General features: G+C 61.8%; 57 protein-coding genes and 2 pseudogenes (1 of these 59 only partly in view). 36 read left to right on the forward strand and 23 right to left on the reverse strand.

The annotated features are described in order from the left end of the window. From HKD27_RS13010 to HKD27_RS13045, 8 genes and pseudogenes are all read right to left on the reverse strand, one after another. Nucleotides 1–100, reverse strand: a pseudogene (locus HKD27_RS13010) (IS5/IS1182 family transposase); the annotation flags it as partial. A gap of 16 nt (nt 101–116) precedes the next feature. Then, nucleotides 117–331: pseudogene (locus HKD27_RS16500) on the reverse strand (integrase core domain-containing protein); the annotation flags it as partial. A 54-nt stretch (nt 332–385) separates the two neighbouring features. Then, on the reverse strand, nt 386–1708 hold the full coding sequence (locus tag HKD27_RS13020) for a glycosyltransferase family 1 protein (protein WP_194689725.1): 1323 nt from the start codon (nt 1706–1708) through the stop codon (nt 386–388). Between the two features lie 176 nt (nt 1709–1884). Further along, nucleotides 1885–3114, reverse strand: a complete 1230-nt coding sequence (locus tag HKD27_RS13025) for a polysaccharide biosynthesis/export family protein (RefSeq protein WP_194689724.1) — start codon at nt 3112–3114, stop codon at nt 1885–1887. A gap of 162 nt (nt 3115–3276) precedes the next feature. Continuing rightward, complete coding sequence (locus tag HKD27_RS13030; RefSeq protein WP_194689723.1) at nt 3277–4434, reverse strand: glycosyltransferase family 1 protein; 1158 nt, start codon at nt 4432–4434, stop codon at nt 3277–3279. Then, nucleotides 4431–4976 (reverse strand): sterol desaturase family protein, encoded by a 546-nt coding sequence (locus tag HKD27_RS13035; protein WP_194689722.1) that lies wholly within the window; start codon nt 4974–4976, stop codon nt 4431–4433. Before HKD27_RS13035 ends, HKD27_RS13030 begins: the two co-directional genes overlap by 4 nt. A 279-nt stretch (nt 4977–5255) precedes the next feature. Beyond that, nucleotides 5256–5633 (reverse strand): hypothetical protein, encoded by a 378-nt coding sequence (locus tag HKD27_RS13040; protein WP_194689721.1) that lies wholly within the window; start codon nt 5631–5633, stop codon nt 5256–5258. Between the two features lie 59 nt (nt 5634–5692). Beyond that, entirely contained in the window at nt 5693–6490 is a 798-nt protein-coding gene (locus HKD27_RS13045; RefSeq protein WP_194689720.1) for a PadR family transcriptional regulator, read from the reverse strand. 130 nt (nt 6491–6620) lie between these two features. Here HKD27_RS13045 and HKD27_RS13050 point away from each other — a divergent pair, with 130 nt between their 5' ends. From HKD27_RS13050 to HKD27_RS13120, 15 genes are all read left to right on the forward strand, one after another. After that, on the forward strand, nt 6621–7385 hold the full coding sequence (locus HKD27_RS13050) for a TVP38/TMEM64 family protein (protein ID WP_228518503.1): 765 nt from the start codon (nt 6621–6623) through the stop codon (nt 7383–7385). A 51-nt stretch (nt 7386–7436) separates the two neighbouring features. Further along, nucleotides 7437–8705, forward strand: a complete 1269-nt coding sequence (locus tag HKD27_RS13055; RefSeq protein ID WP_194689719.1) for a multidrug effflux MFS transporter — start codon at nt 7437–7439, stop codon at nt 8703–8705. Between the two features lie 13 nt (nt 8706–8718). Next, nucleotides 8719–9063 (forward strand): response regulator, encoded by a 345-nt coding sequence (locus HKD27_RS13060; RefSeq protein WP_194689718.1) that lies wholly within the window; start codon nt 8719–8721, stop codon nt 9061–9063. 118 nt (nt 9064–9181) lie between these two features. After that, nucleotides 9182–9721, forward strand: coding sequence for an adenine phosphoribosyltransferase (locus tag HKD27_RS13065; protein WP_194689717.1), 540 nt, complete (start codon nt 9182–9184; stop codon nt 9719–9721). A gap of 23 nt (nt 9722–9744) precedes the next feature. Next, nucleotides 9745–10575: an NADPH-dependent oxidoreductase gene (locus HKD27_RS13070; protein ID WP_194689716.1), complete on the forward strand. Its 831-nt coding sequence runs from the start codon at nt 9745–9747 to the stop codon at nt 10573–10575. 327 nt (nt 10576–10902) lie between these two features. Continuing rightward, a complete protein-coding gene (locus tag HKD27_RS13075; protein ID WP_194689715.1) occupies nt 10903–11109 on the forward strand; it encodes a cold-shock protein in 207 nt (68 codons plus the stop codon). Nucleotides 11110–11201: 92 nt separating this feature from the next. Continuing rightward, on the forward strand, nt 11202–13721 hold the full coding sequence (gene hrpB, locus HKD27_RS13080) for an ATP-dependent helicase HrpB (RefSeq protein ID WP_194689736.1): 2520 nt from the start codon (nt 11202–11204) through the stop codon (nt 13719–13721). 87 nt (nt 13722–13808) lie between these two features. Further along, nucleotides 13809–15065, forward strand: coding sequence for a S1C family serine protease (locus HKD27_RS13085; protein ID WP_194689714.1), 1257 nt, complete (start codon nt 13809–13811; stop codon nt 15063–15065). Continuing rightward, on the forward strand, nt 15058–15276 hold the full coding sequence (locus tag HKD27_RS13090) for a hypothetical protein (protein WP_194689713.1): 219 nt from the start codon (nt 15058–15060) through the stop codon (nt 15274–15276). The genes HKD27_RS13085 and HKD27_RS13090 overlap by 8 nt, the downstream gene beginning before the upstream one ends. 100 nt (nt 15277–15376) lie before the next feature. Continuing rightward, complete coding sequence (locus HKD27_RS13095) at nt 15377–16057, forward strand: response regulator transcription factor (protein ID WP_194689712.1); 681 nt, start codon at nt 15377–15379, stop codon at nt 16055–16057. Nucleotides 16058–16063: 6 nt separating this feature from the next. Next, nucleotides 16064–17497 (forward strand): ATP-binding protein, encoded by a 1434-nt coding sequence (locus tag HKD27_RS13100; RefSeq protein ID WP_194689711.1) that lies wholly within the window; start codon nt 16064–16066, stop codon nt 17495–17497. Nucleotides 17498–17555: 58 nt separating this feature from the next. After that, nucleotides 17556–17900 (forward strand): hypothetical protein, encoded by a 345-nt coding sequence (locus HKD27_RS13105; protein ID WP_194689735.1) that lies wholly within the window; start codon nt 17556–17558, stop codon nt 17898–17900. A 44-nt stretch (nt 17901–17944) separates the two neighbouring features. Next, nucleotides 17945–18673, forward strand: coding sequence for an SIMPL domain-containing protein (locus HKD27_RS13110; protein WP_194689710.1), 729 nt, complete (start codon nt 17945–17947; stop codon nt 18671–18673). A gap of 7 nt (nt 18674–18680) precedes the next feature. Beyond that, nucleotides 18681–19049, forward strand: coding sequence for a DUF393 domain-containing protein (locus HKD27_RS13115; RefSeq protein ID WP_370544276.1), 369 nt, complete (start codon nt 18681–18683; stop codon nt 19047–19049). Between the two features lie 81 nt (nt 19050–19130). Then, the gene (locus tag HKD27_RS13120) at nt 19131–20645 is read left to right on the forward strand and encodes a tetratricopeptide repeat protein (RefSeq protein ID WP_194689709.1); all 1515 of its coding nucleotides are present in this window, start codon (nt 19131–19133) and stop codon (nt 20643–20645) included. Between the two features lie 74 nt (nt 20646–20719). Here HKD27_RS13120 and infC read toward each other — a convergent pair whose 3' ends face one another. From infC to HKD27_RS13145, 5 genes are all read right to left on the reverse strand, one after another. Next, nucleotides 20720–21241, reverse strand: a complete 522-nt coding sequence (infC, locus tag HKD27_RS13125) for a translation initiation factor IF-3 (protein WP_011252394.1) — start codon at nt 21239–21241, stop codon at nt 20720–20722. Nucleotides 21242–21394: 153 nt separating this feature from the next. Next, nucleotides 21395–23332 carry a threonine--tRNA ligase gene (gene thrS, locus HKD27_RS13130; protein WP_194689708.1) on the reverse strand — a complete coding sequence of 646 codons (1938 nt, stop codon included), beginning with the start codon at nt 23330–23332 and terminating at the stop codon, nt 21395–21397. A gap of 113 nt (nt 23333–23445) precedes the next feature. Beyond that, nucleotides 23446–24501, reverse strand: a complete 1056-nt coding sequence (locus tag HKD27_RS13135) for a glycosyltransferase family 2 protein (RefSeq protein ID WP_194689707.1) — start codon at nt 24499–24501, stop codon at nt 23446–23448. After that, complete coding sequence (locus HKD27_RS13140; protein WP_194689706.1) at nt 24498–25418, reverse strand: glycosyltransferase family 9 protein; 921 nt, start codon at nt 25416–25418, stop codon at nt 24498–24500. Before HKD27_RS13140 ends, HKD27_RS13135 begins: the two co-directional genes overlap by 4 nt. A 112-nt stretch (nt 25419–25530) precedes the next feature. Beyond that, entirely contained in the window at nt 25531–26208 is a 678-nt protein-coding gene (locus HKD27_RS13145) for a nucleotide exchange factor GrpE (RefSeq protein ID WP_194689705.1), read from the reverse strand. Between the two features lie 162 nt (nt 26209–26370). On the opposite strand from HKD27_RS13145, the gene HKD27_RS13150 reads away from it, so the two are divergent. Then, nucleotides 26371–27141, forward strand: coding sequence for a response regulator transcription factor (locus HKD27_RS13150; protein WP_011252389.1), 771 nt, complete (start codon nt 26371–26373; stop codon nt 27139–27141). 141 nt (nt 27142–27282) lie between these two features. Next, complete coding sequence (locus tag HKD27_RS13155; protein WP_049750767.1) at nt 27283–28986, forward strand: stimulus-sensing domain-containing protein; 1704 nt, start codon at nt 27283–27285, stop codon at nt 28984–28986. Between the two features lie 134 nt (nt 28987–29120). Here HKD27_RS13155 and HKD27_RS13160 read toward each other — a convergent pair whose 3' ends face one another. Continuing rightward, nucleotides 29121–29513 (reverse strand): UrcA family protein, encoded by a 393-nt coding sequence (locus HKD27_RS13160; protein ID WP_194689704.1) that lies wholly within the window; start codon nt 29511–29513, stop codon nt 29121–29123. A 169-nt stretch (nt 29514–29682) separates the two neighbouring features. Continuing rightward, entirely contained in the window at nt 29683–30054 is a 372-nt protein-coding gene (locus HKD27_RS13165; RefSeq protein WP_228518502.1) for an endoribonuclease L-PSP, read from the reverse strand. Nucleotides 30055–30123: 69 nt separating this feature from the next. Here HKD27_RS13165 and HKD27_RS13170 point away from each other — a divergent pair, with 69 nt between their 5' ends. The 12 genes from HKD27_RS13170 to HKD27_RS13225 all read left to right on the forward strand — a co-directional run bounded on the left by HKD27_RS13170 (nt 30124) and on the right by HKD27_RS13225 (nt 39692). After that, nucleotides 30124–30585 carry an HPr kinase/phosphorylase gene (locus tag HKD27_RS13170; protein ID WP_194689703.1) on the forward strand — a complete coding sequence of 154 codons (462 nt, stop codon included), beginning with the start codon at nt 30124–30126 and terminating at the stop codon, nt 30583–30585. A gap of 49 nt (nt 30586–30634) precedes the next feature. After that, entirely contained in the window at nt 30635–31600 is a 966-nt protein-coding gene (rapZ, locus tag HKD27_RS13175) for an RNase adapter RapZ (protein ID WP_194689702.1), read from the forward strand. Continuing rightward, entirely contained in the window at nt 31597–32037 is a 441-nt protein-coding gene (locus tag HKD27_RS13180) for a PTS sugar transporter subunit IIA (protein ID WP_062496940.1), read from the forward strand. The genes rapZ and HKD27_RS13180 overlap by 4 nt, the downstream gene beginning before the upstream one ends. 14 nt (nt 32038–32051) lie before the next feature. Then, nucleotides 32052–32351, forward strand: coding sequence for an HPr family phosphocarrier protein (locus HKD27_RS13185; RefSeq protein ID WP_011252383.1), 300 nt, complete (start codon nt 32052–32054; stop codon nt 32349–32351). Next, entirely contained in the window at nt 32344–34215 is a 1872-nt protein-coding gene (ptsP, locus tag HKD27_RS13190) for a phosphoenolpyruvate--protein phosphotransferase (protein WP_194689701.1), read from the forward strand. Before HKD27_RS13185 ends, ptsP begins: the two co-directional genes overlap by 8 nt. A gap of 59 nt (nt 34216–34274) precedes the next feature. After that, nucleotides 34275–34829, forward strand: coding sequence for a Fur family transcriptional regulator (locus HKD27_RS13195; RefSeq protein ID WP_024716671.1), 555 nt, complete (start codon nt 34275–34277; stop codon nt 34827–34829). Nucleotides 34830–34835: 6 nt separating this feature from the next. After that, nucleotides 34836–35288, forward strand: a complete 453-nt coding sequence (locus HKD27_RS13200; protein WP_194689700.1) for a hypothetical protein — start codon at nt 34836–34838, stop codon at nt 35286–35288. Between the two features lie 34 nt (nt 35289–35322). Further along, the gene (locus HKD27_RS13205) at nt 35323–36342 is read left to right on the forward strand and encodes an asparaginase (RefSeq protein ID WP_194689699.1); all 1020 of its coding nucleotides are present in this window, start codon (nt 35323–35325) and stop codon (nt 36340–36342) included. 87 nt (nt 36343–36429) lie between these two features. Beyond that, nucleotides 36430–37857 (forward strand): sugar porter family MFS transporter, encoded by a 1428-nt coding sequence (locus HKD27_RS13210; protein ID WP_228518500.1) that lies wholly within the window; start codon nt 36430–36432, stop codon nt 37855–37857. Nucleotides 37858–37944: 87 nt separating this feature from the next. Then, the gene (locus HKD27_RS13215) at nt 37945–38367 is read left to right on the forward strand and encodes a hypothetical protein (protein WP_194689698.1); all 423 of its coding nucleotides are present in this window, start codon (nt 37945–37947) and stop codon (nt 38365–38367) included. A 141-nt stretch (nt 38368–38508) separates the two neighbouring features. Then, nucleotides 38509–38934: a hypothetical protein gene (locus HKD27_RS13220; RefSeq protein WP_194689697.1), complete on the forward strand. Its 426-nt coding sequence runs from the start codon at nt 38509–38511 to the stop codon at nt 38932–38934. Between the two features lie 20 nt (nt 38935–38954). Beyond that, nucleotides 38955–39692: a DUF4097 family beta strand repeat-containing protein gene (locus tag HKD27_RS13225; RefSeq protein ID WP_194689696.1), complete on the forward strand. Its 738-nt coding sequence runs from the start codon at nt 38955–38957 to the stop codon at nt 39690–39692. On the opposite strand, the gene HKD27_RS13230 is transcribed toward HKD27_RS13225, so the two are convergent. The 5 genes from HKD27_RS13230 to HKD27_RS13250 form a co-directional block, all read right to left on the reverse strand. Beyond that, complete coding sequence (locus tag HKD27_RS13230) at nt 39683–40480, reverse strand: RluA family pseudouridine synthase (protein ID WP_194689695.1); 798 nt, start codon at nt 40478–40480, stop codon at nt 39683–39685. The genes HKD27_RS13225 and HKD27_RS13230 overlap by 10 nt on opposite strands. Next, the gene (locus tag HKD27_RS13235; protein ID WP_080691991.1) at nt 40470–43187 is read right to left on the reverse strand and encodes a DNA translocase FtsK; all 2718 of its coding nucleotides are present in this window, start codon (nt 43185–43187) and stop codon (nt 40470–40472) included. The genes HKD27_RS13230 and HKD27_RS13235 overlap by 11 nt, the downstream gene beginning before the upstream one ends. Nucleotides 43188–43306: 119 nt before the next feature. After that, the gene (gene rsmD, locus HKD27_RS13240) at nt 43307–43906 is read right to left on the reverse strand and encodes a 16S rRNA (guanine(966)-N(2))-methyltransferase RsmD (RefSeq protein ID WP_194689694.1); all 600 of its coding nucleotides are present in this window, start codon (nt 43904–43906) and stop codon (nt 43307–43309) included. 3 nt (nt 43907–43909) lie between these two features. Further along, the gene (locus HKD27_RS13245) at nt 43910–44704 is read right to left on the reverse strand and encodes a pseudouridine synthase (RefSeq protein WP_194689693.1); all 795 of its coding nucleotides are present in this window, start codon (nt 44702–44704) and stop codon (nt 43910–43912) included. Continuing rightward, nucleotides 44701–45447: a gamma-glutamyl-gamma-aminobutyrate hydrolase family protein gene (locus HKD27_RS13250; RefSeq protein ID WP_194689692.1), complete on the reverse strand. Its 747-nt coding sequence runs from the start codon at nt 45445–45447 to the stop codon at nt 44701–44703. The genes HKD27_RS13245 and HKD27_RS13250 overlap by 4 nt, the downstream gene beginning before the upstream one ends. Before the next feature lie 51 nt (nt 45448–45498). Here HKD27_RS13250 and HKD27_RS13255 point away from each other — a divergent pair, with 51 nt between their 5' ends. The 3 genes from HKD27_RS13255 (at nt 45499) to HKD27_RS13265 (ending at nt 47976) form a co-directional block, all read left to right on the forward strand. Continuing rightward, entirely contained in the window at nt 45499–45960 is a 462-nt protein-coding gene (locus HKD27_RS13255) for a nucleoside deaminase (protein ID WP_231748138.1), read from the forward strand. 118 nt (nt 45961–46078) lie between these two features. Beyond that, complete coding sequence (locus tag HKD27_RS13260; RefSeq protein WP_062496964.1) at nt 46079–47638, forward strand: Do family serine endopeptidase; 1560 nt, start codon at nt 46079–46081, stop codon at nt 47636–47638. An 89-nt stretch (nt 47639–47727) separates the two neighbouring features. Next, complete coding sequence (locus tag HKD27_RS13265; RefSeq protein WP_194689690.1) at nt 47728–47976, forward strand: hypothetical protein; 249 nt, start codon at nt 47728–47730, stop codon at nt 47974–47976. Between the two features lie 14 nt (nt 47977–47990). On the opposite strand, the gene HKD27_RS13270 is transcribed toward HKD27_RS13265, so the two are convergent. Beyond that, the gene (locus HKD27_RS13270; RefSeq protein ID WP_370544277.1) at nt 47991–49253 is read right to left on the reverse strand and encodes a lipopolysaccharide biosynthesis protein; all 1263 of its coding nucleotides are present in this window, start codon (nt 49251–49253) and stop codon (nt 47991–47993) included. A 295-nt stretch (nt 49254–49548) separates the two neighbouring features. Between HKD27_RS13270 and HKD27_RS13275 the strand changes: the two genes are divergently transcribed. Next, nucleotides 49549–50664, forward strand: coding sequence for a CDP-glycerol glycerophosphotransferase family protein (locus HKD27_RS13275; RefSeq protein ID WP_194689689.1), 1116 nt, complete (start codon nt 49549–49551; stop codon nt 50662–50664). A 6-nt stretch (nt 50665–50670) separates the two neighbouring features. On the opposite strand, the gene HKD27_RS13280 is transcribed toward HKD27_RS13275, so the two are convergent. Then, a complete protein-coding gene (locus HKD27_RS13280; protein WP_194689688.1) occupies nt 50671–52029 on the reverse strand; it encodes an L-serine ammonia-lyase in 1359 nt (452 codons plus the stop codon). Further along, on the reverse strand, nt 52030–53166 hold the full coding sequence (locus HKD27_RS13285) for a low specificity L-threonine aldolase (protein ID WP_194263962.1): 1137 nt from the start codon (nt 53164–53166) through the stop codon (nt 52030–52032). It abuts the gene before it with no gap. Nucleotides 53167–53177: 11 nt separating this feature from the next. On the opposite strand from HKD27_RS13285, the gene folD reads away from it, so the two are divergent. The 3 genes in view from folD to HKD27_RS13300 are tightly spaced (at most 31 nt apart) and all read left to right on the forward strand, a layout consistent with a single transcriptional unit that may run on beyond the window. Further along, the gene (gene folD / locus HKD27_RS13290) at nt 53178–54092 is read left to right on the forward strand and encodes a bifunctional methylenetetrahydrofolate dehydrogenase/methenyltetrahydrofolate cyclohydrolase FolD (RefSeq protein ID WP_194689687.1); all 915 of its coding nucleotides are present in this window, start codon (nt 53178–53180) and stop codon (nt 54090–54092) included. Continuing rightward, entirely contained in the window at nt 54089–54841 is a 753-nt protein-coding gene (locus tag HKD27_RS13295; RefSeq protein WP_194689686.1) for a methylenetetrahydrofolate reductase, read from the forward strand. Before folD ends, HKD27_RS13295 begins: the two co-directional genes overlap by 4 nt. Before the next feature lie 31 nt (nt 54842–54872). Beyond that, on the forward strand, nt 54873–56457 hold the 5' portion of the coding sequence (locus HKD27_RS13300; RefSeq protein ID WP_194689685.1) for a M1 family metallopeptidase. 416 nt of this gene lie beyond the right edge of the window; 1585 of the gene's 2001 nt are visible here — the first part of the coding sequence; the start codon lies at nt 54873–54875; its stop codon lies beyond the right edge, outside the window.

A 56457-nucleotide genomic window follows, 5' to 3' on the forward strand; every position in this document is an offset into this window, starting at 1 on the left:
CTTCAAAATCCACAGCCCGGGAAAAGGCTTCAAGTTGATCACCAAGACCGCTCAGACGCGCCAGCCGCTCCTCAACATCAAAGAAACCGGGCTGCTTCATCTTCCATCAGCCCCAATCAACTCAGGGGAAATGGAATCACAGAGGAACCCTCAAAACCAGAGGGTTCTTCGAACCCTCCAGATGTCCTCGGCACGTCATGATACGCCCCATCGGGCGTGTGTCCAGCCAGTGCCGAGTGCGGACGCTGTCCATTGTAATGGACGATCCATCCGGCAAGCCCGATCCGGTCTCGAACGCGTGCAAATAGACGCATTCGTATTTCAACGACCTCCGATTGTTTGGGTTTTGATTTCCTACTTCGAATTGGTTCTTCTGCTGCAGAGATTATTTTTTTGGGGCGTAATCAGGAAAAATTTTTTCATACATTAATTCTAGACGTTTTGCATAATGCGGCATGTCAAAATTGGCCGCCTGAAGAGGACCTTCGTGCGCGAGCTTGGCACATAGTTCGTCGTCACTGTCGAGTTTTTCAATTCCAGATGTAATATCTGAAATATCATAAGGATCTACTAAAACCGCATTATTGCCTGCGACTTCTCTCAATGCGCCTTCTTTTGATGTGAGGGTTGCGGTTCCAAGGGCCATGGCTTCTAGAACCGGCAGTCCAAAGCCTTCGCTCAAGGATGGGAAAAGTACAGCTCTGGCTCCGCGGATCAGCGCGCCTAACAACGTTTCAGGAAGATAGTCTATTTTCATGATACGATTTAATTGGAGGCCTCTTTCAAGAAAACGGACTTCTTGTTCTGATTTCCATGCCATAGCGCCAACAAGGATAAGTTTTCGTTGTGTCTCAGCTTCCAAAAAGCCTTCAATAATCCTTCCGATATTTTTCTTGGGTTCAAAAGATCCAAAAAATAGAAAATAAGAATCAGTTTTTAACCCAAAAGCACCTTCGATTTCCTTTTCCACAAGGGCAGGCGACAGATTGATGACATTTTGGTTGGGGTGCACTGATTGGTAAGTGTTGTATATTTTAGTGGCAGCTTCTGGATGAAAATTGATGATATCATTGCGGGATGCTTCCGAAACTGTACAGATCCCATCTGCTTTTTTGCAGAGATCGGCAATCAATCTTGAGTAATAACTTTTATCATCCAATGTCGTATAAGGTAGTCGTAAGGGTACAAGATCATGCATCGTATAGATATTGATCGCGCCTTTTAGATAAATCGGAAGCGGATAAGTCCAATGCATAATCTGGGGAGGATTAGGAATACTTACGCTCGTAAAGCGCTTGAATATTTTATAGCGCTTAGCTGCCCTTTCGAATAGAAATGGGGCATTAAAAAGACGATCATATGCAGGTAGTCGGGAAATGAAACTCCGCGCCTCTACACGACCGGAAATTGGAATGGTTACGGCCTCTTCTCCCAGAAGATCGGCGCGGCGGTTCTGCCACCAGCGTGCTGAAAAGAACTTTGTTCTTCGTTGAGGGGTGTCCTGACCCAGTCTATCAAAGAACATGACTTCGCGAAGGGCTGGTGACATATAACGTGTGATGTCCATTCCATAAAGCACATCCACTGGATGTCCCATCTGCTCCAGGCAATGACTAAGTGTGCGCGCATAGGTGGCAACACCTGTTCCTCGAGCCATGGCGAGGTTGAAGCCGTCGATACCGATGCGCAGAGAAGAGGAATCTGTCATGAAGCTATTAGATCCGGACTGTAGTTAAAGCAGAGATGGTTGGCGTGCGCCCATTTTAAAAAAATCTCAAGAGGCTTTATTGTTTCATGAATAAATTATAAAATTTACATAAATATTGTATATAAATATCGTAATTTATGATTAATTTCTATAAATACTATGATTTTAGGATGTATTTATTTCGCAATCCATGCGGCCGTAATTGCTGGGCTAATAAGAGTGCTAATCAACTGATTGAATTTATAAAATCTACCAGTTTTTGCATTTGCAATGAGTATCACGTCTTTATTTTTCATGGGAATTCTCTGGGAGAGTAAATAATTCGTTGGATCCATCATGTCGATTTTATAAACAACTGGTGTTCCCAATGCCGTAGCAATGGTTGTCAGGTGCAGTTGTTTGGAGGCAACAGAATCTTCAAACCGGAATAGAAAAATAGCGTTTGGATCGGCACGGTTATCATTTGGACCACCGACACGGGCTACGGCTTCAGCAAGAGACAGGTTAGGGGATTTGAATGGGATTTCTGCTACAGTAGTCCCTGTAGCACCAAAAACCGTATAGGTTCGGGGCTGATAAATGACATGGATTCTGTCGCCTGGATGCGCCCGAATATCTTCATATGGATGCGATTCCAGTGTGCCCAGATCAGTGCTGCCTGTCCGTTCGCCTCTTACGAGGGAGACATGAGTATCTTCTGGAGGATAAAGGGCACCACCCGCAATGGCAACCAAGTCAGACAACCGCTCTTCTGCGGTGCTTAGAACAATGCGGCCCGGGCGATGTACTTCTCCAGAGACAATCACTGTATTCGCAATATCATTGGAGATTCGTACCATGACCTGTGGGTTCTGTGACTTTCCTTTGAGTTTTTCTCGAATTTGTTCCGCTACTACTTGAGGCGTAACACCAGAAACAGTAAGGCGTCCGACAAAAGGAATAGCGATGGTACCATCAGCCTCCACTTGGGTGGGGGGGAGACTTTGATGGGTAACGCCTGCGGTAATTCCACCTGAAACGGCCCTGCTGCTTGCGCCGTCAACTTCTGCAGTCGCGCCACCGTCAGGAGAAAAAAGCCCACTTCCCAATTCAAATATGGTGATGGTGAGGACGTCTCCTGGGCCGATCCGATCATTATGGAAATATGTTGCTCCACTTCCATCAAGGGTGGAAATCAGAGGAGGCACCTCAGATGCGAGGATATCTGTTGCTTGTGGTGTGATCGGAACGATCTGATACCCAAGCGGGTTCTTATTCGGATTTTTTGCGGATGCAAGAACGCCGCTTTCTGTCGGTGCGCTTTCAGGAAGAGCGCTGCATCCTGCCACTCCTATCAATGTCATCAGGGAGAGTAGTGTAGGCAGGCGCTTGGCGGAACTGAACGATGAGGAAAGAGCAATCGGCATAGAGAAGTCGGCTTTCCCGAACAGGTTAGGTGGCGCAATCGAACTGCCTGATGTGAATACCCTACAGGATATCACAGGAGAGGCTTTCAAACAGGATGGGGCTTTTTACTGGAAAAATCTTTCTGTGTGGAAGTGTTCCCAGAAAATTTTTAAAGAAAAAAATCAATTTTGTATAAAATTTCTGTAAAAATTTCCGATTTTCCGAGCGTAAGATGGAAATTGAAAAGCCTCTGCCCGCATAAATCCAGCCTTGATTAAAGAATCATATAGAAGATCATTTGTGCCAATTGTGTGCATGGCTTCACTTATTTCCTTCACATCCACGGGAGAGACCAAAAGTGCGGCCTGTTGAGCAATTTCTTCTGTGGCATGTCCGAGGCTGGTTATGACTGGAGTACCCAACATCATGGCTTCGATGATCGGCAACCCGAAACCTTCTGCCAGGGAGGGGTAAACAACAGCACGGGCTTCCTGAATCGCTTTGATAAGGGCTCTTCGGGAGCACCATGGGATCAGATGGACCAACTCGGGTCTCGGGTGGATGTGAAGAGCGGCAAGTTCGGCCTTGGCATCGAAGCCATGGTTGCCAATGAGAGTCAAAGGGCGGCTGGTTTGTGACAATCCATGGGCAGTAATAATACGACCAATATTTTTGCGTTTCTCGATGGAGCCAAAATATAAGAAGCCACCGGGGGGGCACGGGGGTTGAGTATATCTGGCTTCCTGGAGTTCTTGGTCCGAGAATCCAACTGCCTGAGGCAGAAGGGTGATTTTTTCTTTTGCAATCCCCAGTTCAGAAATCAGGTCTGTCTGGACGGCTTGGGATACGGTTACGATACCGTCTGCCTGCTCACAGCACTGGAGCACAAGGCGCTTCATTTCCGATGTGGAAAAATTGCCGTATTCAGGGCGTAGAATAGGAATGATATCGTGGACGGTAACAACATTCCTGGTGTTTTTCCACATTAATGGAAGTGGATAGGTCCAGTGCATGACAGAGGGAGGATCCCGACTCTCCAGATAGGTCATTTTGTGCCAGGTTCTGCTGCGAACCGTGGCGGTACGGTACAGATCGTGGACCTGATAGTTCATTCTGTCCCTTTGAACGGCCCGTTCTGAGAAACCGGCCCTTAGTAGCCGCAGCATCTGACGCGGGAAAGAATGGGGGTTTAGGGCCGGACTGTCTTGCTGCAGATCCAGAAGCAGGGAATGCTCAAGCCCTTCGGCCTCACAGGCCTTTTCCAACATTCGTGCGTAGGTTGCTACGCCCGTTCCTCCCGGACGCCCCGTGCTGCGGGTGTCGAAGCAGATCCGCATCATTGGGACTGGCGGCGTTTTTCGCTTTTGGTGCCGCAAATGCGGTCCCAAAAAATTGCTGTCACTGCGAAATTACGATCCGGGTTCGCATAGTGATGCAGCATGTGATGCCGGTGCAGAAGGCGGAAGAACGGCCATTTTTTCATGGGAAACTGATGGCAGGCATAGTGGATGAAGTCATATCCGACATAGCCCAGCAGAAATCCCAGAAAGATCGCCTTTCCATTCTGATGGAAAAGCGAAACGGCTCCGAACCACAGAACTGCCGCAATTGGAACCGTCACGTTCAGGGGGAGCATATTGCGGAGGGGATCTGAGGGCAGGTCATGATGATTGCCATGGATGACAAAGATCAGATGCTGGCCAAAAGCAGATTTCAGCTCCAGATGAAAAAGAAAACGATGCCCCAGATATTCTATAACGCTCCAGACCAGAAAACCCAGGAAAACCATTTCCAAAAACTGGCAAGCAGGCATGGGTAAAGTATTATAGATAACCAAGGTCAGTATAAGCGCCCAGAACGGCAGGAATATCTTCATTGGCATGAACGTCAACAGTTCCAACCAACGGTTTTGAAAAAGCCTTACGGACATCTCGATACCTGATCCCTTCTGCAATATGCCCGCAAACGCCTACTGCGCCTTAGATGAAAATCAATCTTCTCAACTCTAACGGCAGATCGTGCGTAAGTAAAATTGGAATAGAGCCTTGGAGCCTTGATACAAAGCGCTTTTCCTCTCACTTCGTTGCAGGAAAAATCGGGTCAGAAATCAGTCGCAAGATTGTGAAATCTAGCCCCGGATTCAAAAAAATCTCGAAGATCGTTAGGATTTTTCCAGAAGTGCCTTGCAGCGCATCCAGGACATACGGTCTCGGAAGATGAACAGAACATAGTAGTCCAGTTCGCGGCTGCGGGTTTTCGTGGTGCGGGTATAGAAGGGATAGACGTCGAATGGCCCCTGAAGTCCGGTCGGCGCGGGTTCGGACGGCAGGATGCAATTTACCCGGAACAGCGGCATATAGACCGCATCGTCCCCGGGATTGCGCCGCACATGCCACAGGTTGCGCCGGAACTTCTTCAGCCGTTCAGGCAGAAGAAAGACCATCGATTTCTCGATGAATCCTTCTCCGAAATGCTCCGGCCGGTAATACCGCATGTCCTCGGGCATGTTGCAGAAATGGGGATGGTCCTGAACGATCATGGCCCATCCTTTACGGCATTGTGACGTCCGTTGGGAGAGGTGCTCCAGTGTTCCCCGCCTTATTCGGCCGGAGCATTTTCCGAAGACGCCTCGTCAGCAGCCGGGGCGCCGATTTCCGCAGCGGCACGGCGCAGGATGGCCACGATCCGCCGCAGTTCGTTCGCATCCGCGCCACGGCGGGACTTCAGGGCGGCCTTCAGAGCGAACCTTGCATCATGAAATTCCTGCCCCAGCGTCGGGTCGAGGTCGTTGATGCCGGTAAAGGCTTCGCGGACATCGGCCATGCGGGCACCGATCCGGCTCATGATGTCGAGGATGCGGGCTGCTTCAGCCTTGTTGGCTTCATGATGCGCTTTTCCCTCTTCCGTCAGGCTGTAGAGCTTGCGGTTGCCTTCCTGGATGACGGCGGCAAGACCGGTCTCTTCCAGATAGGTGAGGGACGGGTAGATCACGCCAGGGCTGGGCTTGTAGAAGCCACCGGACCGCTCTTCGAGGCGCCGGATCAGCTCATAGCCATGGGCAGGCGCTTCGGCGAGCAGTGCGAGGATGACGAGTTGAAGCTCATCGGCCGTCAGCTTGCGTCCGCGTGTGAAGCCTTCGCCTCCCAGATCACCGCCAAAGCCTTTGCCGAAACGGCCACCCCGCATTCCGCCGCCCATTCCGCCGCCACGTCCGCCATGCCGACGGCCGAAACCGCCTTCACCGCGCCCGCGGTCTTTGTTGGGGCCCTGGCCCTGTTCTGCGCCTTCTGCGACGGGGCCTCCCATGCGGAAGAAACCGCGGCGATGGCCGCGATGGGGGCGCTGTCCGGCATCCGGACGGTCTGTGTTGAAGCGGTCAGTCTTGTGTTTGAACATTATGTTCTCCTATTCGATATATCGAACGATATAGCATCTTAAGATATATCTTCAAGAGAAAAAGATAGTGGGCCAATTTTTTTCCCGGCCCTTGTTCCGGCCCCCCCGGTGCAGGCATGAAATGCTGTTTATGGTCCGGGCCGTAGCCGAAGGGCGCTCCGGCTGGTATCGGGCAGGGATGGGTAGCCCGATTCCTCTTCCCCCTGATCCGGAACTGCGTCGCACGCTGCGACAGTTCGTCCCTTGGCGCGCGGCCCTGACGATCGGCGCGATGCTGGTACTGGTGGCAGCCCTTCAGCGCCTGCCCTTCATTCATCACCTGCTGGAAAACGCGCCGCACTGGCACGAGACGCCGGGCGCGCCGCTCTGGTTCCTGCTGCTGGCCGTGCCCTACAGCGCGTGTGGACTGCCGCGACAGGCGCTCTGCGTGGCGGCCGGACTGGCATTCGGACTGTGGGGCGGCCTTGTCCTGTGTTCGCTGGCCTATATGCTGGGGGCGGTTCTGGCCTATGGATGGGCGCGCGCACTCGCTCCCGCGGCGTTCCGGGCGCGGCTGCATGACAGACTGCAGGCGGACTACGCCGCCCTGGCACGGACGCTCCACGCCAAGCCTTTCCGGGCGGTTCTGACGCTGCGCCTGATGCCGGTGGGATCCGCCCTGCTGGTCTCGACGGCGGCGGGACTGTTCGAGCTGCCGCTGCTGCCATTTTCGGTCGCGACATTCCTGGGAGGGCTCCCGCAGACCCTGATCTTCGTGCTGGTCGGCTCCGGGACGCGGATCGGGCATGTCCTTCAGTTGGGGCTTGCGGGAATCCTGTTCGTCGTGTCGGGTGTGCTGGGTGCCATTCTGCTCCGGCAGCATGGCCAGACGCATGATCGGGCCGATGCCTCCTGAACACGGCATCAGACCACCACTCCGAAACCTGAAGTGAACAGGCAGACGCGCATGACAGATCAGAACATGACATTCAGGCGGGGAGATCCCCTGCCCGCATGGCTGCCGGTTCTGCTGGGAATCTTTACGGCTGTCGGGCCGGTCTCGACGGATGTCTATCTGCCGGCCCTGCCTGAAATGGAGCGTCAGCTTCATACGGCCGCAGGTTCGGGAAGTGCCACGATGGCGGCCTGGGTGATCGGGTTGGCCATCGGACAGATCACCATCGGCCCGATCTCGGACCGCTTCGGTCGCCGCTGGCCGCTGCTGCTCGGCATGCTCGGCTATACGCTGGGCGAGATCGGTTGTGCGCTGGCACCGAGCATGACGTTCCTGTGTATCTGCCGTGTCTTCTCCGCCATCATGGCTTCGGCCGGACTCGTGGTGCCGAATGCCTGTATCCGAGACCTGACGGAAGGCGATGCCTCGTCGAAAATGATGTCCCGTCTGATCGTCATTCAGGGCACGGTGCCGATTCTTGCTCCCATGCTGGGGGGATTTGCGCTCAAATTCGTGGACTGGCGCGTCATTTTCTGGGCTACGGCTGTCTATGGCGGGATCTGTACCCTCCTGCTGATGACGATCTTCCCCGAGACGCTTGCTCCGGAAGACCGGCGGGACCTGCGCCCCATCTCCATCATCGAACGTTACATCTATATCCTGCGGACGCGCAGTTTCATCACGAACGGTCTGGTCTGGAGCTTCCTGGGCTTCGTGACCTTCACCTATCTGACGGCGGCTCCCATGCTGTTCGAGGACGTCTTTGGCATGTCGCCGTTCCATTACGGCATGCTCTTCGGCCTGTTCGCGATCTGTATGATCGGTGCGTCGGCCATCAACGGACAGCTTGTCGGGCGCGTCAGTACAGGCCGGATGCTGTTCTCCGCGCTGGGCGTCAGTCTGGCAGGCTGTGCCATCCTGCTGCTGCTGGCACTGGTCTCGAACTATGACCTCGATCCGCAGGGGCACATCAAGGCGATGTTCCTGTGGCCACTCATCGTCGCGCTCATCATCACGATGGGACCGACGGGCATCATCGGCCCGAACTCCATGGTGGGCGTCCTGTCCGAACAGTCCGACCGTGCCGGTTCGGCCTCGGCGCTCGCAGGGACAATGCAGTATCTTTTCGGCGCCGTGGCGAGCGCGTTGTTCGGGCTGATGCCGTCCGGAACGGCCGTCCCCATGGCGATCTTCATGTGCCTTGCCTTTGCCGCGGCCATGGGGTTCGCCCTGCTGCGTCCCAACCTGCCTGCCGTGGCAGAACCGTCGAACCACTCCTGAGGAAATATCCATCATGAAAGCCCTTCTGGTTGAAGACGATGCCGCCATCGCACTGGTGGTCGAGACGGTTCTGGTGCGCGAAGGCTGGACCGTGCGCCATGTCCTGGACGGTGTATCAGCGCTGGAAGGGGATGAGGCGCCGGATCTTCTGGTGACGGATCTCAACCTGCCCGGTGCGCAGAACGGGCTGGAAATCGCGCATCTGCTGCGCGAGCGCCGCCCGCAGATGGCCGTTGTGCTCATGTCGGGGGACTACGAAGAAAGCGATATGGCCCCGCGGGGTATGGCCGTCCTGCCCAAACCGTTCCGCAGGGCAGGGCTTCTCGCAGCCATCGCACAGGCCCGGAGTCAGGTATAGAGTCAGGCCTTGGTCGTAATCGAGGCGCAATCCGGGCTTGAGGACAGGGGTTGAGTTGGGGGGGAGACTCCCCTACATGCCGCGCTGTTTGCCATGACCAGATGAAAGCAGTGCCGCCATGTCGTTTCAGGATCCCCAGCCCCTCGATCTCAAGAACTACATTCGCGAGATTCCGGATTTTCCGAAGCCGGGCATCCTGTTCTACGATATCTCGACCCTGATCCGCTCGCCTGACGCCTGGCAGGTCGCCACTGCCCGTCTGGCCCGCGTGATCGCCGCCTGGCAGCCGGACATCCTGGCCGGCATCGAAAGTCGCGGCTTCCTGACGGCCGCACCGCTGGCCCTGCGTCTGGGCTGCGGTTTCACGATGCTCCGCAAGCCGGGCAAGCTTCCGGGCAAGACCATTTCCCTGAAATACGGCCTCGAATACGGCGAAGACGAACTGCATATCCAGGCCGATGCCATCAAGCCGGGCCAGCGCGTCGTGGTTCTGGACGATCTTCTGGCAACGGGCGGCACGCTGGCAGCGTCCATTGATCTTCTGCGCAAGGTCGGTGCCGAAGTTGTGGGCGCGTCCGTGCTCATCGAACTGGCGGGCCTGAAGGGCCGCGAGAAACTGGACGTTCCCCTGAACGCTCTGATGACATACGACGACTAAGGCGACGAACAAGGAAAAATCAGATGTCGGGCACCTCTTCCGAACGGATTTCCACGCTGTGGCAGACACGGTACCGCACACCGGCGCCGAAAACCCTGCCGGACAACGCGGTGCTCGACCTGCTGCTGTCGCATCATTCGGTCCGGGCCTATCTGCCTGACGCCCTGCCGGAAGGCACGCTGGAAGCCGGTATTGCCGCGGCATCCTCCGCCGCTACGTCCAGCAATCTTCAGGTCTGGTCCGTCGTGGCCGTCGAAAACCCGGAAACGCGGGCCCGACTGGCGGAGCTGTGCGGCAACCAGAAGCATATCGAGGTTGCACCCCTGTTCCTGGCCTGGATCGTCGATCTGGCCCGGCTGGAGCGGATCGCCGATCGGGCAGGGATGGGGCATGAGGCGCTCGACTATGAAGAAGTCTTCCTCATGGCGACGCTCGATACCGGGATTGCCGCCCAGAACGCCGTGACCGCGTTCGAATCCCTCGGTCTGGGCACAGTCTATATCGGCGGCCTGCGCAACCATCCCGAAGAGGTTGCCAGTCTCCTGTCCCTTCCGCCGCGCTCGGTCGCGGTCGTCGGGGTCTGTGTCGGCAAACCCGATCCGGCCGTCCAGAACGGCTACAAACCCCGTCTGGGACAGGACGTCGTGCTGCACCGCGAGCGGTACAGCACGGAAAACGAGGCCGAAGGAATCGCGGCCTATGACCGCATCGCGGACGACTACCAGAAGGAACAGGGCCTGACCTCGCGGGCCTGGTCGGAAACGGTGGCAAAACGGGTGGACAGCTTCAGAGGCCTGAGTGGACGTCACGTTATCCGCACGGTGTTGCACAGGCTCGGCTTTCCGCTCCGTTAAATGTGAAGCCTGTGTCGGGAAAGAAATTCCTTCTGCGCTAAAAGTGTCGGAGGAAAATGAAATCCGTCTTTTTTCAGGGCTTTGGTGTGGATACTGGAACTGAAAAATAAACCATTCCCCCAGAGCTTCCTTTCGGGAAATATGCGGAGGGGGTTTTATTTTGAACTTGCGTCCCGCCGGAAATTGACGGCATATTCGGGGTGCAGCTGTTTTTCCGGCTGGAGAATATCGCCCTGCGCTTATCCGTACGGGCGCACCTTCCCCCTCTGAAAAAACTGATTACGTGAATGTTTGCGCGTAAAGCTGCGTTATCAAAGGAGACCTGCAATGGCGACAGGTACAGTAAAGTGGTTCAACGCCACGAAGGGCTTCGGTTTTATCCAGCCCAGCGACGGCACCACAGATGTTTTCGTTCACATTTCTGCTCTCGAAAAAGCCGGGTTGCAGAACCTGAATGAAGGCCAGCAGGTCTCTTACGAGATTGAAGACGGCCGCAACGGACGCAAGTCCGCAGGAAGCCTCAAGGTGCTCTGACGAAATGGTGGCTCCGGCCACCATTTTTCGTTTCAGGCACTTTTCCACGCCATCGCTTTCGCGCAGACGCACGGTATAATAGCGGCTCTGACCTGCTGTGCCGGAGCCGCGCCCTGACTTTTACCCTTCCTCCCGAACTCCCCGTCACGGCCATCCTGCCAGAGCTTCTGGCAGTATTGGAGACGCAGCCCAACGCTGTCCTCGTCGCCCCGCCGGGGGCGGGCAAGACGACGCTGACGCCGCTCGCGCTTCTGGACGCGCCCTGGCTCGGAACGCAGCGCCTCATTCTCGTGGAGCCCCGTCGCGTGGCGGTCCGTGGTGCGGCCTCGCGCATGGCGTCCTCGCTGGGCGAAAAGCCGGGCGGCATCGTGGGCTTCCGCACTCGTACCGACTCCGCCATGTCCGCCAGAACGCGCATCGAAGTCGTGACCGAAGGGCTGCTCCTGCGTCGCCTGCTGACCGATCCGCTGCTCGATGGCGTGGGCGCGGTGCTGTTCGATGAAGTGCATGAGCGCTCGCTGGATCTGGATGCGGCTTTGGCATTCTGTCTGGACATGCAGCGCGAAATGCGGCCGGACCTGCGGATTCTGGCCATGTCCGCCACGCCGGATGGCCGCGCTTTTACGACGCTGATGAACGCCTCGCTGATCGAGAGCGAAGGTCGCCAGTACCCCATCGACATCCGTCACACCCGCGACATTCCCCATCTGCGGGACCTGCCCGAAGCCTGCGCCCGCGCGATCCGTCAGGCACTGGCAGAAGAAGACGGCGATATCCTCGCCTTCCTGCCCGGTGTGGGCGAAATCCGCCGCACACAGGCCCTTCTGGAGGGCACGGTTCCAGTCTTTCCGCTGCATGGCGAACAGACCACCGAGGATCAGGACCGGGCCATCGCCCCGTCCGATACGCGCCGCGTCGTTCTGGCGACGTCCATTGCCGAGACGTCCGTCACCGTCTCCGGCGTGCGGATTGTCGTGGATGGTGGTCTGCGCCGGGCACCACGTCTTGACCCGAACACCGGCCTGTCGCGGCTGGAAACGCTGAAAATATCCCGCGCCACCGCGACCCAGCGCGCAGGCCGTGCGGGGCGGCAGTCTCCGGGCATCGCCATCCGCCTGTGGTCGGAAATGACGCAGCGTAGCCTGCGCCCGCAGGACGCTCCGGAAATCCTCGTGGCCGATCTTACGGATTTCGCGCTTGTCACGGCCGCCTGGCAGGAGGTCATGGGGACAGCTCCGGACAGTCTGCCGCTGCTGGACACACCGCCGACGGGCGTTCTGGCGGGCGGGCGCGAATTGCTCCGCGAACTCGGCGCGCTCGATGACGCCAACCATATCACGGCACTCGGCAGGCGCATGGCGTCTCTCGGCACGCATCCGCGTCTGGCCGCGATGCTCTGCGCGGCCCGTACGCTCCCGGAACGCGTAACGGCGGCCTGTCTGGCGGCGCTGCTGGAAGAGCGTGATCCGCTCCGTCCGCGCCCGAACCGTCCTTCCGGTCCTGCCCCAGGAAATACGTCAGGCGCCGATATCCGCACACGTCTCGCTTTATTCGAGCGCGACGACCCGCGCGCGGATCGTGCCAGCCTGTTCCACATGCGTCAGTCCGCCAAACGGTTCCTACGCCGCATGGGCGACCGGGACGCGCCGCTCGCACCGCTGCCGGACCACGCAGGCGCGCTGCTGGTCGCCGGTTTCCCGGACCGTGTTGCACAGGCTGCTGGCGAACTTGGGCGTTTCCGGCTGGCAGGCGGGGGAAGTGCCCGCGTCTCGGCCAATGACCCGCTGGCCCGCGAAAAGCTGCTGGCCGGTGCGGCGTTCCATACGCGGACCTCAACGGAAGTCATGCTCGCAGCCCCATTGGATGCCGAAAACCTGCCCCAGACTCTTCTGGACCGGACCCGCGAGCAGGTTGAAACGACGCTGGATGGCACCTCGGGCCGCATCATCGCCCGCCGCAGGCTCCGTCTCGGCGCGCTGGTCCTGCGGGACCGCAACGGCGAAATCAGCCCCGAGGAAGCGCAGACGCTCCTGATGCAGCAGGTCGCCGCGAATCTGGCGCAGGCCCTGACCTGGACGGAGGCCGGGCGCCAGTTTCAGGCCCGCGTGGCCCATGCCCGCGCGACCTATGCGCCGCATCTGCCGGACCTGTCCGATGACGGATTGACAACGTCGCTCGACTGGCTGGAGCCCTATCTGGCCGGGTGTGACCGGCTGTCGCAGGTCAAGGCGCTGGACCTGCTGTCCATCCTTCGTGCCCGTCTGGACTATGCCGATCTCGCCGCGCTGGACCGCAAGCTCCCGCCGCGCCTGACGCTGAAAGCCAGCACGCACGACGTCGATTATACCGGCGCGGTCCCCACGGTTTCCGCCCGGGCGCAGGCTTTTTATGGCACGGCCCAGACGCCGCAGCTCGCGGACGGGCAGCTTGCCCTGCAATGCGCGCTGCTGTCGCCGGCCGGACGTCCGCAGGCGATCACGGCCGATCTGGCGGGATTCTGGAAAGGAAACTGGGCCGACATGCGCCGGGACATGCGCGGACGCTATCCCCGTCACGACTGGCCCGAGGACCCGGCGACCGCCGAGCCCCCGAAACCCCGTCCGAGGCGTTGATTCGACGCGATCTTTGCCATGATCTTAGGATGTGGAACAATTCTGTGTTAGCAGCATGGCTATGACGATGTTCCTGTCCTGTTTCCCATGAACCGTACCCTGCAGGCTGCTGCGATCGGTGCCGGAACAGCCACTATCGTGACGGTGGGGCTGATGCTGGCTCTGCGCGGCCATGGGAACACTGCGCAGCCGGTCCCGCATCCTGCGGAACAGCCGCAGAAGCCGCTGGTCATGCAGGCCCCAGCGCCGAAAATGCTCCCGACCATCATCCCCGATCGCACGGTCGCAGGCGAAAACACGGACGCGCAGGGCATCCCCACACAGCCCGCCGTGGTTCCTGCTCCTGCGCCCGCTCTGCCGCCGCTTCTGGTCAAATATGGCCCGCTGAGCTTCGCCCCGCTGGTGCGGCAGGTGATCCCGGCCGTCGTCAACATCGCCATCACCCAGAACAGTCCGGACGGGCACGACCACATCCTGCCCCAGATTCGCGGAACCCCGCTGGAAAAGCGCTACCGGGACCGCATGAAGCGCCAGCAGGAAGAAATGGTCGGCGCCGGATCGGGCTTCATCGTCGATCCTTCCGGCATCATCGTCACAAACCGCCATGTCGTGGGCGGCGCGGACAAGGTCGTGGTCTCGCTCTCCAACGGGCATGAAATGCCGGCGCGTCTGCTGGGCGCCGATCCGCTGACGGATATCGCCGTCATCAAGGTCGACAGTCCCGAACCGCTCCCGCACGTCACCTGGGGCGACAGCCAGCAGACCGATATCGGGGACTGGATTCTCGTGGCGGGCAATCCGTTCGGGTTCGGCTCCTCCGTCACGGCGGGCATCGTCTCGGCAGTCGGGCGCGATCTGGGGATCGGCTCGCTCGATGATTTCATCCAGCTCGACGCCCCCATCAACCCAGGTAATTCGGGCGGTCCGGCCTTCAACATGCGCGGACAGGTCGTGGCCGTGAACGCCGCCATCGTGACCCCGGCTGGCGGCTCGGTAGGGATCGGCTTCGGCATCCCGTCCGAAATCGTGGCTCCCATCGTCGCGGAAATCGAGGCGACGGGCCATGCCGAACATGGCTGGCTCGGCATCACGCTCGATGATGGCGACACCGATATCGGCATTGCGGGCGTCGATAATGGCGGCCCCGCCCAGAAAGGCGGCCTGCGGCGCGGTGATATCGTGAAGCAGGTGGACAGCGTGCCTGTTACCAGCGCAAGGATGCTCCTGCGCAGTATCGCGGCGGCCCGTCCGGGCATGACCCTGACCTTCCGCATCCAGCGCGGCAAGCAGTCCCTGACGCTGCCCATCCATATCGGCCCGCGTCCGCAGGATGCGGATGACTGAGCCGCGCCCCGGCAGAACGATCCGCCTCGGCCTGTGCGCTGTTCTCGTGCTGGGCGCTCTGGCCGGATGCAGTCCTGTCCCGCCTTCGCAGGGGCGGAGCGACTATCGGGACGGGCTTTCGGAAGCGTCTCCGTTCTCATGGGGGCCGATCAGCGCGTCCTCCCTGCGCGACGCCCGGCAGGACGATTTTGACAACGCAATCCCCCGCTAGACGCGCCTTTCTGTAACAACCTCCTTTGACGGCTCCTCTCAAGCCGGTATTCTTCCTCGCAGGAACGGCAAGACTGCGTTCGGAAGGAAGAAAGACAACGATGCGTATCCTGCTGGTCGAGGACGATCCGACAGTCCGTGCTTTCGTGCTCAAGGGCCTGCGGGAGGCCGGGCATGTCGTGGATGAGGCGGATAATGGCAAGGACGGCCTGTTTCTGGCCGTCAGCGAAAATTATGATGTCGTGATCCTGGACCGGATGCTGCCTGGCGGCATCGACGGTCTGCGGATTCTGGAGACCCTGCGCGGGCAGAAGAACGCAACGCCGGTCCTGCTGCTCTCTGCGCTGGCGGATGTGGACGAGCGTGTCGCTGGCCTCAAGGCCGGTGGCGACGACTACATGACCAAGCCCTTCGCCTTTTCCGAACTTCTGGCGCGTGTCGAGGCGCTGGGCCGTCGTGGGCGTCCCGAAAGCGCACCGCAGACACGGCTTGTGGTTGGCGATCTCGAAATGGATCTGCTGTCCCGCACCGTCAAACGCGCCGGCGAGAAGATCGATCTTCAGCCTCGCGAGTTCCGCCTGCTGGAGTTCCTGATCCGCCATGCCGGGCAGGTCGTGACCCGCACCATGCTGCTCGAGCGCGTGTGGGACTATCATTTCGACCCGCAGACCAACGTGATCGACGTACATGTCTCGCGCCTGCGCCAGAAAGTGGACAAGCCGTTCGACAGGCCCATGATCCACACGATCCGCAACGCCGGCTACATCCTGCGGGCGGACTGAGGCCTGATGTTCCGGCGCAAGGTCCGCCGTCTCGGACTGTTCCTGAAACGGCGCCTGCGCTGGCCCATCCGCTCGGCCGGGCTGAACTTTGCCTTGGCTTACGGTCTCGTCTTCGTGATCTCGGCCGGGGCGTTCCTGTCCTTCATCTGGTGGAACACGACCGGCCAGCTCGACAGTCAGGTCGAGATCGCAGTGCAAGTCGATGCCGTGGACCTGTCCCATCGCTGGGCTCAGGGTGGTCCGTCCGCGCTCAGCCTCGCCATCCAGGACCGGCTGGACCAGAACGTCGATGACGACGAGCTGTATCTTCTGGTTGGCCCGGACGGCCGCAAATTCGCCGGGAACCTGCCGGGCTGGCCTGTCGTCATCACCCGCCTGGACACGTTTTACGAACTGGCCATCAAGCGCGACGGTTTTCGCACCAACGCCAAGATGCACGCCTACCCCCTGACGCAGGGCTTCCGGATGATTGTCGGGCGTGATGTCCGCGGGCGACAGCTCGTCCGGCACGTCCTGACCGATACGCTGATCTGGGCCTGGATCATGGTGACATTGCTGGCAGCCGGTGGGGCGCTGGCGATCCGGCGGATCTTCCGGCAGGTCGTCCGCTCCATCGCCCGCACCACAGCGGCCGTGGCGCAGGGCGATCTGAGCCAGCGCATCCCGCTGACCGGCAACGAGACGGATCTGGTGGGCCAGACCGTCAACACCATGCTCGAGCGGATCAATCGCCTGATGGATGGCGTCAAGCAGGTCTCCAACGCCATCGCCCACGACCTGCGCACGCCAATCGCCCGTGCCCGCGCCCGTCTTGAAGACGCCAACCGCACCGCCACGTCCGCCGAGGAGCTTCATGCCGCCATCGACCGAGCAGTCACGGATCTCGACCGGGTGACGTCGATTTTCGAAGCCCTGCTGAGAATCGCCCAGCTTGAAGCCGGGGCCAGACGGGCCGCCTTCACGGTGCTGGACATCCGCCCACTGCTGGAAGGGCTGAGCGAACTCTACGAGGCTTCCGTCGAAGATGCGGGACTGCGTCTGGATTTCAGGGCAGGGGTGGTCCAGCCGGTCAACGGCGATCCGCATCTGCTGCAACAGGCCGTCGCCAATCTGCTGGACAACGCCATCAAGTTCGCGCCTCCTGGAACTACCATCACCCTGTCGGTGGACATGCAGGGCGAGCGTCTGGCCATCACCGTCGCCGATCAGGGGCCGGGCATGAGCGAAGACGATCTGAGCCGTGCCTCGGAGCGCTTTTTCCGTGCCGAAACGGCCCGCAATACACCCGGAGCCGGGCTCGGCCTTTCGCTGGTGCAGGCCGTGATGAGCCTGCATGGCGGTGCGCTGGAACTCAAGGCCGGTGAACTGCAAACCGGGCAGCCCGGCCTGTCCGCGACGCTCCTGCTTCCGGTTGTCCCGGCTGTTTTGAAAAAGGGATGACGGAAGTTTCATCCGCGCCCCACCCTGCGCTTAGCTGGAATGAGCTAGACAATCCGTGATGCGCTTCTCCCTGCCTTCACCGACCGTTCTTCCGGCCTTCTGTCTGCTCGGCTGTCTGGCTGCGTCACCGGTCCTGCGCCCGGTGCAGCATCAGCCGTCGGGACGTTCGGACGACGCCATTTCGGTGACGTCCGAAAACGCGGAATACTGTGCCCGCCTGCGGAAAAATGTTGATACCCGGCTGGCCGCTCCTCCCGCCGCCATCCCGCTGGGAATCATGGAAGACGCCCGCCATCTGCGCGCGCAGGGAGACCTTCTTTGCACCCAGGGCCATGTCCGCGCCGGGATCGAACGCCTGCGCCGGGCGTTGGTCCTGCTGAAACACGCTCCGGAACCGCGCTGACGGCATTTCGGACGTCCTCAAGACACCTGTCCTCAGGAGACCTGATGATCCGTTTTTCCCTGACCCGGCCTGTTCCACTACTGGCGGCTGCTCTGGCTTTTTCTCCCATCGCCCTGTCCGGAACAGGCGTATTTTCCACCGCACAGGCAGCCGACATGCAGCAGAACACCACCCAGCTCGATTTCAGCGTCATGGGCACTGCCCATGCGGTTCCAACGGAACTGACGGTTCGCCTTTCCGTCCGGTCCGACAGCCCGTCTGCCGCGGCAGCCCAGAAGGATGTGAACACCCGGATGGCTGCTGCGATGAAGCTGGCTGGCGGTCAGGACGGAATTGTGGCGAAGGCGGGGGGATACTCCATTTATGAAAACACGCCCGAACATGCTCCCAAAAGCTGGACCGCCCGGCAGGAACTTGAACTCAGCGGACAGGATTCCGTGCGGCTTCTCGGTCTGGCTGGACAGCTTCAGTCGCAGTCCCTGATGCTGGAAGGGCTCGACTGGTCGCTGGACGATGCCACCCGCGACCGCCTGCTGCAGGAAGCACGGACGGAAGCCCTCAAAAAGGTCCGCTCCCAGGCCGAACAGAGCGCGCAGACCCTGGGCCTGCGCCTTGCGCGTCTCAAGGAAGTCCGCATTTCCTATCAGGAACCGGGGCCGCGTCCCGTGATGCTCATGGCCGCCCGTATGGCCGATTCTGCCCCGCCACAGCGTAGCCCGGATGAACAGACCCTTCGCGTGAATGTCTCCGTGCAGGCGGAACTGTCGCCATGAACTGTCCGTGGCCGGAGCGTTGCGGATCATGGTGACGGTCTGGTTCGACGGTGGATGCCCGCTCTGCCGGCGGGAGATCGCGCTGATGAAACGGCTGGACCGGCGCGGCGCCATCCGCTTCATCAATCTGGAGTCGGCCCAGGGCTGCCCGCTGGACCGGGCTACCCTGCTGGCCCGGTTCCACGCCGAGGAAGACGGGCATCTTTATGAAGGTGCTGCTGCCTTCGCCGCCATGTGGCGGGCCATTCCCCTGCTGCGTCCCCTTGGTCTGGCTGCCCGGAATCCAGTCATTCTGTCCGTTCTGGAATGGGGATACGGAAAATTCCTGCGCATCCGCCCGCTGTTGCAGCGCCTGACCCGCAGACTGGAAGGCTGAACCGTACAGCCGGACAGGAAAATGGAGGATTTTAAGGGTTTTTTAGGAGGCGTCCTCTACGACGGAAAAAAAGGAGTCTTCATGCCCAACTCTTTCCGTTTGCTGGCGCAGGACATTCTCGCTCTGGGGGATGCAGGCGATATCCCCGGTGCACTTGAAAAGCTGCATGAAGGTGTCCAGACCCTGCCACAGGACCCCCATTCCGCGTTTCTGGCGGGATGTCTTTATGAGCGTTTCAAAGACTGGAATCAGGCCCGGCATTTTTATCTCCAGAGCCTGCATCTGGAGATCAACGCTCCGAGGATCTGGCATCGGCTGGGGATTGTCTGTCTCGAAGCCGGAGATCTGGACGGCGCGGAACAGGCCCTGAAGGTGGCGATCCAGCAGAAGCCGGAAGAAGCCCCTTACTACGTCGATCTCAGTCTTGTTCAGGCCCGTAAAGGGCTCTTCGAAGAAGCTCTTGAAAATGCCGTAACCGGCGATGGCCTCTGCCCCGACCATGTGCCGGCCATCAATAATATTGCCCATGCCCTTCAGTGCCTTGGCCGAAGCGAGGAGTCCCTGCCGTATTATGACAGGACCGTTGCTCTGGCGCCTGAAAATGGTGTCTGCCGTTTCGGTCGGGCTGTCAGTCTTCTGAAGGTGGGTAATTTCAAGGACGGATGGCGGGAATATGAATGGCGCTGGCGCTGTTGCCAGACTCCCCGGACGGACCTGCTCATGCCTCAGTGGGAAGGAGAAGACCTGCGTGGCAAGACCATTCTGATTCACCATGAACAGGGCTATGGCGATACGCTCCAGTTTATCCGTTTCATGCCTCTGCTCAAGGCGCGTGGCGCCACGGTCGTGGTTCAGATACCGATTCCTCTCGTCAGGCTTCTGGAAAGGGTGGAGGGCATCGACCGGATTGTCTCTGTGCTCGACCCGTCACTTCATCTGGATCTGCATTGCCCGCTGGTCGGCGTACCACTGCGTCTGAACCTGACGCCTTCGTCGGCTCCCGGCTGCCCCTATCTGTCTGTTTCCGAGGAAGAGCAGATCAGGCAGGGCGGGGCGCTTCGGCACAGCACTCTGAAAGATGTACAGCGGCCCGAGCTGATTGTTGGGCTGGTATGGAACGGGGATCCCCGTCCTCATGATCGCGTGGCTTCACAGGTCGATCGGCGTCGAAGTGTGCCGCTGGAAAAGCTTGCGTCCCTGATGGATGTGGAGGGCATTCGCTTTGTCAGTTTCCAGCTTGGCACGCCCAAAAACCAGATTGCCGAAACAGGCCTGCCTGTCATTGATGCCACGGACGGAATTACGGATTTTGCGGATACGGCTGCCCGGCTTTACGGCGTGGACCTGCTCATCAGTGTCGATACGTCCATTGTCCATCTGGCTGGCGGACTCGGTCTGCCAGTCTGGATGGTCTCACGCAGCGATGCGTGCTGGCGCTGGGGCGAAACCGGCGCGACCACGCCTTGGTATCCGAGCATGCGGATCTTCCGTCAGCCCCGTTCGGGGGACTGGGAGACCCCGGTTGCCGAGATCGCAGATCTGCTCCGGCAGTTCGTCGCGCTCTATCGGATGAACCTCGAAACCGAGGCGGCCTGAGGTACAGGCCATAAAAAAAACCGGCCGATCCCGAAAGGGCGGCCGGTTTTTCATGTGCGGGCTGAAAGCGCCCCTTAGCGGGGTGCGATCACCATCAGCATCTGGCGGTTTTCAAGGCGGGGCATCTGCTCCACCTTCGCCTTTTCCTCGACTTCCTGCCGGATACGCTCAAGCATCTTGATGCCGAGTTCCTGATGGGCCATTTCGCGGCCCTTGAAGCGCAGGGAAATCTTGACCTTGTCGCCCTCGTCAAGAAAGCTGTGAATGGCCTTGAGTTTCGTCTGGAAGTCGTGCTCGCCCGTACCGGGACGAACCTTCACTTCCTTGATCTCAATGACCTTCTGCTTCTTGCGGGCTTCGTTCTTCTTCTTCTGCTGCTCATACTTGAACTTGCCGTAGTCGAGAATCTTCACGACAGGAGGAACAGCGGTCGGGCTGATTTCCAGAAGGTCGAGACCCACCGAAAAAGCGCGCATCAGGGCATCCCGGGTCGTCATAACGCCCTGCATTTCGCCTTCTTCGTCAATCAGACGAACCTGCGGAACACGGATTTCCTCGTTGACGCGCGGTCCTTCACGGGTGGGCGCGGCCTGCATCGGCGGTCTAGCTATGGTCAGCTCCTGTCATCAGTTTCGTTCGGGTCCGGTCAGCAGCATCCGCCTTCACGAAGAAAGGCGGGATACGGCCATTCCCGATCCCGTTCCTTCTGCACATAGTCCTGCCTTACGCCCGGTGCAAGGGGATTACGTTCAATCCTTTGCAAAGCGCGCGATGTCGGGGGCCTGAGCCTCTTTCGCAAGGGCTGCAACGGCGTCGTCGAGCGACAGGATCTCCTGTGCCGCGCCGCCCAGACGCCGCATGGCGACCTTGCGCTCCTCGGCTTCGCGGCGACCCACGACCAGGATGACCGGAACGCGCGCAAGGCTGTGTTCGCGGATCTTGGCGTTGATCTTGTCGCTGCGGGTGTCGGTCTCGACCTGGAGTCCCGCGGCCTTGAGCGTTGCCGCGACTTCGTTGGCGTAGTCGGCGGCGTCGGAGACGATGGACGCCACGACAACCTGCGTCGGTGCCAGCCAGAGCGGGAACTTGCCGGCATACTGCTCGATCAGGATGCCGATGAAGCGCTCGAAACTGCCGAGAATCGCGCGGTGCAGCATGACCGGGCGATGACGGTTGCTATCCTCGCCGATATAGGACGCATCCAGACGCTCCGGAAGGACGTAGTCCACCTGAAGCGTGCCGCACTGCCAGTCACGACCGATGGCGTCGGTCAGCACGAATTCCAGCTTCGGACCATAGAACGCACCTTCACCCGGATTGTACTCGTATTCGACGCCCGCGATTTCACAGGCCTTCTTGAGCGAGCCTTCGGCCCGGTCCCAGACTTCATCCGAACCCGCACGTGTTTCCGGACGATCGGAGAACTTCACGCGGAAGGTGTCGAATCCAAGATCGGAATAGACTTCTGCCAGCATCTTCACGAACTTCGCGGTTTCGTCCGCGATCTGGTCGTCCGTGCAGAAGATATGGGCGTCGTCCTGCGTAAAGCCGCGCACGCGCATGATTCCATGGAGTGCGCCCGACGGCTCGTAACGGTGGCATGCGCCGAATTCCGCCATCCGCAGCGGCAGCTCACGATAGGAACGCAGACCGTGGCGGAAGATTTGCACATGGCACGGGCAGTTCATCGGCTTGAGGGCAAGCGTCTTGTCCTCGTCCTCGACGGTCGCGATGAACATGTTCTCGCGATACTTGTCCCAGTGGCCCGAAGCCTCCCAGAGCGCGCGGTCCACGAGCTGCGGGGTGCGGACTTCCTCGTAGTTGTTCCGCTCCTGCGCACGACGCATGTAGTCCTGCAGGACCGTGTACAGGCGCCAGCCCTTGCGGTGCCAGAAGATTTGCCCGACGGCTTCTTCCTGGATGTGGAAGAGGTCCATCTCGCGGCCGATGCGGCGATGGTCGCGCTTCTCGGCTTCCTCAAGGCGCAGGAGATGGGCGTCCAGCTCCTTCTTGTCGCGCCAGGCGGTGCCGTAGATGCGGGTCAGCATGGGGTTGCGGTGGTCGCCGCGCCAGTAGGCCCCGGCCACGCGCATCAGCTTGAATGCCGTGCCGACATCGCCGGTCGTGCGCAGATGCGGGCCACGGCACAGATCGAGCCATTCACCCTGACGGTAGATCGAGATCTGCTCGTCTTCCGGCAGGTCCTGGATCAGCTGCGCCTTGAAGTCCTCGCCCTTTTCTTCAAAGAAACGGATGGCCTCGTCACGGTCCCAGACTTCGCGGACGAACGGCGTATTGGCCGCCACGATCTCGCGCATTTTGGCTTCAATGGCCGGGAAGTCTTCCGGGGTGAACGGCTTTTCACGGGAGAAATCGTAATAAAAGCCGTCCTTGATGCTTGGTCCGATCGTGACCTGCGTTTCAGGCCACAGGGACTGCACGGCCTCGGCCAGAACATGCGCCGCGTCATGGCGGATCATTTCCAACGCGTCCTCATCCTTGCGGGTGATGAACTTTACGGACGCATCGCTGCTGATTTCGGTCCCGATATCGACGGGCTTGCCGTCCACTTCCATCGCCATGGCGGCCTTGGCAAGACCCGGCCCGATGGAAGCCGCGATCGTCGTGCCCGTCACCGTCCCGTCGAATGTGCGGACGCTTCCGTCGGGGAGTGTGATGGCGGGCATGGAGATCGCTCCTGTGCGAGTGGGGACGGCAGATCGCTCTGCCGAAAAACGAACCGGTAAATGGCCTCAATCCCCGCCGCGCTGCAACCCCCAGACGGACAGACAGTCCGTTTTCAGGTCGCTTTGTCCATCTGAAGCACAAGCGGCGGGACATTGCCGGGATCGGACTGTCGGCCTTCATCCCATCCGCAGGTGAGATAATGGACAAGCGGCCAGATCCCGTAATAGGCATCCTGCGCCACATCCGGGTTGTTCCCGGCGTAGAAGACCGGATCGAACATCCGGTATTCGTGCTGCTGCCCGTCTTCCCGTGCCCGATGCGCGACAAAGCCGGAGGGAATGTTGAGGGGTGGATGCGGAATGGTATTGCCGGTTCCAAGCAGGATATCCGGATCAATCCCCAGCTCCCGCAGGCGTTGTGCGATCACGGGGGCATAGATGTTCGAAACAGGCCGATACCCGGCGGAAAAATCCGCGGCGCCGGTTTCGAAATAGAAGTGAAGATGCGTCCCGTCCTGAGGGTGCTCCAGCGTCTCGCCGGTTTCCGAAGCGGCCAGTTTCTGTCGCGCGAAACGGCGGATTTCTTCATAGTCCGGACGATTATGCAGATGGAGATGCACGAACGGCGTGCGGACGTAGCGCTCGGGATAAATGCTCTGAGGGTTGTGAAACCCCCGGTCCAGACTGACGATCGTCTGCGCCCGGAACAGTCCGCGCCGCACGATCTGGGGCAGATAGTAATCCGGCGCCTCCGGCACGTTCAGCAGAAGCCGGTCCGTAATGAACGTGGCGTTTTCCTGCGCCAGATAATCGAACTGCCGTCGGATGACCTCCGGATCGAGCGAAAGCTGGTCCAGAAAGACCGTCAGGAACTCGTCGCAATCCAGTGGTACGGCAAAATCGCAGGCATTCTCCGCGTCCCACTGCCGGATGATCCCGGCAATGACGTCCCCTTTGTGCAGGAAATCGCCGGGGGATGCATGGTCCCTGACGATGTGGACACCTTTGCCTTCATACCGCGTCTGGATGTCCAGAACGGCCGGATCGGTCGAGCCATTGTCGATGACGGTCAGATTGGAGAAGCCGAAAATCGCCGCGTGCCACAGAATCCAGGGCTCCAGCAGTGTCGCCTCGTTCTTCTGCATCATGACGCAGCGGACCCGGGTCATCGGGAGAGCATTGCCTCCATGCAGGTCTCGACCCGGGAGGCGGGCAGCATCGCCAGATCAGGCACCACGATCAGATCCGTGCGGCCTGCCGTGGGGGTGAGGGGAGCTGTCAGGCGCGGGTCGCTGTCATGGCCGAAGAGCGTGATGCAGGGCGTGTCCATTGCGGCGGCCAGATGCATCGGGCCGGTGTCGTTCCCGATTACGATTTCCGCCCCGTCCAGCACGCCAGCCAGTTCCAGAAGCGTGGTCCGGCCTGTTAGGTCGAGGGCGGTAGGGCAGAGGCGCAGCATGTCCTGAGCCAGTGGAGCCTCGGCCTGCGTTCCCACGATGACGGGGCGGATGCCTTTTGCCACGAGCATATTGGCGACCTCGGCGAAGCGCGACGTAGGCCAGCGTTTCTGCGGGCGGTGGAACGCCGCACCCGGCACCAGAACGGCGTAGGGCGCGGCGATGTCAGGCCCATGTCCCTGAAGCCAGCGCGGAACACTGCGGGGCAGGGGCGTGACGCCGGCATCATGAAGCTGGTCATCCAGTCGGGCCAGCGTATGCATGTCGTTGCGTGACGGATTGCCGTGCGGATGGCAGCACCCGTCGGAAATGCCGGACCAGTTTGCGGGCTGTCCGGCGAGGCGGAAATAGGTTTTCGAACGCCCCGAGGTCTGAAGATCGAAGACCCGGTCGTAGCCGCGGAGTTTTCTGGAAAGGCGCCATAGCCCCGGCAGGTTGCCCATCGACGGACGGTCATCCGTCAGGATTTCGTCGAACCACGGCGCAGCACGGGCCAGATCCACGAAGGGTGCTGTGGTCAGGAGGGTCAGTGTGGCGTGGGGAAAAGCGGCCCGGATGGACGCGAAAGCTCCGAATGCCTGAACGAAATCGCCCAAGGCGCCGAGCTTTATGACAAGAATGCGACTCATGAGCCGACTTTAGCAGGGTGTTGCGGAACGCCAACCATTCACGGCTGCCGTTCCGCAAAGAAATCCCGGACATGGGATTTCGGTCCTTTGCCCCTCTGCTTGGGGGAAAGGATCAGACCGTTTTGTCGACGCCCTGTGGAGCAGCCGAGGAACTCCCTTGGGCGCCACCCTTGGCCACAACGACCATGGCCGGCTTCAGCAGACGGCCCTTGAGCAGCCATGCCGGCGTCCAGGACTGCATGACATGGCCCGACGGATGCTGGTCGGACGGCTGTTCCGCCATGGCCTGGTGCAGGTTGGCGTCGAACGGCTTGCCGGTCGGGTCTTCGCAGGTGATGCCGTGGCGTTCGAGAATGTTGATGAAGGACCGCTCGGTGCCTTCGATTCCCTCACGCAGCTTGGTGATGAGGACGTCCTCGCCTTCCGTCTTTGCGGGCAGGGACGCCAGGCCGCGCTGAAGGTTCTCGGCAGCCTCGACCACGTCACGGGCGAATTTCTGGATGGCGTACTGGCGCGCATCCTCGATGTCGCGCTTGGCACGGGCGCGGATGTTCTGGCTTTCGGCTTCGGAACGGACCCAGCGGTCCTTGAGTTCCGCAACCTGTGCTTCAAGAGCCTCGATCCGGGCTTCGGGAGTCGTCTCTTCCAGCGTTTCACCGCCGGTTTCGTTCATGCCCGGCGTTTCGTGGCCGGAGGTCTCGACGCCCTGTTCAGGCACGTCGTGGGCCGTTTCCGGCGAGGCGTTGTGGTCTGTCATGTCACGACCTTCTTTGGTGGGACGGGCCATCATGCGGCCCCGTTCTTCTTCAGGAGATAACGCTGATTGTCTCAAAGACAAGGGTTGCGCTGTCGCATAGCGACGCATCATGTCACTGAAAAGCCTATTTTCCGCCATCATGGATCATGGGTTATAGGTAAAAGGCCGCAACAGTTCTTAGCAGACGGACCCCTCATGGAGACGCCCCGAACCCCCTACGCGCCGCCCGCTTCTGCCTCGCAGACGCCGACCGGAGCCTCCGCCGCGCCGATCATCGCGCTGGTGGACGATGACCGGAACATTCTCGCCTCCGTCCAGATGACGCTCGAAGCCGAAGGATTTACCGTCCACACCTATACCGATGGCGAAAGCGCGCTGCAGGGCATCACCTCGCGCCCCGTCAGCCTCGCGGTTCTGGATGTGAAGATGCCGCGCATGGACGGCATGGAACTGCTCCAGCGCCTGCGCGCTCGCTCGAACCTGCCGGTGATTTTCCTGACGTCCAAGGACGAGGAACTGGACCAGCTCATGGGCCTGCGCCTGGGGGCTGACGACTACATCACCAAGCCGTTCTCCCAGCGCCTGCTGATCGAACGCATCCGCGCCCTGCTGCGCCGTCAGGATGCCAGCCGGGCCGAGGCCACGGGGGTTGCCGCCGTCGGCTCCGCCATCGTGCGTGGCCAGCTCTCGCTGGACGAAACACGCCATCAGTGCCTGTGGGGTGGCCAGGACATTGCGCTGACGGTCACGGAGTTCCTGCTGGTCAAGGCGCTCGCTCTGCGTCCGGGTATGGTGAAGTCCCGCGATCAGCTCATCGACGCCGCCTATGGCGACAACATCTATGTCGATGACCGCACGATCGACAGCCATATCAAGCGCGTCCGCAAGAAGTTCCGTCAGGTGGATGACGAGTTCAACCAGATCGAGACGCTGTACGGCATCGGCTACCGCTACCGGGACGAGTAAGCGCGCGTGGATGATGACTCCGCTTCCTTCCCGACAGGTCACGCGCTCGACGTCGACCGGCTCGAACAGGGTCGAGACCGGCGCCGTGCCGAATCGGCCCGTGCGGGGCTGGGCGAGTCCCTGCGGAGTGTCGGCGCAAAGATCCTGAGGCGTCTGCGCCCCCGCCGGGCGTCGGAGATCTCCCTGTCGCGCCGGCGTCTGGCTTCGCCGCTTCTGGTGCGGATCCTGCTGCTCAATGCCCTGCCGCTTGCTCTTCTGGCTGTCACGCTGCTGTTTCTGGACCAGTTCCAGAACGGCCTGCTGGAAACCGACGTCAACGCCCTGCGCGAGCAGGCCCATATCTATGCCGGAGCTCTCGGCCAGTCTGCCGTCCGGGTCAGCGCCCATGCGCCCGGCCATCCGGCGCCCGGCGGTAATCTGGAACTGGACGTCGCGCAGGCGCGCCCCCTGTTGGCCCGACTGACCGAACCGAGCCCCAACGCCCATGCCCTGCTGTTCGATCCGGACGGCAAGCTTGTCGTGGACAGTCGCACGGCCTCGCGTGGCAAACAGGATCATGCTGCTCCCGACCCTGTCGATGGAGGATCGTGGCAGCCGCCCCGGAACAATATTCTCGAAAGTTTCTACGACTGGCTGCTGTCGCTCCTGCCGCTGACCTCCAGCGAGGAAGTGACGCTCGACACCAATGACACCGCCATGGACGGCCCGCATGATGCCCAGCCGTTCCACTCCCAGGCGGAACTGCCGCCCTTCATCCGGCGCACCAAGGACCATCAGCTTGTCGTGACGGTCGTGGAGCCTGTTGTGCGCGATGGCGTGACGGTTGGCGAAATCCAGCTCACCCGTCACGCGCCGGAAGTCGACCGGACGCTCTTTGCTGTCCGCTCCTCGATCCTGTCGCTGGTTCTGGCTGCCCTCGTCGTGACGGTCCTGCTGTCCTGGTACCTGTCGCTCACGATCGCCCGGCCGCTGCTGACGCTGGCGCGTGCGTCCAACGACATGCGCGAGACGGATGGCCGCAAGGATCTTGTGCCGGAACGGCTTCTGGCCCGGCGTGACGAAATCGGTGTTCTGGCCCGCTCGCTCCGTGGCAGTGCGCTGGCGCTCTGGGCGCGGATGGACGACATCGAACGCTTTGCCGCCGATGTCAGCCACGAGATCAAGAATCCGCTCTCTTCCATCCGTTCAGCCATCGAGACCCTGCCGCGCATCCAGATCGCTGAACGGCGCGAGAGGCTGCTCGGCATCATCAATAGCGACGTCAAACGGCTCGACCGCCTGATTACGGACATTTCCGATGCCAGCCGCATCGACGCGGAACTCTCCCGGGTGCGTCCCGAACCCGTCTCGGTCGTGGCCCTTCTGTCCATTCTCGCGGAAATGCATCAGACGACGCGCCGTGAGAACGATCCCGTGCTCCGGCTCGATGTCCGCGATCAGGACCCGCCGCTGAAGGCGCTGGCTGTGGAAGACCGCTTGGTGCAGGTCCTGCGCAACCTGATCGGCAATGCGGTGTCGTTCTCGCCGCCAAAGGGCATCATCGCCCTGCATGCCAGCGCGCGCGACATTGCCGGGGAAGGGCCCGGGACCGGCAGCGTGGTTGAAATCACCATCACTGATCAGGGCCCTGGCATTCCGCCCGGAAAGCTCGACAGCATTTTTGACCGTTTCTATTCAGAGCGGCCCCAGACCGAAAACTTCGGCCAGCATTCCGGACTCGGCCTCGCGATCAGCCGGCAAATCATTCACGCCCTGCGCGGCAGCCTGTTCGCCGAGAACCGCATGGATGCGTCCGGGGCGATCCGCGGCGCCTGCTTCGTGGTGCGGCTGCCCCGCGCGCCCTGAGGCTGACAGCCGGACCGGGGCCTGAACGGTGATGGCTGGCCCCGAAGACAGCCCGTCGATCACGCCCGGCACGAGCGTCGCCGCAAAGGGGAGGGCCAGGACCAGCAGCGGGAGGAGATGTCGGGCCATGACCGTTACTTCCTGGCGGACAGGGCGAGGAAGACATGGCCGTTCCTGCGGCTGGCCCGCTGCTGGTCGCGCAGGTCATACAGGCTGGTCCGGGCATCGGAGAGGGCGTCCTGTTCGCAGTCGGTCACGTCGGTTGCGAGCAACCAGTCTTCCTCCTGAAGCTGGTGGCAGACGGCGTGGGAGGCCTGGGTGACCTGCTGCGTCGCCGTTTCCCAGCCCTTCCGGGACGTGAGATCCAGCGAGGACAGATCAACTCTCATGCTGACCCTGCCAGTGCTGGCAGGCGTGGTGCTGGCCGAAGTGGTCCCGGCGGATGTCGGGATAGCCCGAGCGGCCTGAAGGGGCAGGACAATGCTGGCAGACAGGGCGCAGATCAGAAGGGAAGAAAAGCGGATCATGGCATGAAGCTCCTGAAGAGGAATCCGACGCTCGTGGCGTCTGGAAATCTTCAATGCATGAAGCGTGCCAATTTCTGTTTTCTGCGCCTTAAATCCGTTCGGAAAAGCTGCCTAAAGCCCTAAAACCGTAAAAACGGTCCGTTGCGCCATAAAATGGCGTGTTTTGCTGTTATTTATCCGGTGTTGCGGTCAGGCTGAGGGCGATGCGCTGCTCGGGCAGGGGAAAACGCTGCACGATCCGCAGGGTCAGGGCGGGTTTTGCCGCCGCCAGGGCCTCGTTCAGGGCAGCCTGACACTGGGCAAAGGTCTGACCTTCGCGAATCATGGCGGCGACGTGCCGGGTGTGGCCCAGGGTGAGGCCATGATCGGCCAGAGCTTCGGAAATGGCGAAAAGTGCGGCCTGACATTCATCCGACAGCCGGCCGGGACGGTCCCCGTCCGGACCGAAGCCACTGAAATCGGTGCAGGTGACTTCGTCTCCATGTACGGTGACGGTCTGGTGAGGGAAGGATGCGCCCATGGGTTCGTGGTCCTGCTCCATGTCAGGGATCCGTCATGCCCCTGTCCGACCCAAGGTCTTAGTCCGCTCCCGTGGAGGTCGCAATCCATCATGTCCGTCCTGTCATTTCTGCCTGAAGGCTCGGTCCATGCCTGCTGCGTGGCGTGTAACGGAGACGGCGTGCTGATTTCCGGCCCTCCCGGGTCGGGAAAATCCGAACTGGCCCTGCGGCTGATGGATGCGGGTTTCGATCTCGTGGCGGATGACCGGGTCCTGCTGGACGGCGCCGTGGCGTCCGCCCCTGACCGCCTTGCGGGGCTGATCGAGGTCCGGGGGGTGGGAATCCTGAGGACATCTTTTGTCACAAATGCGACGGTGCGTCTGCGGGTCTGTCTGGGCGAGGGGCAGCCCCGTCTGCCGGAGCCCTGCCGGGACCCGTGGACGGGAGCGGTCATGCTACGTCTGGAGCCCGGTTTTCCGGGAACGGTGGCGCGGATCAGGGCGGCCCTGAAGGCCTGCTGCGGCACCTATGAATGGGTGGCCGGAGCAGGCGAAAATGTTGCGGAAACGTGAAGGTGCGAAATAGTTCCGCACAAAGGGAAAAACGGCTAGAGTGTGGCGCATGGCATCGGCGAACCATCCCGAGTCTGGCTCCATATCCGGATATGATCATGGTTCCCGCCGGATCCTGATCGTGACGGGTCTGTCCGGGGCGGGAAAATCATCCATATTGCGGGTTCTGGAAGATCTGGGTCATGAGGTCGTGGACAACCCACCCCTGAACCTGATCCAGGCGCTCGCGTCACGGGCCGGACAGAATCTGGCCATCGGGATCGACGTCCGCAGTCGCGGGTTCGAGGCCTCCCGTGTGCTGGAAGAGCTCGAACGCCTCCGACTTCTGCCCGACTGCTCGGTGCAGCTCCTTTATGCCACCGCCGAACCCGAAATCCTTCTGCGTCGCTTCACCGCCACGCGCCGCCGCCATCCACTGGTCACCAGCGGCACCATTCTTCCCGGAATTGAACAGGAAACCGCCCTTCTGGCCCCGCTGCGGGCCAATGCGGATCTCGTCATCGACACCTCCGACCTGCCATCGCCGGAACTGCGCCAGCTGATCGAGACGCGCTTTGGCAGCACGGGCGGGGAAGGGCTGACGGTTGCACTGATGTCCTTTGCCTATCCGTCCGGTCTGCCCCGCGAGGCGGACATGGTTTTTGATGCACGCTTCCTGCGCAATCCCCATTATGATCCCGCCCTCCAGCCCATGACCGGACTGGACGAGGCAGTGGTGCAGTATGTGAAGTCGGACCCAGCCTATCCCGCGTTTTTCAGCCATATCCAGAGCCTTCTGGAGCTTGTGCTTCCCCGCTTCGTCGCGGAGGGCAAGAAATACGCGACCATTGCCATCGGGTGCAGTGGCGGCCGTCATCGCTCGGTGACGATCGTGGAAGAACTCGCCCGCATTCTCCCGAAAACGGTACCGGTCGGGCCGATGATGGTCCTGCACCGTGAACTCGCCCGCAAGGGTCTGGCGTCCTGGCGCTGGGCCGTTCCACCCCAGGATCCCTCACAGGACACAACGGTATGATCGGACTGATGCTGGTAACGCATGGGCGTCTTGGGGATGTCCTGCTGGAAACGCTGGTGCATGTCGTGGGACCCCAGACGCAGGTCGGCGTGGTGGGCGTAGCGGATGACGATGATCCGGCGGTGCTCCGCCCGGCGGCCGAACGCCTGCTTCAGCGCCTCGATACCGGGGACGGGGTACTGCTGCTGACGGACATTTTTGGCAGCTCACCGTCCAATCTGGCGCTCTCCCTGCGGGAGCCGGGGCATGTCGAGGTTGTGTCGGGCGTGAATGTGCCCATGCTGGTCAAGCTGGCGAAAACGCGGCGGGATCTGGACCTTGCAGGCTGCGTGGAAAAGGCCACAATGGCCGGGCGGAAGTATATCGCCGTGGCGTCACAGCTTCCCGACCCCTGTCTCCATGGCGGGCCGCGTGCCTGTACGCTGCCGGTTCATTGAATTGAGTTCACTGAATGAGCGACACGACCCTTTCTCCCGGTACAGTTGCCCCCCGCACCGTCACCATCGTCAATCATCTGGGCCTTCATGCCCGCCCCGCCGCCAAGATCGTCACCACAGCCGAGCGTTTTGACGCTGAGACCACGATCGCCCATGGCACCAATGTCGTCTCCGCCCTGTCGATCATGGGGCTGATGATGCTGGGCGCGGGAGAAGGGCAGGACGTCACGCTTCGCGCCCACGGCCCGCAGGCCGCCGAAGCGCTGGATGCACTGGCAGCCCTGATCGCGGACGGGTTTGGCGAGCGTGACTGAAGCCTCAGGGCGACCGACCCGCAGCCGTTCCGCCCGCTCCTCCCGCCGCAGCCCGCGTTCCGGCGTTCTCCTTCAGGGCAAGGCCATCACGCCGGGCATGGGGCTTGGTCCCGCCGGGCGTGTCGAGGAACTTCCCCTTCCCGACATTACCGAACGCTACAGCGCCATCGGGCCGGAAGCCGAGGGCGTCCGGCTGGACGAGGCGATCGCCCGCGCGCTTCACCAGATCGAAAAGATGCGGGACCGGCTGGTCGGGCTGCCGGAAGAGGGCCGCGAGGAAATCGCCTCCCTTCTGATGGTCTATGAGCGGATGCTCGGCCCGTCGCGGCTGCTGCGTCAGGTTCGCAGCCGGATTGCCGACGAGGGGCTGTGCGCCGAGGCTGCCGTTTCGGAAGTCACGCGGGAACTGGCGTTGCAGGTCTCGCGCATGGCCGAGGCCGTGGCGCGCGAGAACAATACGCAGGAAGCCGACGCCAATCTGCGTCTGGCGGGTGAGTTCGAGGAAATCGGCCGCCGCCTCGTTCGGAACCTGACCGGCATTTCCTATCGCGCGTTTTCCAGCCTGCCGCCTGGCTCCATTCTGGTGGCCGAGCAGCTCCGTCCGGCCGACGTCGCCATGATCGACCCGGCCCGGATTGCGGCCGTGGTGACGCAGGGCGGTGGTGGGGCCGATCACACGGCCATTCTGCTGCGCGCGCTCGACATTCCCGCCATCCTCGCCGTGCCGAACCTCATGGCGCAGGTGCAGGAAGGCGAGATGCTGGTCGTGGACGGGCATCTTGGCACCGTCACGCTTTCTCCCAACGAGACCGAACTGCGGCTGGCGGCAGAATCCGCACAGCGTGAAGTCAAGGAAAAGCGGGCTTTCGGGCGCCTCAAGCGCCTGCCCGCCCAGCTTCAGAGCGGCGAGGACATTGAGCTTTCGGCCAATCTGGAACTCCCGGCGGAAATGCCGATGCTCCTGCGCAATGGCGCCAAGGGCATCGGCCTGCTGCGCAGCGAATTCCTGTTCGGCGAACGCGAAGACCTGCCGGACGAAGACGGCCAGACGGAGGCCTATCGCGCCATCGTTCAGGCCATGGACGGACGGCCTGTGACGATCCGCGTGCTGGACTGGGGTGGCGAGAAGGGCCGTGCCTGCATGCGCAGGCTGGGTCTTGCGGAACAGGTCGCGGACGGAGACAATCCCGCGCTGGGTCTGCGGGGCGTGCGCCTTCTGCTCCGCGTGCCGGAGGTGCTGGAGACGCAGTTCGCGGCCATCCTCCGCGCCGCCGAGCCTGCCGAGGGCGTTCCACCCGGTCGGGTGCGGATCCTGTTGCCGATGGTCACGTCGTCAGACGAAATTGTGGACGCGCGCGAGATTTACGATCGCGTGGTGCGCCGCCTCAAGCGCAAGGGACACACGCTCCCCGATCCGCTGCCCCCACTGGGGATCATGGTCGAGACTCCGGCCGCGGCGCTCACGGTGGACACGCTGGCCCGACACGCCGATTTCATGGCGCTCGGCACCAATGACCTGACGATGTACACGCTTGCCGTGGACCGTGCGGATTCCATGGTGGCGGACCGCTACAGCCCGCTCCATCCCGGTGTGCTGAGGCTGATTGAGGCGGCTGCGGATTCGGCGCTGCGGGCGCGCCGTCCGATTTCGGTCTGTGGCGAGATGGCGTCCGATCCCCGGGTGGTGGCGTTGCTGATTGGCCTGGGTCTGCGGTCTTTTTCCATGAATTCCGCGTCTCTGCCACGCGTGAAACGCCTGATCCGTACTCTCACGCTCGAAGACTGCGACCAGCTGCGCCGTCAGGTCATGCTGGAAACCGATCCGGTCGTGATCCGCGATCTGGTGCGGCAGTTCGCAACCTGACCTGATGTTTGCGCACGGGTCTCTCGGCAAAGCGCGACGGGAATGCCATATTGACCCTCATGCCGGATTCTTCTGCCATTGCTGACACGCTCACCTTTTCGCCCGAGGTCACGGAACGCCTCGATCGCACGGCCGAATGGTGCCAGCGCAACGGACAACGCCTGACGGAAACCCGCCGTCTGGTACTGGGTCTGATTCTGTCGAGCGAAAAGCCCTCCGGCGCCTATGACCTTCTGGCCAGACTGCGCCCCGCCCATCCGAAAGCCGCGCCACCCACGGTTTACCGCGCGCTGGAGTTCCTGCTGGAGAACAGCCTGATCCACCGTCTGGAGCGCCTGAGCGCCTTTGTCGGCTGTTCGCATGCCGTGGAATGTCCGCATGGCTGCAATCACCATGACGAAGGCGGGATGCACCGCGCGCAGTTCCTGATCTGCCGCGGTTGCGACCGCGCCTGGGAACTGGAACAGGACGCTATTGCCCCGGTTCTGACCCGTGCGGCGCAAAGCATGGGATTCCGTGCCGAGGCTGCCACCGTTGAAATTGAGGGCCTGTGCGCGGCCTGCCAGAAAGCCGGCGTTACACCGGTGCGGCGTCCCAAAACCGCAGCGGGCTAAGACATCATGGGCCGCCGTTCCCCGCCCCCGGCGTCCCTGTTTGAAAAACTGCCGAAGTCTCGCCGCCCCCGGTCTTCCAGTACGTCACTCCGCGTTCCCGCGCCTGTGACGGAGCAGCCGGACCTTCTGAACTGGAGCCCACCGCTCACGCATCTGGCCGCTGCGGATGTTGAGGCCTCTTTTCTCGACCCCGCCGGTTTCCGCCCCCCTGCGGGAGAGGCGTTCGTGTATCACCTGACGGACGCCGGAACTGCCCGGAGCCTCGTGCGGGATGGCCTGCCGCTGGCGGACGGCCTCATGTTCCGCACCGCCGTCAATCTGGCGGAAGACCTCGCGGATGTTTCTGCCGCAGGCGAGATGGGGGTGGTGCGGGTGCGTCGCCGCCTGATCCAGCCTTGGCTGACGGAGGATCGCCAGGACGGCCGTCCGTGCTATGTGCTCGGATCACAAACGTCATGACAGACACCATGAGAGGCAGGGAGAGGAATTCATTATGGCAGCACAGTCGGGCCTTCTGGCCGAGGTCACGCGCGGCGGACGTGTGGAATCCCACCATCTGGGCCGGGCCGTCGTCGTGGATGCCGATGGTGGTGTGGTGTGGTCCTGCGGTGACGTGGACGCCGCTGTCTTCCCGCGCTCGACCGTCAAATCCCTGCTGGCCATCGAACTGGTGGAAAGTGGCGCGGCCGACCGGCTCGGCTTGAGCAATGACGCGCTGGCTCTGGCCTGCGCCTCGCATGGCGGCGAAAAGGCCCATGCCGAAATGGCTGCCACGATGCTGGCTTCCGTAGGCCGGGATGTCGGGTCCCTGGAATGTGGAACGCACTGGCCGACCTATGAACCCGCGGGCCGCGCTCTGGCCGCTGCCCATCAGAACGCCTGCCCGTTGCACAACAACTGCTCCGGTAAACATGCGGGCATGGTGTGCCTGTCCTGCGATCAGGGCGTCGATCCGACCGGCTATATCGATCCGTCCCACGAGATCCAGCGCCGCGTGACGGATGTGCTGGCCGCGATGATGGACACACCCCATGACGACAGAAATCGCGGCATGGATGGCTGTTCCATGCCGACCTATGCCGTTCCGCTGAAAGCGCTGGCGAAAGGTTTTGCAAGATTTGGCGCAGGAACCGGACTGTCCGAAGGGCGTTTCCGTGCGGCCACACGTCTTCGTGAGGCCGTGGCGGCCAATCCGTTCATGGTCGCGGGGACGGGGCGCTACGACACGAAAATCATGGATCGGTTCGGCACGCGGGTTTTTGTGAAAATGGGCGCGGAAGGCGTGATGATCGCCTCCCTGCCTGAACTGGGATTGGGTCTGGCCATCAAGACCGATGACGGCGCCAACCGTGCGGCGGAGGTTGCGATGTCCGCCCTGCTGCGTCGCTTCGGCGGGGAAACCCTGTGTGCGGACGCAGCAGACCGCGACATTCTGGACACGACATCCGTCCAGACACTGCGGAACTGGAACGGCTTTACGGTCGGCGAAATCCGCAGTGCCCTGCCGCTGTAAACGGTTTTGTGTTACAGATTACGGATATGACATCCCGGCAACAGGGAGGTGTCACTTTATGACTGAGTGAAAGGAACGCGCTACCAGATGAATGATCAGGTCGGAACGACAGAGACCCTGTTGCCGCAGGATGACAGTAGCACATCCATTTTCGATGCAACACGCTTCAAGATCATCGCCATCGGCGTGATCGCGGCGCTGGCGGGCCTCATGTCCGGACTTGATATCGGGGTCGTCGCGGGCGCGCTGGATCTTTTCGGCAGGGAATATCACGCGTCCACCCTCGCGCTGGAATGGGTTGTCAGCTCCATGATGGCCGGTGCGGCGGCGGGTGCGCTGAGTGCGGGCTGGATGTCCAAGGCGCTTGGCCGCAAGCATTCCCTGATCGTGGGCGGTGCGATTTTCGTGATTGGCACGATCGGCTGTGCGATGAGCTGGTCGGTTGCGTCCATGATTTCCTTCCGGGTCGTCATGGGGATCGCGGTTGGTATTTCCGCCTTCACGGCGCCGCTCTACCTGTCCGAAATCGCCAGCGAGGATGCGCGCGGGGCGATGGTCTCGACCTATCAGCTCATGGTGACGGTCGGTATCTTCATCGCGTTCCTGTCCGACACGTATTTTTCCTATAGCGGCAACTGGCGCTGGATGTTCGGCGTCGCCGGCATCCCGGCCGTGCTGTTCCTGATCGGCGTCCTGTTCCTGCCCTACAGCCCGCGCTGGCTCATGGCGCAGGGCCGGCACAGGGAAGCCCGGCAGATCCTGCTCGACCTGCGGAACGATCCGCTGGAAGCTGCCAAGGAAATCCGTGCCATCCGGGAGCAGCTGGAGACGAAACAGGAAGGCTTCAAACTCTTCCTGACCAACTCCAATTTCCGTCGTTCCGTGGCGCTGGGCGTGATGCTGCAGATGATGCAGCAGCTCGCAGGCATCAACATCGTCATGTATTACGCGCCCAACATCCTCGCGGCCGCGCATTTCGATGCACAGTCGCAGATGTGGTGCACGGCGATCATCGGACTGGTGAACATGCTCGCGACCTTCGTGGCGCTGGGCCTGGTTGATCGCTGGGGCCGCAAGCCGATCCTCTATGCGGGCTTCACGGTCATGGCGCTCGGCATGGGCGTTCTGGCCATGCTGCTCCAGACCGGCATGACCACGCAGTCCTCCCAGATTGCGGCCGTCTTCCTGCTGATGATCTTCTGCGCCGGTTTCGCCATGTCGGCGGGACCGCTGACATGGGTTCTGTGTTCGGAAATCCAGCCGCTGGCCGGACGCGATTTCGGGATCGCAATTTCGACCTTCACCAACTGGATGACGAATCTTCTGGTGGGTGTCAGCTTCCTGACGCTCATGCAGACGCTGGGAACGGCGGGCACGTTCTGGCTCTTCGCCGGACTGAACTCGCTGTTCCTGCTGCTGACGATCCTGTTCGTCCCCGAGACGCGGGGCATGTCTCTCGCAGTCATCGAAAAACGGCTCATGCAGGGTGTGAAACTCCGCAAACTGGGCCGCTAGAGTTTTCCGGGCATCACCATCGAGTGACCATGCGCCCGGCCCCTCTGGCCGGGCGTTTTCATTTAAACCTTCATCAAGGAAACGCGCTTGAGCGAATTTTCCCCATCTTCCCGTGACATCAGCCGCAATGTGAGCAAGGGCGGCGTCCTGCTCGTCTATGTGCTCTATATTGCCCGGTTCTTCACCGGGATCAGCCTGCTGGCGGGTGTGATCCTTGCCTATATCCTGCGCGGATCGAGCGTGGGCATGGAGCGGGCGCATCTGAACTGGCTGGTGCGCCTGTTCTGGTACGATGTGGCATTCATCATCGGTTCGGCCGCGCTGTTCCTGGCGTGCTTCATGACGGAACCGCCGGGCAGCTCAGGCCCCGGTCAGCTTCTCTTCCTGCTGCCGATCGGCATTTTCGTTGTGTGGAATATCGTCCTGCTGGTCGCGCTCATTGTGGGGCTGCGGGGCTTTCTGGCTGGACGTGGCCCGCTGCCGGAACGCTTCCGCGCCCTGGCCGAGTAGGTTTCGTCGTCGAACTGGCGTAATTCGCCAGTTTCCCGGCTTTCAGACTGGCCGCTCTTGCCAGAACATCGGTAAATCCGGTTCTGGCACGGTTCATGCATCAGGGTTGCTGTCGAGTTTTTCTCAGAGGAGCTTTCCCTCATGTACGCATCCTACGCCCCGTATGAACCCGCAAACCGCTACGGCCGCGGAGACGACGCCGAAACCGGGCGCGATCTGGTCCTGCTGGTTTATGCCCTGTACATCGCCGGCTTCTTCACGGGCGTGACCGCCCTGATCGGGGTGATGATCGCGCATTCAGGCCGCCGCTCCGCGACGGGGCTGAAGCGCGCGCAGCTGGACTGGCAGATCCGGATGTTCTGGTACGGCGTTCTGGCCCTGACGGTCATCGGGATGATCCATCTCATGGTCGCGGGTCTGGGCGCTATTACGGGTGGTCTCGGACTGGTGTTCATGGTGGTGCCATGGGGGCTGACGCTTGGCTGGGGAATTCTCACGGCCTGGGCGATCGCACGCGGCGTTCATGCCGCGCTGCTCAATCGCCCCGTTGCCACTGCACAGTTCTGAAGCCGGAAAGATCCCATCCCATGACCCGTTTCACGCTCTCTTTTCCTATCCTCGCCCTCGGGACCGCACTGGCCTTTCCGGTCTGTGCCGCGCCGTTGAGCCAGTCCTCCATTTCGGACGATATTTCCCAGTCCACCCTGCCTGAAGGCGGAAAGTTCTCCACCGTCAGCGGAGATGTCACTGTCGGGACATCGGACGGCCCCCTGTCCGTCCGGACCGTCAGCGGCGACATCCATGTCACGCAGTCCCACGGCCCGCTCGATGTCCATACGGTCAGCGGTACGCTGGATGTGGAGCACGCCGCCGGAGCCGTCGAGGTCCGCAGCGCGAGTGGAAACGTCACGCTGGATCACGCGGACGGCGCCGTCTCCATCCGCACCATGAGTGGCGAGAGCACTCTCGATCACGCCGGCCGGGATATCATGATCCGCAGTATCAGCGGAGACATGACCCTGATGCTCGACACTGCCTCCCAGATGCGCACGATCGATATCGGCACGATCAGCGGCGATATGACGATCCATTTGCCGCATGGTTTTGGTGGAACATTCGACATCCGCTTGAAACAGCGCCGTTCAGAGACGACGCTCCCTCTCCAGCAGTCCCTCGGCCTCACGGTGCAGATGGGGAACTGGGAGAAAGAATCCGGCAATTCGGAAGAGGTCCGGACGATTACGGCCACCGGCAAGGTCGGCGATGGCCGCGATCACATCATCGTCCGCAGCGTGGCCGGGTCCCTGAAGCTTGTTCAGGACTGAGCGTCGCTTTCAAAGCCCATCGCCCGCAGGCTCGCCGCCATGAACTCTGGCGGCGGGGCCTGTGCGCTGAGCGTATCGGATGGCAGGCTTAGTTCCAGACTGCGGGCCAGAAGATGCAGCCCCGGCAAAGCTGAGTCGTCCGGGGCAGAGGTTCCGTAAACCGGATCGCCAAGGATCGGCGTGCCCAGTTCCGCGCAATGGATGCGCGCCTGATGCGTCCGCCCGGTGAGCAGTTCCAGTTCCACCCAGCACAGACCCTCGCCACGCCCCAGAACCCGCCAGCGCGTGCGGGCTTCGTCGCCCTTCGCATCGACGCCCATCCGCCAGCCCGAGGCATCAGACTGACGCAGAAGCGGCGCGTCGATCTCGCCGCTATTCTGCGGAAGATCGCCCACCACGATAGCCCAGTACAGCTTGCGGACCTGCCGCTCCTGAAACGCCTTCTGCGCCTCGATCAGCGCCGTCTTGCGCCGTGCGACCAGCAGACAGCCGGACGTATCCGCATCCAGCCGATGCGCCAGCCATGGTCCCCCGCGTGGATGCGGGAGCAGTCGTGTCTCAACGGAATCCTGTGTGGAGGGGCCGGGATGAACCGCCAGACCGGCCGGTTTGTCCAGAATCAGGAAGCGGGGGGTTTCCAGCAGGACGGGAATGTCCATGCCGGGGTGAAATGGGGTGCGCGGCCCTTCCGGGGCAGGGGAGGCGGCCTGTTGGGGCAGGCGCCGTGGTTTATGTGCGTTGCGCGCGGCTTTTGCGCGCCGGATCCGGTCTTTCCGGTCAGTCTTCATGCTCTTCCTTGCGGCGGATCAGGATCTCGCGTTTGCCCACATGGTTGGCCGCACCGATGATGCCTTCCTTTTCCATCTGGTCGATCAGCTTGGCCGCGCGGTTATAGCCGATGGAGAGATGACGCTGGATGAAGCTGGTGGAGGCACGGCCTTCACGCATGACGACGTCCACCGCCTGATCGAACAGGCTGCCTTCCCCGTCACCACCCGAGCCGGACCCTGCCGTCAGGCCGCCCGCACTGTCGTCGTCCTGACCGGAGACCACGTCGTCGTTATAGATCGGGTCGCCCTTGGAGCGCAGATCCGCCACTACGGCCTCGACCTCGTCATCCGCCACGAACGGGCCGTGAACACGCGTGATGCGCCCGCCGCCCTGCATGAACAGCATGTCACCCTGACCCAGAAGCTGCTCTGCGCCCTGTTCCTGAAGGATGGTGCGGCTGTCGAACTTGCTGATGACCTGGAAGGAAATCCGGGTCGGGAAGTTGGCCTTGATGGTGCCGGTGATGACATCAACGGAAGGCCGCTGCGTCGCCATGATGACGTGAATGCCTGCCGCACGGGCCTTCTGGGCCAGACGCTGCACCGCCGTCTCGATTTCCTTGCCCGCGACCATCATCAGATCGGCCATCTCATCGATGACGACGACGATATAGGGCAGGTTTTCCGTTGCGACCTGCTGTTCGTCGAACACCGGGCGGCCTGTTTCGGGATCGAAGCCGGTCTGCACCCGCTTGGTGACCATCTCGCCCGTGGCGCGAAGCTGGTTCACGCGCTCGTTGTAGCCGTTGATGTTGCGGACCTGAAGCTGCGCCATCAGGCGATAGCGGCGGTCCATTTCCTGCACGGTCCATTTCAGCGCGCTGACGGCCTTGGCAGGCTCGGTCACGACCGGCGTCAGGAGATGCGGAATGCCATCATAGATCGACAGTTCGAGGATCTTGGGATCGATCATGATCAGGCGGCACTCTTCCGGGCTAAGCCGGTAGAGCAGCGACAGGATCATGGCGTTCACGCCGACCGACTTACCCGAACCCGTCGTACCCGCGACGAGCAGATGCGGCATTTTCGCGAGGTCGGTATAGACCGGAACACCGGCAATATCCTTGCCGAGCGCGATCTGGAGGCGTCCGGTGCCGTTCAGCCATTCCGGCGTGCGCAGCAGTTCGGAGAAATAGACCGTCTCGCGCTTGGCGTTCGGGACCTCGATGCCGATCACATTCCGCCCCGGCACGGTCGCGATACGTACGCTGAGGACCGAGAGGGAGCGCGCCACGTCGTCGGCCAGCCCGATCACGCGGGACGAGCGGATGCCCGGTGCGGGTTCCAGTTCGTACAGCGTGACGACCGGACCGGCATGGATATCGCCGATCGTGCCCTGCACGCCATAATCGGCCAGAACGCTTTCCAGCAGGCGCGCATTGGACTGCAGTGTCTCCTGAGACGGACCCGTTACAGCATGCGGCGGCGGCGGGTTCAGCAGGGACAGGGAAGGCAGTTCCCAGCCGGTCGTTACGGCATTGCGCGGCGCAACAGGGCGCGCGGGTACAGGCTCGGGCGGACGTTCCGGACGGCGCATCCCGAACAGGCCGCGCTTCTGCGGCTCGGGCTCGGGCGGCGTGTCGATGCTGCTCTGCGGCAGGTCCTCGTCCATTTCGTCGTCGATCTGGCGCCGCACGGGCGGCAACGGCGTGTCGCGCTGGCGGGCGATCTGGGCCAGACGCTCGGCATAGGGGTTGGACGGGACGTCCTCTTCTTCGGGTGCGGCGGTCTGGCGTGCGCGGGCGGCCGCGGCTTCCGTCTGGCTGATCGCGCGCGTTTCCGCGGCAGGCTGGCTGTAGGGATCGTCCTGCGTTTCCATCGGCGGCTGCATCCAGCCGGTATTCTGCGGCACGAAGGGCGCGGGACGCGAGCGCGGATCGCTCTTGCCGAAGCTGCGGCGCAGGAAGGAGAGGGGGGCCGCATCCGCAGCCGGAGCGCCACCAGCGGGGCTCGGCTGGAACTCGTACATCCGCGGGTCCGGAGCCGGGCGATCGGTTGTCTGCGGACCGTTCATGCGTTTTGCGAGCGAGAATGGCTGGCGGCCCAGAAGCATGAGCGTCTGGCCCAGCGCGCGCCATTCGCGGGCTTCAAGACCCATGGCCAGCGGGAGCAGAAGCCCCATCAGCAGCAGGACCAGAATGACAGCAATCGCGTTCCCGGCGGCTCCGGCTTCCGCATGGGCCGCGTCTAGAAGGCGATGCGCGCAGGACACGCCCATTTCGCCGCCCAGACCGCTGGCGGTCGGCCAGGCGACTTCAAGTCCGGGAATGAGAAGCTGGAGCGTGCCGATGAATGTGGCGCTGGCGGGCAGGAGGGCGAGAGCGGCCACGATCCGCAGGATCGGCAGGCTCATGCCGTGATGACGGACCATGCGCCAGGCCCAGGCCAGAAGGATGACGATCGGCATGCCGCTGCCGAGGCCGAGCCACTGGATCAGCCCGTCCGAAATGGTCGCACCCGTGCGGCCCAGCAGGTTTGTCGGCTGTGTTCCGGTCGAGGTGTTGAAGGACGGATCGTGCGGATTGAAGCTCCACAAGGCGATCCCGACCGCCACGGCGAAGATCAGCAGGACAAGCCCGAGCAGCTCCATGCAGCGTGCGCGCAGGGCACTGCGCAGTTTTGGTGTCATGTGCCGGTCATGCGCGTCGCGGACGATGTTGCGCACTGTACTGGTCGATCGGCTGAACGCGGCCAAGTCTCGTCACCCCGTCGGTTTTCTGGATTAGCGGCTTGTAAAATTCACTCTGAACTATAGCCGACAGGGTACTGAATACAGAGGGAAAATTAAGGAAAAGTGGAGGAATGCCTCCAGATCGTCACCTTCGCGGCGCCGAAACGACGCTCGCAGAGGATTTCTGGCGTCAATGTGGGCATAAAGTGTTCGGAAGGTGGCACGATGGGCGTGAATTCTTCCGTGGCGCCTGTTTCGGTCACGATCAGCGCGTCCTGCGCCAGCCAGCCATTCCGCGCCAGCGCCCGCAGACCCGATTCGACCAGTCCCTTGCCATAGGGCGGGTCGAGGAACACCAGCGTATAGGGTTCCGTGGCTTTGGGCGGATGCGTGACGCTGCAACTCAGCACGCGGGAGCGGTCCCGCGCTTTGCAGATGTCCAGATTGATGCGCAGGGCTGCCAGTGCATTGCGGTCGCGCTCGATGAACGCGGCTTTTTCGGCGCCGCGGGACAGGGCTTCAAGCCCCATCGCGCCGGTTCCGGCATAGCAGTCCAGCACGAGGGCCTGTTCCAGCTCGTTCTGCCCGTACCAGGGCGCATGGGCGAGCATGTCGAAAATCGCCTGTCGCGTGCGGTCCGATGTGGGGCGTGTGCTGGTTCCGGACGGCGCGGTCAAGGCACGGCCCTTGTTGTCTCCTCCAACAATCCGCATGGATCAGCGCGTCCGGTGACGCTTCGGCGCGGGAAGGTCCGGCACCTGTTCACGCAGCGTCTTGCCCGGTACTTCCTCAAGCTCGCGCGCCTTGAGCGAGCCAAGCTGGAACGGTCCGTAGGACAGGCGGATCAGGCGGCTGACATGCAGGTTCAGGCCTTCCATGACGCGCCGGATCTCACGGTTCTTGCCTTCGCGCAGGCTGACCGTCAGCCAGGAATTGTCGCCTTTTGTGGAGTCCAGCGCGGCCTCGATGGAGCCGTAGCGCACGCCTTCATATTCAAAACCGTCGATCAGCGAGGCCAGACGCTTCTCGTCCACGATGCCAAAAACGCGCACGCGGTAACGGCGGACCCAGGAATTGCCCGGAAGCTCAAGGCGGCGGGCCAGTTCGCCATCATTGGTCAGCAGCAGCAGGCCTTCGGAATTGATGTCCAGACGCCCGACACTGATAACGCGCGGCATGCCCTCGGGCAGCGTGTCGAACACGGTCTGGCGGCCCTGTGGGTCCTTGTGCGTCGTCATCAGGCCATCGGGCTTGTGATACCGCCACAGGCGCGTGCGCTCGGGGGAGTCCACGGGCTTGCCGTCCACCAGCACGATGTCGCCCGGCTGCACGAAGGTCGCCGGATGCGTGACGATCTGTCCGCCCAGCTTGATGCGGCCATCCTCGATCATGCGTTCGATATCGCGGCGGCTGGCCACGCCGGCGCGGGCCAGTGCCTTGGCGATGCGCTCGCCTTTCGGGCCGGAGGTTTCCATCTCGGGGGCGGTGTTTTCGGTATTGTCGTCGGTCATCGTGCAGTCTCCACAAGCGCCGCATACAGGCGACGGTCGCCGGGGTCGAGGGAGAATTCGGGATGCCACTGCACGCCAATGGCAAAACCGGGGCCTTCAAGCTCGATGGCCTCGATCGTTCCATCCGGTGCGCGGGCGCAGATTCTGGCCGCTCCGGGGTCGCGCACGGCCTGATGATGCGAGGAGTTCACCGCCATACGGTCCGTTCCCACGATCTGCGCAAGTTTCGTGCCGGGAACGATTTCGACGTCATGTCCCGGTTCGTGGCGCGGGTTGGGCTGTTCGTGTTGCAGGTCCCCCGGTTGCTCTTCCGGCAGATGCTGGATCAGCGTGCCGCCGGCTTCCACGGCCAGAAGCTGCATCCCGCCGCAGATGCCCAGCACCGGCTTGCCCTGCGCCAGTGCAGCCCGCAGGAGCGCCAGTTCGGCGGACGTCCGGGCCGGGCGAGGGCTGGTCAGCGGATGAGGTGCCTCACCATACAGCGCCGGATCGACGTCAAACGCGCCCCCCGTGACGATCAGCCCGTCCAGCCGCGCCATCAGGGCTTCGGCATCGCAGTCATAGCCCAGACAGACCGGCATCCCGCCCGCATCGCTCACGGCCGTCAGGTAGTTTTCCCGCAGCGCATGGAACGGATAGCGCGAGAACTGCCCTACGCCACCGGGTTCATGATTCAGCGTCAGGCCGATCAGGGGCGCGCGGCGCGAAGGGGATGGACGGGTAAGGGTCATGCGCCGCATCATCGCATCATGATTCAGGGTGAGACAAGGATTCAGACGGATATCGGCCCGGCCATGCAGACCGCGTTGCAGGCCGCACGCGAGGCGGCATCGTGTGGTGAAGTGCCGGTGGGCGCGGTCGTGCTCGCGCCGGACGGAAGCGTTCTGGCGGTTGCGCGCAATCATGTGGAAGGGGCACATGACGCTTCCGCCCATGCCGAACTTCTGGCCATGCGCGAGGCGGCCGCACGTCTGAAAAGCCCGCGCCTGACGGACTGCACGCTGGTCGTGACGCTGGAGCCATGTCCGATGTGCGCGGCTGCGATCGTGCATTTCCGGATCGGGCGCGTCGTGTTCGGCGCTTACGATCCCAAGGGCGGCGGCGTGGAACATGGGCCGCGTATTTTCGAGCGTCCGTCCTGTCTGCATCGTCCTGAAGTGATCGGCGGGGTGTGTGAACGCGAGGCGTCGGAGATGCTGAAAGCGTTTTTCCGCAGGCTGCGCATTCCAGCCGGAACCCGTGTTTCAGAGGGCTGAATTCACAGTCCGTCATGAACTTACGGATGTTTCACACGCCGGTCAGCTTGCGGAACGGGAACGGGGTCCATAGTTCAACGCTATAGCCATGATGTTTTCGTAACCAGTCGGGATTGACATGACCTCACGTTTTCGCGCGTCCCTCTCCGCCCTTGCTGCCACCACGATGCTGGTTTCGGCGCCGTTCGCTTTTGCGGACACGCCCTCGGCCGCCCCCCAGGCCGGTGCCACGACAGCCGCCAGCGGAGCCATCAAACCGCAGACGGGCGTTCAGACGCTTCCCAATTTCGTCAATCTCGTCAAACAGGTGAAGCCGGCCGTCGTCTCCATCACGTCCCACATCAAGGCGGATGTGGCGGATGAAGAGGAAAACGGTCCGGGCGGTGGTGGCGGACAGGGCGGCGGCATGCCGTTCCCGTTTCCCTTCCCGTTCCAGATGATGCCGCAGCAGCAGCCCAACCGCACGGTCGAGGCCCGCGGCTCGGGGTTCATCATCTCGTCTGACGGCTATGTCGTGACGAACAACCACGTCGTGAACGGCGCGACCAAGGTGACGGTTACGCTTGATGACGGCACGACGCTGCCCGCCAAGATCATCGGCCGCGACCCGAAGACGGACGTTGCCCTGCTGCGCGTCAAGCCGACCGGCAAGCTCCCGTTCATCGAACTGGGCGATTCTGATGAGGTCCAGCCGGGTGAATGGGTTATCGCCGTGGGCAACCCCTATGGTCTGGGCGGCACGGTGACGGCGGGTATCGTCTCGGCTCTGGGCCGTGACCTGCATTCGGGCGCCTATAACGACTTCATCCAGGTCGATGCGCCGATCAATCACGGCAACTCGGGTGGTCCGCTGTTCACGCAGGACGGCAAGGTCGTGGGCATCAACTCCATGATCATCTCGCCCAATGGTGGTGGCTCGATCGGTATCGGCTTTGCGATCCCGTCCGACACCGTGAAATCCGTCGTGAGCCAGCTTGAAAAGACCGGCCATGTCACGCGCGGCTATCTTGGTATTGAAGGGCAGGACATCTCGCCGACCATGGCGCAGGCCCTGAACCTCCAGTCTCCGGAGCCGGGTGCTCCGCCGCGTGGAACGCTGGTGGCGTCTGTCTCCAAGGGCAGCCCTGCCGAGAAGGCCGGCATCAAGAGCGGCGACGTTGTCACCACGCTCAACGGCAAGCCGATCAAGAACGGTCATGATCTGGCGGTGAAGGTCGTCTCCATCGCGCCGGGCACGCCCGCGACGCTCGGACTGCTGCGTGACAGCAAGCCGATGACGGTGAACTTCACGGTCGGCAACCTCTCCGCTCAGGATCACGCCTCGGGCGATGCGACCGACAGTTCGCAGTCCGGTGCGGGCAAGCTGGGTGTATCGCTGGCGTCGCTGACACCACGGGCGCGTCAGGAACTGGGTCTCGATGACAGCGTGCAGGGCGCGGTCGTGGCCGATGTCGTACAGGGCTCTCCGGCCGATCAGTCCGGTATCCGTCCGGGCGATATCATCGTGGCGGTCGGCAACCACGTCACGCCGTCGCCTAAGGCCGTTGTGGCGCAGGTGCATGAGGCGCTGGGCCGCAAGCAGCCGCCGCTCCTGCGGATCCTGCGTGACGGACAGCAGCTCTTCGTCGCCGTCTCTCCCAACGGTTCGGACGACGACAGCTCCGACGACGGCCAGTAAGTCAGGCGTCCGGGCAGCAGTCCTGAAAGGCGGGAAGGGTCAGACCTTCCCGCCTTTTTCATGTTTGTATTCCATATCGAATCCGGAATATGTTCATCGTTCCGGATGGAATGGGATGTCACGCACTGGATCTGGCTACGGTCGCCGGCTGGCTCGGTGCGATTGCATGGGCCGCGACCGGAGATGATGCGAAGATCAAGACCCGTTTCAGGGCGCTCTCAACACGCAAAAAGATCCTGCTCGCTCTGGAACTGATTTTCGTGGAAGCGGCGGTGACGGGTTATGCCGTCTTCCATCATGCCTCCCATGCCTCCCATGCCGGGCATCTCCCGCACTGATCCCAGCCTGGAATTCAGCGCTCCGTCTTGCCAATCCGGTCATAGAAGAACCACACGCCCAGCATCTGCGAGAGCAGGATCGTCGCATTACACGCCGCCGTCGACAGACAGGCGCCCGCCAGCCCGAAATGCCGGGTCAGGACGTAAAGCGCGGGGAAATAGACCGCCATGATGGCCGTGCGGTTGGTCATGAGGAACTTCACATGCCCTACGACGATCAGCAGCGGCTCCAGTGGGATGACCAGCAGGCTGAACACCGCCGCCAGCAGCATGATGGAAATATAAAGCGACGTGTGATGCACATGGACATGCAGCAGGAAGCGGAAAATCGTCGAGCCAAAGAACGCCGAGAGCAGCAGAAGCGCGACTGAAAGCCCGCTCAGAACGCCGAACATCTTCCAGGTCACGCGCTTGAGGCCGCGCCAGTCCTGCCGGTCCCGCATCCGGACCAGTTCGGGATAAAGGACCGGAGAGATGAGCTGCGCGGGGGTGACGATCCCGTCGGCGATCTGGCGGCAGACGCGGAACACGGCTGCCTCGGCCGGGCCCAGACCGTTGCCGACCAGTAGGGTTGCGACATGGCCGGACATGTTGCCCAGCGTCTGGTTGACGCTGGCGGCGCGCGTGAACTGCCACATGCCCGGAAGCTGCCAGCGCCAGTGCCGGAAGGCCCGGAAATACCGGAACTGGAATTTCCGGTGCAGGATATCCAGCGCGTAATGGATATAGAATCCGTAATCGATGATGATCGTCATCGCCCAGATGAACAGGAAATATCCGAGCTTCAGGTGCAGGACATAGCCTATGACGACACCGAGCGTCTTGGCGAGGGCCGCACAGCTGTCGATGATCGGGACGAGGTGGAATTTGCCCGCCATCCTGAGGATACCGTTCGCCCAGCCGGAATACATCAGCGGACTGACGAACATGTACAGGTCGGCCAGAAACCGCACATGCGCGGACCAGTGCGCGGTGTGCCCGTAGATCTGTACGCCCACCAGACCGAATACGATGGCGCAGGCCGCCGAGAGCGTGTCGAGGCGGATGCAGAAATGGATCACCCGGTGCAGGAGATCCGTATCGCCATTGCTGAAACTCTCGCTGCCGAAGCGGATCAGCGTTTGCCAGGACTGCATCCGCGACAGGACCGAACTGGTCGAGGCCAGCGAATGGATCAGGATCAGCAGCCCGAAATCGGACAGGCCCAGCGCCCGGACAGCCAGGGCGATATAGATGAAGCTGCACAGCGCATTGGCGATGCGGCCGAGGGTGAGCACACTGACGTTTCGGAAAATGGATCTGAAAACGGAGCGCTCGCCGGACATGCGGGCCTTACTGACCACAAAGCCCCGAAACTGTCCATGCTGCGTGTCCGTCCCACAGAGGAATGTTGCGGAAGGCGGATGCTTCTTGACAGCGAACGGTCAGGGATTATGAAGAAATTATTACACATCTCGTTGCCAGGGTTCCTGCAGACGGGATCTGGCAGCGATCCGTTTTTTCCTGAAGGCCACACCACGAAAAAATGCAGGTTTCAGCCTGTTTTTTCAGGCAGGACGCATCTCATCAGTCATGAAAATCGCCTTCATCTACATCGCTGAACCGTATCAGTGCTACCACACGGCCTCGGTCGCCAGTGCCCTTGCCGCAATTCCCGGTCATGATGTGGTGGAGTATTACAGCTTTCCGGAAACGGTAGAGCATCTCTCCCGCATTCGCCAGGCGCTGGACGTTCCGGCTCCACCGCTGAAGGCTTTTCCAAAGTCTCTCAAGGCCCGTCTACTGAAGCGCGCAAGACGCCTCGATCAGGAGCGCCTCGTGGTGCTGCGCGAGAACATTGCCGAGCTGAACCAGTACGATGCGGTGGTGGCGACGGAATACACGGGCGGTGTCCTGAAGGAGATGGGGCTTGCCGGCCCGAAACTCATCCTGCTCATGCACGGGGCCGGAGACCGCTACGTCAATGACGAGCATCTGGTGCGCGAGTTCGATCTGACGCTCGTGCCCGGTCCGAAAGTTGAGAGCTATTTTCAGGATAGGGGTCTGCTGCGTCCGGAGACCACCCGGGTTGTCGGCTATCCGAAATTCGACGTGTTCGAGGCCGTGCAGCGGGAAAACACGGTCTCATTCGCCAATGGACGACCGTTCGCGCTGTACAATCCGCACTACCAGCGCAAACTGACCTCGGCCTCAGGCTGGATGATGCCGCTGATCCGGGGCTTCAAGGCCCAGAGCGACTACAATCTTGTAGTGGCCCCCCATATCAAGACCTTCCACAGGGGCTTCGGCATCCGCGAGCGTCAGCTCAAACACCAGCGCAGTCCGGAAGTACTGGTCGATACAGGGTCGTCCGCCATGCTGGATATGACCTACACGTCCCAGGCCGCGCTCTATATCGGCGACGTCAGCAGTCAGGTTTACGAGTTCCTGGCTATCCCGCGCCCCTGCGTCTTTCTGAATCCGCGAAAGCTCCCCTGGCAGGATGATCCGTATTTCCTGCACTGGACGCTCGGGGAGGTGGTGGAGGATCTCGACGATCTCATGCCCGCCATCGCTCGCGCACAGGAGCGGCATGCATTCTATCGTCCGGCGCAGGAAAAGCTGTTTCGCGAAACCTTTGGCGAGCCGCTTCTGGGGGCGTCCCAGCGTGCGGCCGATGCCATCGCGCAGTTTATGATCGCAGCGTGAGCGCCCTCAGCATTCGGGGAAATTGACTGCCAGACCGCCGAGGGACGTTTCCTTGTAGCGGTGGTTCATATCGCGGCCCGTCTCGGCCATCGTGCGAATGACCTGATCGAGCGAGACGTGATGCGCACCATCCCCGTGCATGGCGAGGGACGCTGCATTGACGGCCTTGATCGCGCCGAAGGCATTGCGTTCGATACACGGAATCTGCACCAGCCCCGCCACCGGGTCGCAGGTCATGCCCAGATGGTGCTCCATCCCGATCTCGGCCGCGTTTTCCACCTGAAGCGGCGTGGCACCCAGAGCCGCCGCAAGTCCGGCAGCGGCCATTGAAGACGCAACGCCGACTTCGCCCTGACACCCGACTTCCGCGCCTGAAATCGACGCATTCAGCTTGAACAACCCGCCAATGGCCGCGGCGGTCAGCAGGAACCGGCGCTGCCCGTCGAGCGAATATTCGGGGCAGAACTCGCGGTAATAGCGCAGCACGGCCGGAATCACGCCCGCAGCACCGTTGGTCGGTGCCGTGACGACGCGCCCGCCAGCGGCGTTTTCTTCATTCACGGCGATGGCGAACAGGCTGATCCAGTCCATGATCCCATGCGCGGTGGGCTGGTTGCTGCGGCTCTGTTCCTGAAGCCGTTCGTATAGCCCAGCAGCCCGCCGGCGTACGTTCAGCCGCCCCGGCAGCGTGCCGGAACGGTGCAGCCCGGCCTCCACGCAGTCCATCATCACGGCCACGATCCGGTCCAGATACGCCTCGACTTCCGCGCACGGCCGCAGCACGCTTTCATTCGCCAGAACCACTCCTGCGATATCGAGCCCCGTTTCCTGCGTGCGGGTCAGGAGTTCCGCGCCGCTGGTGAAGTCATACGGCATGTCGGGCTGGGCATAGGTTGCGGTTTCGGTCGCCTGTTCGGGGACGATGAATCCGCCCCCCACCGAACAGAACCGCGCACAGGCCAGCAGGCGGTCTTCGGCATCGAACGCCTCGAACTGGAGCGTGTTGGGATGAACCGGCGGGATGGTCTTCGTATCGAGGACGATGTCTGTTTCCGGATCGAACGGTGTGGGATGGCCCCTGAACGGGATCAGATGCGTCTGGTTCACGGAGGTCACGATACTATCCGCCAGCATCGGGTCCATCGTGTCGGGTTTTTCTCCCGCCAGCCCGAGAATGACGGCCCGGTCCGTCGCATGGCCCCGCGCCGTCCAGGCGAGCGAGCCGTAAAGCGTGACGCGCAGACGCGACACATCCGTCGCATGGGGCAGGGTGTCGGCGAAACGTGCGGCCGCTCGCATGGGGCCGACAGTGTGCGAAGAAGACGGACCGATACCGATCTTGAACAGGTCGAACAGGCTGATCATTCAGGCGGCAATCTCTGCAAGCAGTGCGTCAACGTCCTGCTCCCGGGTGTAAAAGCTCGGCACAAGACGGATGAGCGTGCCGGATACCCCTTCCGGTGTCGGCCAGCGATAGAAGGCGTAGCCCGCGGCTTCCAGGTCCTTGACGAGAAGGTCCGGCAGAATGACGAAGACCTCGTTGCCCTGCGTCTCGAACGGAAGCTGCGCTCCGGCATGACGGCGCAGACCCTCGACGATCCGCTGCGCCATGGCATTGGCATGCGCGCTGTTCTTCAGCCATAGCCCGTCTTCCAGCAGGGCCAGAAGCTGTGCGCTCAGGAACCGCGCCTTGGACCACAGATGGCCGCTGCGCTTGATGCGCCGCTCGAAATCCTTCAGCGCCGGGCGCGTGCGCTCATTGACGAAGAACACGACCGCTTCCGCCGCCAGCGCTCCGCATTTAGTCCCTCCAAAAGACAGGACATCGATCCCGGCCTTCCATGTCGCTTCCGCCGGGGTGCAGCCCAGATGCGCGATGGCGTTGCTCAGCCGCGAGCCGTCCAGATGGACGGGCAGGTCCTGCTCATGGGCGATGCCGCACAGCGCTGCCAGATCCTTCAGCGCATAGACCGTGCCCCATTCGGTGGCCTGCGTCAGAGACAGCGCCTGGATGGGGGGCTTGAGAATCCCGCCCTGCGCATTGGCCCGCAGACCCGTCCGCAGGGCCTCAGGGCTCATCCGGCCATCGGCGGAAGGCAGCGTGACGAGCTTGGCGCCATGCATGAAGAATTCCGGCGCACCGCCCTCGTCATTGCTGATATGCGCGCTCTGGTCGCACAGCACCGCGCCATAGGGCGCCACGAGCGCGGAGAGCGCCAGACTGTTGGCCGCAGTTCCCGTCACGACGGGGAAAACCGCGACTTCTGCCTCGAAGACCTCGCCGAACCGCGCATTGAGGGATCGGCTGAGGATATCGTCGCCATAGGATCCGACGCTGCCTTCATTGGCGCGCATCATGGCCTCCATCACGGCGGGGCAGGCGGGGGAAACATTGTCACTGGCGAAGTTCTTGCGTATTTCGTCGGTCACGAGACCATCCTCAGTTCCTGCGGCCGTCACGGCCTGTTCGTCAGCGTAACTGAAATGACTGCCAGTTGTCATCCGGAGTGCCCATGAGCATGTTGTCCCCTGAGAAGCCTTCCGAACCGGCGAAGATCATTGACGGCAAGGGCATTGCCCGCGCCCTGACCGATCAGGTGGGCCGCGAAGTGGCAAAGTTCGTCGAGCAGGGCAATACCATTCCGGGTCTTGCCGTCGTTCTGGTGGGCAATGACCCGGCCTCTGAAGTCTATGTGAAGAACAAGGCGATCCAGACCCATCGCGTGGGCATGCGCTCCTTCATGCACATGCTCCCGCAGAGCACGTCTCAGGACGAACTGCTGGATCTGATCGCCCAGCTCAACGCCAATCCGAAGATCCACGGCATTCTGGTGCAGCTTCCGCTTCCGGCACAGATCGACCCGGTTGTGGTGACGAATGCCATTGCGCCGCACAAGGACGTGGACGGTCTGGGCGAGGTCAATGCCGGACGCCTGTCGCTCGGGATCGACGGGATCGTACCCTGCACCCCGCTGGGCTGCCTGATGCTGCTCCAGTCCGTGCACAAGGACATGACCGGCATGCACGCCGTGGTGATCGGCGCGTCCAACCTTGTGGGCAAGCCGATGGCGCAGCTCCTGCTCAAGGAGAACTGCACGGTCACGGTCGCGCATATCCATACGCGCAACACGAAGGAACTGGCCCGGGAAGCGGACATTCTGGTCGTGGCAACCGGCAAGAGCGGACTGGTCCGTGGCGACTGGATCAAGCCGGGTGCGACCGTGATCGATGTCGGCATTACCCGCGTCCCGGCCGAGAACGGCAAGACCCGCCTGGTGGGTGACGTGGCATTCGACGAGGCGCTCCCGATCGCCGATCACATCACGCCGGTTCCGGGTGGTGTTGGTCCGATGACGATCGCCTGCCTGCTGCACAACACGCTTCAGGCCGCCCGTGCGACGCAGGCGGTCGTGGACGCGTCTTCATGACCCGCGTTTCGGTCGAGCTGGTTCCGCGCTCCCCCGAGGCCCTGCTGACGGATGTGCAGACCGTCCGCGACGTTCTGCCGCAGGTCAGCACGCTGAATGTTCCGGATCTGATGCGCTTCGACCTGCGCAGCTACGACGCCGCTTCGCTGATCACAAAACAGGCGCCGTTCGAGGTCATACCGCATATCCGCGCCGTCGATATCGCGCCGGGCGCGCCGCTGCCGGGTGCGGACCGTCCGGAGCTGACGTCCATCCTCGTCGTTGCCGGCGATCCCCCGCCGGTCGGCAGTGACTGGAAGGTCTATCCCAACACATCCGCCCAGATCATCGAACGCTACCGCCGCGAAGCGCCGCATCTGAAGGTCTATGCGGTGTTCGACCCCTATCGCCGGGCTCCATATCAGGAACTTGAGGACATCGCCCGCAAGCGTGATGCCGGGGCCTGCGGGTTCTTCACGCAGCCGCTGTTTGACATTCCGATGCTTGAATACTGCATGGACTGGCTGCGGGACGACACGGTGTTCTGGGGCATTTCTCCCGTTCTGGGCGATAAATCCCGCCGTTACTGGGAGCGCGTTAACCATGTGGTCTTCCCCCGCGACTATGACGGAACGCTGGAGGGCAACATCGCTTTTGCGCGCCGGATGCTGGATGTTATCCGCAGGAAAAACGACAATGCCTATCTGATGCCCCTGAAAGTTGACCTGGCATCCTATCTGGGAGCGCTCAGCGATATTATAACGGGATAACATCGAACCACGAATGGAGGGTCCGTCCCGGATGTCTGTGCGCCTTTTTCTGCTTCCCCTGCTGGGAGGCGTGCTCGTTCCCGCGGCCCTGCTGCCCGAGACCGTCATCGCGAAGACACTCGCTGATTCCGCAGCCGTCTTCGCCCCCCTGACCCTCCCCGATGCTCCGAACGCCTATCGCTCGGGGTCGGGCCTTCCGGGTCCGCAATACTGGCAGAACCGCACGGATTACGTCATCCATTCGCGGATCGACACACAGGCCCATGTCCTGCACGGCTCCGAGACCGTGACCTACAGCAACAACAGCCCCGAGGCGCTGGACGTCCTGTGGCTCCAGCTTGACCAGAACATCTATCGCTCCGATACGCGCTCTGCGATCGGTGCGGTCGCCACCAGTCATAATCTGGCCGGCAACCATACGGATGGCATGGCGATCGAGCGCGTTTCGGTCGTGCAGGGCGGGCGCGAAGTGGATGTGACGCCCCTGATCTCCGACACGCGGATGCAGCTCAAGCTGCCGCGCACGATCGATCCGCATGGTGTGGCTTTCGTGAAGATCGACTGGCACTACACGCTGCCCGGCCCGTGGGGCGGACGGACCGCCGTTACGCCGTCACGCGAAGGCGACATCTATGAAGTCGCGCAGTGGTATCCGCGGCTGAGCGTCTATGATGATCGCCGTGGCTGGAACACGCTGCCCTATCTGGGGCAGGAGTTCTTCCTGGAATATGGCAGCTTCGATTACAGTGTCACCGTGCCGTGGAACTACACGCTCGTGGGCTCCGGCGCGCTACTCAATCCCGAACAGGTCCTGACCCCGGTCGAGCGCAACCGTCTGGCGCAGGCGGCACAGAGCGACACACGCGTCATGATCCGCACGCTCGATGACATTACCGACCCGAAAAGCCACCTGAAGCAGAGCGGCGAAGTTACCTGGCATTACGGCATGCGCAATACGCGCGACGTGGCATTCGCGGCCTCACCCGCCTTCGTCTGGGACGCTGCGCGGATCAACCTGCCGCCGATCGCGCCCTGGGCGAACTATCACCCCGTGCCCCGGCTTGCGATGTCGGTCTATCCGCGTGAAGGGATCGGGCCGCATGGCTGGGATCGTTCAACGGATTACGTCAAACACGCCATCGAATATTTCTCGTCACAGTGGTTCGAATACCCCTGGCCGAATGCCGTCAATCTGGGCGGTCATGGCGCGGGCATGGAATATCCGGGCATCGTCTTCGACGGCATGAGTGACCGCGATCCGGAACTGTTCTGGATCACGACGCATGAACTGGGCCATGGCTGGTTCCCGATGATCGTTGGCACGGATGAGCGCCGTAATGCCTTCATGGACGAGGGTTTCAACACCTTCATCGACGTCTATGCGTCCGACCATTTCAACAATGGCGAATTTGCTCCCAAGCGTGATTCCGAATTTGCACCCAAGACCGGCAACCCCGCGCAGGATATCGTCCCGGTTCTGACCGATCCGGATGCCCCCGTGCTCATGACGGCGGCAGACAGCGTGTCCGAAAAATACCGCCATAGCGTGACCTATTTCAAAGGTGCCTACGGCCTGAAGCTGTTGCGCGAACAGATCCTCGGCCCGGTCCGGTTCG

Origin of the sequence: Gluconobacter sp. R75690, from assembly GCF_015244525.1 — a bacterium.
GTDB lineage: Bacteria > Pseudomonadota > Alphaproteobacteria > Acetobacterales > Acetobacteraceae > Gluconobacter > Gluconobacter potus.

Bases quoted from the DNA above. Each gene is read 5' to 3' on its own strand.
- HKD27_RS13020 (WP_194689725.1), bottom strand. From the start codon at position 1,708: ATGACAGATTCCTCTTCTCTGCGCATCGGTATCGACGGCTTCAACCTC.
- HKD27_RS13025 (WP_194689724.1), bottom strand. From the start codon at position 3,114: ATGCCGATTGCTCTTTCCTCATCGTTCAGTTCCGCCAAGCGCCTGCCT.
- HKD27_RS13030 (WP_194689723.1), bottom strand. From the start codon at position 4,434: ATGATGCGGATCTGCTTCGACACCCGCAGCACGGGGCGTCCGGGAGGA.
- HKD27_RS13035 (WP_194689722.1), bottom strand. From the start codon at position 4,976: ATGCCAATGAAGATATTCCTGCCGTTCTGGGCGCTTATACTGACCTTG.
- HKD27_RS13040 (WP_194689721.1), bottom strand. From the start codon at position 5,633: ATGATCGTTCAGGACCATCCCCATTTCTGCAACATGCCCGAGGACATG.
- HKD27_RS13045 (WP_194689720.1), bottom strand. From the start codon at position 6,490: ATGTTCAAACACAAGACTGACCGCTTCAACACAGACCGTCCGGATGCC.
- HKD27_RS13050 (WP_228518503.1), top strand. From the start codon at position 6,621: ATGGTCCGGGCCGTAGCCGAAGGGCGCTCCGGCTGGTATCGGGCAGGG.
- HKD27_RS13055 (WP_194689719.1), top strand. From the start codon at position 7,437: ATGACAGATCAGAACATGACATTCAGGCGGGGAGATCCCCTGCCCGCA.
- HKD27_RS13060 (WP_194689718.1), top strand. From the start codon at position 8,719: ATGAAAGCCCTTCTGGTTGAAGACGATGCCGCCATCGCACTGGTGGTC.
- HKD27_RS13065 (WP_194689717.1), top strand. From the start codon at position 9,182: ATGTCGTTTCAGGATCCCCAGCCCCTCGATCTCAAGAACTACATTCGC.
- HKD27_RS13070 (WP_194689716.1), top strand. From the start codon at position 9,745: ATGTCGGGCACCTCTTCCGAACGGATTTCCACGCTGTGGCAGACACGG.
- HKD27_RS13075 (WP_194689715.1), top strand. From the start codon at position 10,903: ATGGCGACAGGTACAGTAAAGTGGTTCAACGCCACGAAGGGCTTCGGT.
- HKD27_RS13085 (WP_194689714.1), top strand. From the start codon at position 13,809: ATGAACCGTACCCTGCAGGCTGCTGCGATCGGTGCCGGAACAGCCACT.
- HKD27_RS13090 (WP_194689713.1), top strand. From the start codon at position 15,058: ATGACTGAGCCGCGCCCCGGCAGAACGATCCGCCTCGGCCTGTGCGCT.
- HKD27_RS13095 (WP_194689712.1), top strand. From the start codon at position 15,377: ATGCGTATCCTGCTGGTCGAGGACGATCCGACAGTCCGTGCTTTCGTG.
- HKD27_RS13100 (WP_194689711.1), top strand. From the start codon at position 16,064: ATGTTCCGGCGCAAGGTCCGCCGTCTCGGACTGTTCCTGAAACGGCGC.
- HKD27_RS13105 (WP_194689735.1), top strand. From the start codon at position 17,556: ATGCGCTTCTCCCTGCCTTCACCGACCGTTCTTCCGGCCTTCTGTCTG.
- HKD27_RS13110 (WP_194689710.1), top strand. From the start codon at position 17,945: ATGATCCGTTTTTCCCTGACCCGGCCTGTTCCACTACTGGCGGCTGCT.
- HKD27_RS13120 (WP_194689709.1), top strand. From the start codon at position 19,131: ATGCCCAACTCTTTCCGTTTGCTGGCGCAGGACATTCTCGCTCTGGGG.
- infC (WP_011252394.1), bottom strand. From the start codon at position 21,241: ATGCAGGCCGCGCCCACCCGTGAAGGACCGCGCGTCAACGAGGAAATC.
- thrS (WP_194689708.1), bottom strand. From the start codon at position 23,332: ATGCCCGCCATCACACTCCCCGACGGAAGCGTCCGCACATTCGACGGG.
- HKD27_RS13135 (WP_194689707.1), bottom strand. From the start codon at position 24,501: ATGACCCGGGTCCGCTGCGTCATGATGCAGAAGAACGAGGCGACACTG.
- HKD27_RS13140 (WP_194689706.1), bottom strand. From the start codon at position 25,418: ATGAGTCGCATTCTTGTCATAAAGCTCGGCGCCTTGGGCGATTTCGTT.
- HKD27_RS13145 (WP_194689705.1), bottom strand. From the start codon at position 26,208: ATGATGGCCCGTCCCACCAAAGAAGGTCGTGACATGACAGACCACAAC.
- HKD27_RS13150 (WP_011252389.1), top strand. From the start codon at position 26,371: ATGGAGACGCCCCGAACCCCCTACGCGCCGCCCGCTTCTGCCTCGCAG.
- HKD27_RS13160 (WP_194689704.1), bottom strand. From the start codon at position 29,513: ATGATCCGCTTTTCTTCCCTTCTGATCTGCGCCCTGTCTGCCAGCATT.
- HKD27_RS13165 (WP_228518502.1), bottom strand. From the start codon at position 30,054: ATGGAGCAGGACCACGAACCCATGGGCGCATCCTTCCCTCACCAGACC.
- HKD27_RS13170 (WP_194689703.1), top strand. From the start codon at position 30,124: ATGTCCGTCCTGTCATTTCTGCCTGAAGGCTCGGTCCATGCCTGCTGC.
- rapZ (WP_194689702.1), top strand. From the start codon at position 30,635: ATGGCATCGGCGAACCATCCCGAGTCTGGCTCCATATCCGGATATGAT.
- HKD27_RS13180 (WP_062496940.1), top strand. From the start codon at position 31,597: ATGATCGGACTGATGCTGGTAACGCATGGGCGTCTTGGGGATGTCCTG.
- HKD27_RS13185 (WP_011252383.1), top strand. From the start codon at position 32,052: ATGAGCGACACGACCCTTTCTCCCGGTACAGTTGCCCCCCGCACCGTC.
- HKD27_RS13195 (WP_024716671.1), top strand. From the start codon at position 34,275: ATGCCGGATTCTTCTGCCATTGCTGACACGCTCACCTTTTCGCCCGAG.
- HKD27_RS13200 (WP_194689700.1), top strand. From the start codon at position 34,836: ATGGGCCGCCGTTCCCCGCCCCCGGCGTCCCTGTTTGAAAAACTGCCG.
- HKD27_RS13205 (WP_194689699.1), top strand. From the start codon at position 35,323: ATGGCAGCACAGTCGGGCCTTCTGGCCGAGGTCACGCGCGGCGGACGT.
- HKD27_RS13210 (WP_228518500.1), top strand. From the start codon at position 36,430: ATGAATGATCAGGTCGGAACGACAGAGACCCTGTTGCCGCAGGATGAC.
- HKD27_RS13220 (WP_194689697.1), top strand. From the start codon at position 38,509: ATGTACGCATCCTACGCCCCGTATGAACCCGCAAACCGCTACGGCCGC.
- HKD27_RS13225 (WP_194689696.1), top strand. From the start codon at position 38,955: ATGACCCGTTTCACGCTCTCTTTTCCTATCCTCGCCCTCGGGACCGCA.
- HKD27_RS13230 (WP_194689695.1), bottom strand. From the start codon at position 40,480: ATGAAGACTGACCGGAAAGACCGGATCCGGCGCGCAAAAGCCGCGCGC.
- rsmD (WP_194689694.1), bottom strand. From the start codon at position 43,906: ATGCGGATTGTTGGAGGAGACAACAAGGGCCGTGCCTTGACCGCGCCG.
- HKD27_RS13245 (WP_194689693.1), bottom strand. From the start codon at position 44,704: ATGACCGACGACAATACCGAAAACACCGCCCCCGAGATGGAAACCTCC.
- HKD27_RS13250 (WP_194689692.1), bottom strand. From the start codon at position 45,447: ATGATGCGGCGCATGACCCTTACCCGTCCATCCCCTTCGCGCCGCGCG.
- HKD27_RS13255 (WP_231748138.1), top strand. From the start codon at position 45,499: ATGCAGACCGCGTTGCAGGCCGCACGCGAGGCGGCATCGTGTGGTGAA.
- HKD27_RS13260 (WP_062496964.1), top strand. From the start codon at position 46,079: ATGACCTCACGTTTTCGCGCGTCCCTCTCCGCCCTTGCTGCCACCACG.
- HKD27_RS13265 (WP_194689690.1), top strand. From the start codon at position 47,728: ATGTTCATCGTTCCGGATGGAATGGGATGTCACGCACTGGATCTGGCT.
- HKD27_RS13275 (WP_194689689.1), top strand. From the start codon at position 49,549: ATGAAAATCGCCTTCATCTACATCGCTGAACCGTATCAGTGCTACCAC.
- HKD27_RS13280 (WP_194689688.1), bottom strand. From the start codon at position 52,029: ATGATCAGCCTGTTCGACCTGTTCAAGATCGGTATCGGTCCGTCTTCT.
- HKD27_RS13285 (WP_194263962.1), bottom strand. From the start codon at position 53,166: ATGACAACTGGCAGTCATTTCAGTTACGCTGACGAACAGGCCGTGACG.
- folD (WP_194689687.1), top strand. From the start codon at position 53,178: ATGAGCATGTTGTCCCCTGAGAAGCCTTCCGAACCGGCGAAGATCATT.
- HKD27_RS13295 (WP_194689686.1), top strand. From the start codon at position 54,089: ATGACCCGCGTTTCGGTCGAGCTGGTTCCGCGCTCCCCCGAGGCCCTG.